Origin of the sequence: Nostocoides sp. F2B08 (assembly GCF_009184895.1) — a bacterium.
Lineage (GTDB): Bacteria > Actinomycetota > Actinomycetes > Actinomycetales > Dermatophilaceae > F2B08.
On record NZ_WESE01000002.1, the window covers coordinates 282,453 to 336,441 of the forward strand.

At 70.9% G+C, this 53,989-nt stretch carries 63 protein-coding genes and 1 pseudogene (2 of these 64 only partly in view); 22 read left to right on the plus strand and 42 right to left on the minus strand.

Annotated features, from left to right (window positions below):
* A protein-coding gene (locus tag GA707_RS04945; RefSeq protein WP_370460000.1) for a glycine C-acetyltransferase crosses the window boundary here: on the plus strand, positions 1-482 show its 3' portion. The gene continues 715 nt to the left of window position 1, outside the view; only the last 482 of its 1,197 coding nucleotides appear in the window; its start codon lies off the left edge, out of view; its stop codon occupies positions 480-482.
* Between the two features lie 16 nt (positions 483-498).
* Here GA707_RS04945 and GA707_RS04950 read toward each other — a convergent pair whose 3' ends face one another.
* Entirely contained in the window at positions 499-2,178 is a 1,680-nt protein-coding gene (locus GA707_RS04950) for a DUF885 domain-containing protein (protein ID WP_152177303.1), read from the minus strand.
* A 74-nt stretch (positions 2,179-2,252) separates the two neighbouring features.
* Here GA707_RS04950 and GA707_RS04955 point away from each other — a divergent pair, with 74 nt between their 5' ends.
* From GA707_RS04955 to GA707_RS20730, 3 genes and pseudogenes are all read left to right on the plus strand, one after another.
* Complete coding sequence (locus tag GA707_RS04955) at positions 2,253-3,062, plus strand: SDR family oxidoreductase (protein WP_193315177.1); 810 nt, start codon at positions 2,253-2,255, stop codon at positions 3,060-3,062.
* Positions 3,059-3,391: pseudogene (locus tag GA707_RS21700) on the plus strand (2-oxo acid dehydrogenase subunit E2); the annotation flags it as partial. The gene GA707_RS04955 and the pseudogene GA707_RS21700, both read left to right, overlap by 4 nt.
* Positions 3,392-3,425: 34 nt before the next feature.
* Positions 3,426-3,848 carry a 2-oxo acid dehydrogenase subunit E2 gene (locus tag GA707_RS20730; protein WP_193315224.1) on the plus strand — a complete coding sequence of 141 codons (423 nt, stop codon included), beginning with the start codon at positions 3,426-3,428 and terminating at the stop codon, positions 3,846-3,848.
* Between the two features lie 3 nt (positions 3,849-3,851).
* Here GA707_RS20730 and GA707_RS04965 read toward each other — a convergent pair whose 3' ends face one another.
* Positions 3,852-4,793: an ornithine cyclodeaminase family protein gene (locus GA707_RS04965; protein ID WP_152177306.1), complete on the minus strand. Its 942-nt coding sequence runs from the start codon at positions 4,791-4,793 to the stop codon at positions 3,852-3,854.
* 133 nt (positions 4,794-4,926) lie between these two features.
* Between GA707_RS04965 and GA707_RS04970 the strand changes: the two genes are divergently transcribed.
* Positions 4,927-6,318 carry an aspartate aminotransferase family protein gene (locus GA707_RS04970; protein ID WP_152177307.1) on the plus strand — a complete coding sequence of 464 codons (1,392 nt, stop codon included), beginning with the start codon at positions 4,927-4,929 and terminating at the stop codon, positions 6,316-6,318.
* Positions 6,319-6,411: 93 nt separating this feature from the next.
* Positions 6,412-8,124 carry a bifunctional UDP-sugar hydrolase/5'-nucleotidase gene (locus GA707_RS04975; protein ID WP_152177308.1) on the plus strand — a complete coding sequence of 571 codons (1,713 nt, stop codon included), beginning with the start codon at positions 6,412-6,414 and terminating at the stop codon, positions 8,122-8,124.
* 1 nt (position 8,125) lies between these two features.
* Here the strand turns inward: GA707_RS04975 and GA707_RS04980 are convergent, their stop codons facing one another.
* Positions 8,126-9,097 carry a threonine/serine dehydratase gene (locus GA707_RS04980; protein ID WP_152177309.1) on the minus strand — a complete coding sequence of 324 codons (972 nt, stop codon included), beginning with the start codon at positions 9,095-9,097 and terminating at the stop codon, positions 8,126-8,128.
* A 184-nt stretch (positions 9,098-9,281) separates the two neighbouring features.
* Here GA707_RS04980 and GA707_RS04985 point away from each other — a divergent pair, with 184 nt between their 5' ends.
* Positions 9,282-11,057 carry an HNH endonuclease signature motif containing protein gene (locus GA707_RS04985; RefSeq protein ID WP_152177310.1) on the plus strand — a complete coding sequence of 592 codons (1,776 nt, stop codon included), beginning with the start codon at positions 9,282-9,284 and terminating at the stop codon, positions 11,055-11,057.
* Here GA707_RS04985 and GA707_RS04990 read toward each other — a convergent pair.
* Positions 11,054-11,473, minus strand: a complete 420-nt coding sequence (locus GA707_RS04990) for a PPOX class F420-dependent oxidoreductase (protein WP_152177311.1) — start codon at positions 11,471-11,473, stop codon at positions 11,054-11,056. The two genes, GA707_RS04985 and GA707_RS04990, sit on opposite strands and share 4 nt — an antisense overlap.
* A 5-nt stretch (positions 11,474-11,478) precedes the next feature.
* A complete protein-coding gene (locus GA707_RS04995; RefSeq protein ID WP_152177312.1) occupies positions 11,479-12,966 on the minus strand; it encodes a cryptochrome/photolyase family protein in 1,488 nt (495 codons plus the stop codon).
* An 89-nt stretch (positions 12,967-13,055) separates the two neighbouring features.
* On the opposite strand from GA707_RS04995, the gene GA707_RS05000 reads away from it, so the two are divergent.
* Entirely contained in the window at positions 13,056-14,003 is a 948-nt protein-coding gene (locus GA707_RS05000; RefSeq protein ID WP_152177313.1) for an alpha/beta hydrolase, read from the plus strand.
* Here GA707_RS05000 and GA707_RS05005 read toward each other — a convergent pair.
* Positions 13,996-14,304: a GNAT family N-acetyltransferase gene (locus tag GA707_RS05005; protein ID WP_152177314.1), complete on the minus strand. Its 309-nt coding sequence runs from the start codon at positions 14,302-14,304 to the stop codon at positions 13,996-13,998. The two genes, GA707_RS05000 and GA707_RS05005, sit on opposite strands and share 8 nt — an antisense overlap.
* A gap of 13 nt (positions 14,305-14,317) precedes the next feature.
* Complete coding sequence (locus GA707_RS05010) at positions 14,318-15,001, minus strand: TetR/AcrR family transcriptional regulator (RefSeq protein WP_152177315.1); 684 nt, start codon at positions 14,999-15,001, stop codon at positions 14,318-14,320.
* A 42-nt stretch (positions 15,002-15,043) separates the two neighbouring features.
* Here GA707_RS05010 and GA707_RS05015 point away from each other — a divergent pair, with 42 nt between their 5' ends.
* Both GA707_RS05015 and GA707_RS05020 read left to right on the plus strand, forming a co-directional pair.
* Positions 15,044-15,328: a DUF1905 domain-containing protein gene (locus GA707_RS05015; RefSeq protein WP_152177316.1), complete on the plus strand. Its 285-nt coding sequence runs from the start codon at positions 15,044-15,046 to the stop codon at positions 15,326-15,328.
* Complete coding sequence (locus tag GA707_RS05020) at positions 15,325-15,939, plus strand: YitT family protein (protein ID WP_152177317.1); 615 nt, start codon at positions 15,325-15,327, stop codon at positions 15,937-15,939. Before GA707_RS05015 ends, GA707_RS05020 begins: the two co-directional genes overlap by 4 nt.
* Before the next feature lie 9 nt (positions 15,940-15,948).
* Here the strand turns inward: GA707_RS05020 and GA707_RS05025 are convergent, their stop codons facing one another.
* On the minus strand, positions 15,949-17,439 hold the full coding sequence (locus GA707_RS05025; RefSeq protein ID WP_152177318.1) for a PhoX family phosphatase: 1,491 nt from the start codon (positions 17,437-17,439) through the stop codon (positions 15,949-15,951).
* Between the two features lie 114 nt (positions 17,440-17,553).
* Here GA707_RS05025 and GA707_RS05030 point away from each other — a divergent pair, with 114 nt between their 5' ends.
* A complete protein-coding gene (locus tag GA707_RS05030; protein ID WP_152177319.1) occupies positions 17,554-17,880 on the plus strand; it encodes a putative quinol monooxygenase in 327 nt (108 codons plus the stop codon).
* On the opposite strand, the gene GA707_RS05035 is transcribed toward GA707_RS05030, so the two are convergent.
* The 3 genes from GA707_RS05035 to GA707_RS05045 are packed head-to-tail and all read right to left on the minus strand — an operon-like array spanning position 17,877 to position 20,233.
* Complete coding sequence (locus GA707_RS05035) at positions 17,877-18,761, minus strand: amidohydrolase family protein (protein ID WP_226963543.1); 885 nt, start codon at positions 18,759-18,761, stop codon at positions 17,877-17,879. The genes GA707_RS05030 and GA707_RS05035 overlap by 4 nt on opposite strands.
* The gene (locus tag GA707_RS05040) at positions 18,758-19,747 is read right to left on the minus strand and encodes an NAD-dependent epimerase/dehydratase family protein (protein ID WP_152177320.1); all 990 of its coding nucleotides are present in this window, start codon (positions 19,745-19,747) and stop codon (positions 18,758-18,760) included. Before GA707_RS05040 ends, GA707_RS05035 begins: the two co-directional genes overlap by 4 nt.
* 6 nt (positions 19,748-19,753) lie before the next feature.
* Positions 19,754-20,233, minus strand: a complete 480-nt coding sequence (locus tag GA707_RS05045) for a pyridoxamine 5'-phosphate oxidase family protein (RefSeq protein ID WP_152177321.1) — start codon at positions 20,231-20,233, stop codon at positions 19,754-19,756.
* 90 nt (positions 20,234-20,323) lie between these two features.
* Here GA707_RS05045 and gntA point away from each other — a divergent pair, with 90 nt between their 5' ends.
* The 3 genes from gntA to GA707_RS05060 are packed head-to-tail and all read left to right on the plus strand — an operon-like array spanning position 20,324 to position 22,284.
* The gene (gene gntA / locus GA707_RS05050; RefSeq protein WP_226963544.1) at positions 20,324-21,037 is read left to right on the plus strand and encodes a guanitoxin biosynthesis heme-dependent pre-guanitoxin N-hydroxylase GntA; all 714 of its coding nucleotides are present in this window, start codon (positions 20,324-20,326) and stop codon (positions 21,035-21,037) included.
* A complete protein-coding gene (locus GA707_RS05055) occupies positions 21,030-21,716 on the plus strand; it encodes a DUF1989 domain-containing protein (protein ID WP_226963545.1) in 687 nt (228 codons plus the stop codon). The genes gntA and GA707_RS05055 overlap by 8 nt, the downstream gene beginning before the upstream one ends.
* Positions 21,717-21,744: 28 nt before the next feature.
* Positions 21,745-22,284: a type 1 glutamine amidotransferase domain-containing protein gene (locus GA707_RS05060; protein WP_152177322.1), complete on the plus strand. Its 540-nt coding sequence runs from the start codon at positions 21,745-21,747 to the stop codon at positions 22,282-22,284.
* Here GA707_RS05060 and GA707_RS05065 read toward each other — a convergent pair.
* Genes GA707_RS05065 through GA707_RS05075 form a run of 3 tightly spaced genes read right to left on the minus strand, consistent with a single transcriptional unit; the run spans position 22,281 to position 24,734 of the window.
* Positions 22,281-23,279 (minus strand): cation diffusion facilitator family transporter, encoded by a 999-nt coding sequence (locus tag GA707_RS05065; protein ID WP_152177323.1) that lies wholly within the window; start codon positions 23,277-23,279, stop codon positions 22,281-22,283. The genes GA707_RS05060 and GA707_RS05065 overlap by 4 nt on opposite strands.
* A complete protein-coding gene (locus GA707_RS05070; protein WP_152177324.1) occupies positions 23,276-23,713 on the minus strand; it encodes an ABC transporter substrate-binding protein in 438 nt (145 codons plus the stop codon). The genes GA707_RS05065 and GA707_RS05070 overlap by 4 nt, the downstream gene beginning before the upstream one ends.
* 10 nt (positions 23,714-23,723) lie before the next feature.
* Positions 23,724-24,734 (minus strand): beta-propeller fold lactonase family protein, encoded by a 1,011-nt coding sequence (locus GA707_RS05075; RefSeq protein WP_152177325.1) that lies wholly within the window; start codon positions 24,732-24,734, stop codon positions 23,724-23,726.
* An 83-nt stretch (positions 24,735-24,817) separates the two neighbouring features.
* Between GA707_RS05075 and GA707_RS05080 the strand changes: the two genes are divergently transcribed.
* Positions 24,818-27,142: a DUF6351 family protein gene (locus tag GA707_RS05080; protein ID WP_152177326.1), complete on the plus strand. Its 2,325-nt coding sequence runs from the start codon at positions 24,818-24,820 to the stop codon at positions 27,140-27,142.
* Here GA707_RS05080 and GA707_RS05085 read toward each other — a convergent pair.
* Together GA707_RS05085 and GA707_RS05090 are read right to left on the minus strand one after the other, a co-directional pair.
* The gene (locus GA707_RS05085) at positions 27,103-27,345 is read right to left on the minus strand and encodes a hypothetical protein (protein ID WP_152177327.1); all 243 of its coding nucleotides are present in this window, start codon (positions 27,343-27,345) and stop codon (positions 27,103-27,105) included. The two genes, GA707_RS05080 and GA707_RS05085, sit on opposite strands and share 40 nt — an antisense overlap.
* Positions 27,342-27,848: a DUF6036 family nucleotidyltransferase gene (locus GA707_RS05090; protein WP_152177328.1), complete on the minus strand. Its 507-nt coding sequence runs from the start codon at positions 27,846-27,848 to the stop codon at positions 27,342-27,344. Before GA707_RS05090 ends, GA707_RS05085 begins: the two co-directional genes overlap by 4 nt.
* A gap of 38 nt (positions 27,849-27,886) precedes the next feature.
* Here GA707_RS05090 and GA707_RS05095 point away from each other — a divergent pair, with 38 nt between their 5' ends.
* Positions 27,887-28,597 (plus strand): B3/4 domain-containing protein, encoded by a 711-nt coding sequence (locus tag GA707_RS05095; RefSeq protein ID WP_152177329.1) that lies wholly within the window; start codon positions 27,887-27,889, stop codon positions 28,595-28,597.
* A gap of 14 nt (positions 28,598-28,611) precedes the next feature.
* Here the strand turns inward: GA707_RS05095 and GA707_RS05100 are convergent, their stop codons facing one another.
* Complete coding sequence (locus tag GA707_RS05100; RefSeq protein WP_152177330.1) at positions 28,612-29,106, minus strand: PPOX class F420-dependent oxidoreductase; 495 nt, start codon at positions 29,104-29,106, stop codon at positions 28,612-28,614.
* A complete protein-coding gene (locus GA707_RS05105) occupies positions 29,103-29,942 on the minus strand; it encodes a DUF1028 domain-containing protein (protein WP_152177331.1) in 840 nt (279 codons plus the stop codon). The genes GA707_RS05100 and GA707_RS05105 overlap by 4 nt, the downstream gene beginning before the upstream one ends.
* Before the next feature lie 82 nt (positions 29,943-30,024).
* Here GA707_RS05105 and GA707_RS05110 point away from each other — a divergent pair, with 82 nt between their 5' ends.
* Positions 30,025-30,459, plus strand: coding sequence for a hypothetical protein (locus GA707_RS05110; RefSeq protein WP_152177332.1), 435 nt, complete (start codon positions 30,025-30,027; stop codon positions 30,457-30,459).
* Here the strand turns inward: GA707_RS05110 and trxA are convergent.
* The 17 genes from trxA to GA707_RS05195 form a co-directional block, all read right to left on the minus strand.
* Entirely contained in the window at positions 30,452-31,162 is a 711-nt protein-coding gene (gene trxA, locus GA707_RS21705) for a thioredoxin (RefSeq protein WP_152177333.1), read from the minus strand. The two genes, GA707_RS05110 and trxA, sit on opposite strands and share 8 nt — an antisense overlap.
* 63 nt (positions 31,163-31,225) lie before the next feature.
* Positions 31,226-32,275 carry an alpha/beta fold hydrolase gene (locus GA707_RS05120; protein WP_152177334.1) on the minus strand — a complete coding sequence of 350 codons (1,050 nt, stop codon included), beginning with the start codon at positions 32,273-32,275 and terminating at the stop codon, positions 31,226-31,228.
* On the minus strand, positions 32,272-33,150 hold the full coding sequence (locus tag GA707_RS05125; protein ID WP_152177335.1) for an alpha/beta fold hydrolase: 879 nt from the start codon (positions 33,148-33,150) through the stop codon (positions 32,272-32,274). Before GA707_RS05125 ends, GA707_RS05120 begins: the two co-directional genes overlap by 4 nt.
* Positions 33,147-33,893 carry a 3-hydroxybutyrate dehydrogenase gene (locus GA707_RS05130; protein WP_152177336.1) on the minus strand — a complete coding sequence of 249 codons (747 nt, stop codon included), beginning with the start codon at positions 33,891-33,893 and terminating at the stop codon, positions 33,147-33,149. The genes GA707_RS05125 and GA707_RS05130 overlap by 4 nt, the downstream gene beginning before the upstream one ends.
* Positions 33,890-34,522 carry a TetR/AcrR family transcriptional regulator gene (locus GA707_RS05135; protein ID WP_152177337.1) on the minus strand — a complete coding sequence of 211 codons (633 nt, stop codon included), beginning with the start codon at positions 34,520-34,522 and terminating at the stop codon, positions 33,890-33,892. The genes GA707_RS05130 and GA707_RS05135 overlap by 4 nt, the downstream gene beginning before the upstream one ends.
* Complete coding sequence (locus GA707_RS05140) at positions 34,519-36,057, minus strand: class I adenylate-forming enzyme family protein (RefSeq protein ID WP_152177338.1); 1,539 nt, start codon at positions 36,055-36,057, stop codon at positions 34,519-34,521. Before GA707_RS05140 ends, GA707_RS05135 begins: the two co-directional genes overlap by 4 nt.
* On the minus strand, positions 36,047-37,123 hold the full coding sequence (locus tag GA707_RS05145) for a branched-chain amino acid ABC transporter permease (RefSeq protein ID WP_152177339.1): 1,077 nt from the start codon (positions 37,121-37,123) through the stop codon (positions 36,047-36,049). Before GA707_RS05145 ends, GA707_RS05140 begins: the two co-directional genes overlap by 11 nt.
* Positions 37,123-37,998 (minus strand): branched-chain amino acid ABC transporter permease, encoded by an 876-nt coding sequence (locus tag GA707_RS05150; RefSeq protein WP_152177340.1) that lies wholly within the window; start codon positions 37,996-37,998, stop codon positions 37,123-37,125. The genes GA707_RS05145 and GA707_RS05150 overlap by 1 nt, the downstream gene beginning before the upstream one ends.
* The gene (locus GA707_RS05155; protein WP_152177341.1) at positions 37,995-38,690 is read right to left on the minus strand and encodes an ABC transporter ATP-binding protein; all 696 of its coding nucleotides are present in this window, start codon (positions 38,688-38,690) and stop codon (positions 37,995-37,997) included. The genes GA707_RS05150 and GA707_RS05155 overlap by 4 nt, the downstream gene beginning before the upstream one ends.
* Positions 38,687-39,442 carry an ABC transporter ATP-binding protein gene (locus GA707_RS05160; protein ID WP_152177342.1) on the minus strand — a complete coding sequence of 252 codons (756 nt, stop codon included), beginning with the start codon at positions 39,440-39,442 and terminating at the stop codon, positions 38,687-38,689. Before GA707_RS05160 ends, GA707_RS05155 begins: the two co-directional genes overlap by 4 nt.
* 5 nt (positions 39,443-39,447) lie before the next feature.
* Positions 39,448-40,674 (minus strand): substrate-binding domain-containing protein, encoded by a 1,227-nt coding sequence (locus GA707_RS05165; protein ID WP_152177343.1) that lies wholly within the window; start codon positions 40,672-40,674, stop codon positions 39,448-39,450.
* Between the two features lie 110 nt (positions 40,675-40,784).
* Entirely contained in the window at positions 40,785-41,975 is a 1,191-nt protein-coding gene (locus tag GA707_RS05170) for a winged helix DNA-binding domain-containing protein (RefSeq protein WP_152177344.1), read from the minus strand.
* A complete protein-coding gene (locus tag GA707_RS05175; RefSeq protein ID WP_226963546.1) occupies positions 41,972-42,454 on the minus strand; it encodes an NUDIX domain-containing protein in 483 nt (160 codons plus the stop codon). Before GA707_RS05175 ends, GA707_RS05170 begins: the two co-directional genes overlap by 4 nt.
* Complete coding sequence (locus GA707_RS05180; RefSeq protein ID WP_152177345.1) at positions 42,451-43,809, minus strand: CoA transferase; 1,359 nt, start codon at positions 43,807-43,809, stop codon at positions 42,451-42,453. The genes GA707_RS05175 and GA707_RS05180 overlap by 4 nt, the downstream gene beginning before the upstream one ends.
* Before the next feature lie 58 nt (positions 43,810-43,867).
* Positions 43,868-44,098 (minus strand): hypothetical protein, encoded by a 231-nt coding sequence (locus GA707_RS05185; protein WP_152177346.1) that lies wholly within the window; start codon positions 44,096-44,098, stop codon positions 43,868-43,870.
* A 337-nt stretch (positions 44,099-44,435) separates the two neighbouring features.
* Positions 44,436-45,074 carry a CPBP family intramembrane glutamic endopeptidase gene (locus GA707_RS05190; RefSeq protein ID WP_152177347.1) on the minus strand — a complete coding sequence of 213 codons (639 nt, stop codon included), beginning with the start codon at positions 45,072-45,074 and terminating at the stop codon, positions 44,436-44,438.
* Positions 45,075-45,091: 17 nt separating this feature from the next.
* Positions 45,092-45,538, minus strand: coding sequence for an SRPBCC family protein (locus GA707_RS05195; protein ID WP_152177348.1), 447 nt, complete (start codon positions 45,536-45,538; stop codon positions 45,092-45,094).
* Positions 45,539-45,567: 29 nt separating this feature from the next.
* On the opposite strand from GA707_RS05195, the gene GA707_RS05200 reads away from it, so the two are divergent.
* Both GA707_RS05200 and GA707_RS05205 read left to right on the plus strand, forming a co-directional pair.
* Complete coding sequence (locus tag GA707_RS05200) at positions 45,568-46,215, plus strand: pyridoxamine 5'-phosphate oxidase family protein (RefSeq protein WP_152177349.1); 648 nt, start codon at positions 45,568-45,570, stop codon at positions 46,213-46,215.
* A gap of 32 nt (positions 46,216-46,247) precedes the next feature.
* Positions 46,248-47,243 carry an LLM class flavin-dependent oxidoreductase gene (locus GA707_RS05205; protein ID WP_152177350.1) on the plus strand — a complete coding sequence of 332 codons (996 nt, stop codon included), beginning with the start codon at positions 46,248-46,250 and terminating at the stop codon, positions 47,241-47,243.
* A 15-nt stretch (positions 47,244-47,258) separates the two neighbouring features.
* Here GA707_RS05205 and GA707_RS05210 read toward each other — a convergent pair whose 3' ends face one another.
* Genes GA707_RS05210 through GA707_RS05220 form a run of 3 tightly spaced genes read right to left on the minus strand, consistent with a single transcriptional unit; the run spans position 47,259 to position 48,891 of the window.
* On the minus strand, positions 47,259-48,047 hold the full coding sequence (locus GA707_RS05210) for a matrixin family metalloprotease (protein WP_152177351.1): 789 nt from the start codon (positions 48,045-48,047) through the stop codon (positions 47,259-47,261).
* 26 nt (positions 48,048-48,073) lie between these two features.
* Complete coding sequence (locus GA707_RS05215; RefSeq protein WP_152177352.1) at positions 48,074-48,565, minus strand: SRPBCC domain-containing protein; 492 nt, start codon at positions 48,563-48,565, stop codon at positions 48,074-48,076.
* Positions 48,562-48,891 (minus strand): helix-turn-helix transcriptional regulator, encoded by a 330-nt coding sequence (locus tag GA707_RS05220; protein WP_152177353.1) that lies wholly within the window; start codon positions 48,889-48,891, stop codon positions 48,562-48,564. The genes GA707_RS05215 and GA707_RS05220 overlap by 4 nt, the downstream gene beginning before the upstream one ends.
* A gap of 95 nt (positions 48,892-48,986) precedes the next feature.
* On the opposite strand from GA707_RS05220, the gene GA707_RS05225 reads away from it, so the two are divergent.
* Positions 48,987-49,376, plus strand: a complete 390-nt coding sequence (locus GA707_RS05225; RefSeq protein ID WP_193315179.1) for a pyridoxamine 5'-phosphate oxidase family protein — start codon at positions 48,987-48,989, stop codon at positions 49,374-49,376.
* 18 nt (positions 49,377-49,394) lie between these two features.
* Positions 49,395-49,862 carry a GyrI-like domain-containing protein gene (locus GA707_RS05230; protein ID WP_152177354.1) on the plus strand — a complete coding sequence of 156 codons (468 nt, stop codon included), beginning with the start codon at positions 49,395-49,397 and terminating at the stop codon, positions 49,860-49,862.
* A gap of 10 nt (positions 49,863-49,872) precedes the next feature.
* Here the strand turns inward: GA707_RS05230 and GA707_RS05235 are convergent, their stop codons facing one another.
* Genes GA707_RS05235 through GA707_RS05245 form a run of 3 tightly spaced genes read right to left on the minus strand, consistent with a single transcriptional unit; the run spans position 49,873 to position 52,406 of the window.
* Positions 49,873-50,409, minus strand: coding sequence for a DUF1697 domain-containing protein (locus GA707_RS05235; RefSeq protein WP_152177355.1), 537 nt, complete (start codon positions 50,407-50,409; stop codon positions 49,873-49,875).
* A 15-nt stretch (positions 50,410-50,424) separates the two neighbouring features.
* Positions 50,425-52,026: an alpha-amylase family glycosyl hydrolase gene (locus tag GA707_RS05240; RefSeq protein WP_152177356.1), complete on the minus strand. Its 1,602-nt coding sequence runs from the start codon at positions 52,024-52,026 to the stop codon at positions 50,425-50,427.
* Positions 52,027-52,052: 26 nt separating this feature from the next.
* Positions 52,053-52,406, minus strand: coding sequence for a helix-turn-helix transcriptional regulator (locus tag GA707_RS05245; protein ID WP_152177357.1), 354 nt, complete (start codon positions 52,404-52,406; stop codon positions 52,053-52,055).
* An 80-nt stretch (positions 52,407-52,486) separates the two neighbouring features.
* Here GA707_RS05245 and arsM point away from each other — a divergent pair, with 80 nt between their 5' ends.
* Positions 52,487-53,365: an arsenite methyltransferase gene (gene arsM / locus GA707_RS05250; RefSeq protein WP_152177358.1), complete on the plus strand. Its 879-nt coding sequence runs from the start codon at positions 52,487-52,489 to the stop codon at positions 53,363-53,365.
* Here arsM and GA707_RS05255 read toward each other — a convergent pair.
* Positions 53,346-53,989 carry the 3' portion of a phytanoyl-CoA dioxygenase family protein gene (locus GA707_RS05255; protein WP_152177359.1) on the minus strand. It continues 178 nt past the right edge of the window, so only the last 644 of its 822 coding nucleotides appear in the window; its start codon lies off the right edge, out of view — the gene reads right to left on this strand; the stop codon is at positions 53,346-53,348. The genes arsM and GA707_RS05255 overlap by 20 nt on opposite strands.

The following is a 53,989-nucleotide window of genomic DNA, read 5'->3' on the forward strand; positions in this document are numbered from 1 at the left end:
CCGGGACCCTCGGCAAGGCGCTCGGCGGCGGCAGCGGCGGCTATGTCGCCGCCCACCAGGAGATCGTCGACCTGCTCAAGCAAAGAGCGCGGCCGTACCTGTTCTCCAACGCCGTCGCGCCGGCCGTCGTCGCGGGCTCGCTCGAGGCGCTGCGCCTGGCGAAGGAGAGCAGTGAGCAGCGCGACCGCCTGCGCGCCAACGCCGAGCTGTTCCGCAGCCTGATGACCGAACAGGGCTTCGACCTGCTGCCCGGGTCGCACCCGATCGTCCCGGTGATGTTCCCCGGCGATGACGGCGCCCGCCGCGCCTCGCAGGTCGCGGACGCGATGCTGGCACGCGGGGTCTATGTCATCGCCTTCAGCTTCCCCGTCGTCCCGCGTGGCCAGGCCCGGATCCGGGTCCAGCTGTCCGCGGCCCACAGCGAGGACGACGTACGCGCGTGCGTCGACGCGTTCGTCGCGGCGCGCGACGAGGTCGGCTGAGGGGCCGACCCGGCCGTCAGAGGCGCGCGAGCTCGGTTGCGAGGTCGTCGAGGCCGAGAGCCCCGAGAGAGAGCGCCTTCATGTGCCACTCCTTGAGGTCGAAGGCATCTCCCCGCGCCGCATGTGCGGCCCGGGCCGCCTCGCGTCCCTCGAGCCAGACCCGCTCACCGAGCTTGTAGCTGATCGCCTGTGCCGGCCACCCGAGATAGCGCACGATCTCGGAGCGGATGAAGTCGGCGGGCCGCCCGGAGTGCATCGCGAAGAACTCCTCGGCGAGCTCGGGTGTCCAGACCTGCCCCGGTGCCAGCGGCGAGTCGTCCGGGATGGTGAGCTCGAGATGCATCCCGACATCGATGACGACCCGGATCGCGCGCATGATCTGCGCGTCGAGGTAGCCCATCCGCGCCTCGTCGTCGAGGTAGCCGAGCTCGTCCATGAGCCGCTCGGCATAGAGCGCCCAGCCCTCGGTCGCCCCGCTCGTCGAGCCGACCGAGGTCTGGAACACCGAGAGCTGCGGCGCGACGTGCACCCACTGCGCGAGCTGGAGATGGTGCCCCGGAACGCCCTCGTGGTACCACGTGCTCACGAGGTCGTAGACCGGGAACGACGTGCGCCCTAGCGTCGGCAGCCAGGTCCGGCCGGGACGGCTGAAGTCCATCGACGGACGCGTGTAGTACGGCGCCGCGGCGGAGCCGGGCGGGGCGATCATCGCCTCGACCGTGCGGAGCGGCGCGGCGATGTCGAAGTGCGTGCCGTCGAGGTCGCGGATCGCCTCGTCCATCATGTCCTGCAGCCAGACCCGGACGTCCTCGACACCGTGCACGAGGGTGCCGTGCTCGTCGAGGTGCCGCATCGCCTGCACGGGCGTCGACCCCGGCAGGATCTTCTCCGCGAGGGTCTCCATCTCGGCCCGGATGCGCAGGTATTCCGACCAGCCCCACGCATACGCCTCACGCGGGTCCACGTCGGCGCCGATGATCTGGCGGGCGGAGCGGCGGTAGCGCTCCTCGCCGACCGCGTCCGGCGTCCCCTCCGCGTCGGGCAGGTAGACATCGAGCAGGTATGCGCGCAGCGCCGAGGTGGCCTCCGTCGCCGACGCGGCAGCCCGGCTGAGCGAGTCGGCGGAGGTGGCCGGTCCCTTGCGGACGAAGTCGGCGAACCAGTCGCTGCTCACCCATTCCTGAAGAAGCGCCGCGAGCTCGCGCACCTGGCGCGGCGCGGCGAGCAGGCCCCGGGACCGGCCCTCGTCGAGGGTGCGCGTCCAGGCCTCGAAGGCCTCCCCGACCCGGGCCATCCGGCGCTCGATCGCCGCCCAGTCCTCGCCGGTCGCGGCGGGCATGAGCATGAAGGCGCTGCGCAACGCCTGCGGCGGTCCGAAGATGTTGCGGATCTCGCGCAGGTGGTCACCGGCCTCGTGCGCCTCGATGACGACACCGAGCCGGTCCCGCAGCAGGGTCGCGCAGCGGACCTCCAGTTCGGAGGAGCTGTCGGGCAGAGCGTCGAGGGCGGCGAGCGTCCGCTCGGCGAGCTCGCGGTGCGCCGCGTACCCCGACGGGGAGAGGTCGGGGACGCGGTCCTCGTGCGGCCGCATGCCGAGCGCGGTCGAGAGGATCGGGTTGAGCTCGGCGAGGTCGCGGACGTATGCGTCGGCGAGCTCGCGCGGCGTCGTCGGGGCGGTCGTGTCGTGGCTGGTCACCGGGCCATCCTTACAAACGGGCCGGACATCGTCCCGATGAGGGACAACACATTCGACGGGTGCACACTTGCGGAGTGGATCTGCGAGGCGCGCACGTGCTGCTCACCGGGGCGACCGGCGAGGTCGGGCGCGCCCTCGCGCACTCGCTGGCGGGTCGCGGGGCCCGACTGACGCTCGTGGCGCGCAGTAAACCCGACCTGACCGCACTGACCTTCGAGACCGGCGGTCGGGCGCTGCCGGCCGATCTGCTCGACGCCGACCAGCGCTCGCATCTCGTGGAGCGCGCCGAGGAGCTGAACGGACCGCTCGACGTCCTCGTCAACAACGCCGGCGTCGAGACCTCCCAGCACGTCGCGGACGAGGACGCCGGGTCCGTCGAGCGAGCGGTGACCCTCAACCTGCACGCACCGATCGACCTGTGCCGGACGGCGCTCGAGAGCATGCTGTCGCGCGATCGCGGCACGATCGTCAACGTCTCGAGCCTGAGCGCCGTCAGCTCGGTGCCAGGCATGGCGACCTACGCGGCGACGAAGGCCGGCCTGAGCCACTTCACCTCCGGCCTGCAGGCCGACCTGCGCGGAACGGGAGTGCGCACGTTGCTCGTCGAGCTCGGTCCGATCCGGTCGCCGATGATCGAGCGAGCCCGCGCATACCCTCCGACGGACGCGGCCTTCGCCCGCCTGTTCCGGACCCGCCTGCTCAGCATCATCACCGCCGGCCGTGCGGCCGAGGCGGTCTGCGACGCCCTCGAACGGGACCGTCGCCATCTGCGTCTTCCGCGCCGGGCGATCCCGTATGCGCTGCTCACCCAGGCGCCGCGGGAGCTGGCCGCCGTGGCACTCACCGGGGTGCCGCACGCGATGACGCGGGCGGGCATCCGATGAGCTGGCGCCGCACCGAGGTCCGTCGGAAGATCGCGGCGGCGACGTGGCGACCGTCGCGGGACGGGCGGATCTACGCGCGCCTCGAGGTCGACGTCGGCCCGGCCCGGGAGTACTGCCGGCGAGTCTCCGAGAAGGCCGGTGTCCAGGTCACCGTCACCCACGTCGTCGGCGCGGCGCTGGCCAGGGTGCTGCGCGAGGTGCCGGAGTTCCGCGCCCGGATGGTCTTCGGGCGGGTCGTGCCACTCGAGCAGTGCGACATCGCCTTCGCGGTGGACATCGAGGGCGGCTCGGACCTGGCGCCCATCAAGGTCCGGCGGGCCGACACCCTGACTCCCGTCGAGATCGCCCGGGTCCTTCAGCGGGGTGCGGAGCGGCTGCGAGCCGGTCGGGACGAGGCCTACGGGAAGACCTCGCGCCTCGTCGAGATCGCGCCGGCCTGGGCGATCCGTCCGGTGCTCGCGATGTCGAGCGTCATCTCCGGAGGCCTCGGCAAGCCCGCGTTCGGTCAGCCCGGCTTCCCGCTCGGCACGGCGTTCGTCTCCAACGTCGGGACGGTCGGGCTCGACGAGGCCTTCCTGGCCCCCCCTGCCGTTCGCCCGCACGCCTGTCTACCTCGCTGTAGGGGCCATCCGCGAGCGCGCACTCGTCATCGACGGCGAGATCGTCGTGCGGCCGACCACCGTCCTGGTCGCGACCGCCGACCACCGCCTCGGCGACGGCTCCCATGCGGGCGAGATGGTCGCGGGCATGAAGCGGCTCATCGCCGACCCGGACCTCATGGACTGAGCCTCAGGGGAACTCGATCCGTTCACCCACGCCGCGCTCCGACGCGACGCGCAGGACCAGGGAGGCGAGCGCGATGTCGTCCATGGCGATACCCATGTTGAGGACCATCCGACGGCCCTGGTCGGGCACCTGGGCGGCTCCCGTGACGATGGCCGCAAGGTCGGTGTCCGGGTCGGGGAAGTCGTGGAAGTGGCTCACCCCGGCCACGGAGGCGTACTGCCCGAGGTCGTCGACGGCGAAGACCGCCGCCTCCTGAGCTGCGACGGCCCCCATCGCGTCGCCGTAGTCGACGGGCAGGAGCAGGGCGTCGGCCGCGGTGTTCCGGCAGTCGATCCTCGGCTCGACCGGCACGGAGACCGTCGTGATGACGAGGTCGGCGCCGTCGACGCAGTCCGGCGGCGACGTGGCGGCACGGACCGCACGGTCCGGCGCGGCGTCGTGAATCGCCTGCACCGCCTCGGGATGGTGGTCGTGGACGACGATCTCCTCGATCTCCGGGTGCTCGGTCAGCGCCACCTCGAGGTGTCGCCGGCCCTGCACGCCGTAGCCGATGAGGGCGAGCCGGCCGACCCGTCCGGGCACGTGTCGCATGGTCACGCCGGACACCCCGGGGGTGCGCATCTCCGTCACCCATCCGCCGTCGAGGAGCGCGATCGGCCGGCCGTTCTCCGGGTCGTTGACGATGACGGTGCCGAAGATGTACGGCAGACCGTGCGCGTGGTTGGACTCGAACCCGGTGACCCACTTGATCCCTAGGGCGTCGCTGCCCCCGAGATAGGCGGGCATGGCGTTGGCGAAGGCGCCCTTGCGCGGCGCGACCTTCGGCTTGGGTGGGTTCTGCACGAGTCCTTCGGCCTTCTGCCGGAAGGCATCCTCGAGGACGTCGATGATCCGCGGCCAGGTCAGCTCCAGCGACTCCAGGGCCGCGCGACCGAGAACGAGCATGGCGTCACGCTACTGCACGACAGAATCCGTTGCCGATTCGGGAACATGACGCTGATACAGAACCCTAGAATGGCATGAACAACTGATCCAGTTGGATATCGCCCTGCCAGCCCACTGACGTCCAGGAGCCTCCATGACGCCCAACGACCCGCACACCCGGCGCCAGCTGCCGCCGATCTCCCGCCCGGTCGACCCCGCCCGGGTCGAGGAGCTGCTCGCCGCCGAGTGGGCCCGCTTCACCGCGGAGACCCCCGAGTCGGGCGTGCACAACAAGCAGGCGGGCGAGTCGCTGCCGCTCGGCGTGACGAGCTCGTTCCAGCACTGGGACCCGTACCCGATCTCGATCGTGTCCGCCCGTGGCGCCTGGCTCACCGACGTCGACGGACGCCGCCTCCTCGACCTGTCGATGGGCTTCGGCGCGATGCTCGTCGGCCACCTCAACCCGGTCGTCGTCGAGCGCGTCACCGAGGCGCTCACCCACACCGGAACGCTCTTCGTCACCCCGTCGCCCCAGGCGACCGACGTCGCCGAGCGCTTCAAGCGACGGTTCGGCCTCGACATGCTGCGGTTCACCAACTCGGGCACCGAGTCACTGATGTATGCGATCCGCGCCGCCCGCGCATACACGAACCGCAAGGCCGTGGTGAAGATCGAGGGGGGTTACCACGGCGGCTACGACCCGCTGCAGGTCTCGGTCAAGCCGGAGCTGCACGAGATCGGCCCGGCGGACGCGCCCACACCGCAGGTGCCGTTCGACGTCGAGGCGGGGACGGTGCACGTCGTCGCCTACAACGACCTCGACCAGCTGAACCGAGTGCTCACCGAGCACGGTCCCGACATCGCCTGCCTCGTCATCGAGCCGGTCATCGAGAACCTCTCGATCGTGCTGCCGGACGAGGGCTACCTGGCGGCCGTGCGCCAGGCCTGCGACGACCACGGCGTCGTCCTGATCTTCGACGAGGTCAAGACCGGCCTGACCGCCGGACCGGCCGGAGCCGCCCAGCGGCTCGAGGTCAAGCCGGACCTCATCACGCTCGCCAAGTCGATCGGCGGCGGGCTGCCGCTCGCGGCCTTCGGCGGGACGCGCGAGGTCATGGAGGTCGTCGTCGACGGCCGGATGGCGCACTTCGGGACCTACAACGGCAACCCGCTCGTCATGGCCGCCGCGCAGGCGGTCGACGAGATCTGCACGCCCGAGGCGCTCGAGCGGGCCGAGGCGATCAACGTGCGCGCGATGGACGCGATCGACGAGATCATCGCCGAGCACGAGCTGCCCGCGCACACGGTCGGATTCGGCGTCAAGGGCTGTGTCACCTGGTCGGCCGAGCCGGTGCGCAACTACCGCGACTACAAGGCCACCGACTTCCGGATGGCGGAGCTGTCGTGGCTGTGGGGTGTCAACCGCGGCATCCTCACCCCGCCCGGGCTCGACGAACAGTGGCTCGTCTCGCTCGCGCACACCGACGAGGACATGGACCACCTCGTCTCGCACTTCCGCGAGCTGGCGGAGGCGCTGCGGGCATAGGTGTGCGTCGAGGCCCTTGTGCCCCGAGTCACGGAGGTCTAGCGTCCGCTTCTGTGGGGCAGTGCTGCCCCCCAACGGATCGAGGAGGACCGCATGAATCGTCTGCGCGGAGCCGTGGTCGCGGCCGTAGCACTGACAAGTCTGGCTTTCGCCCCCGCTGTGGCGGCGGGCAAGCCACCCGCACCGCCGTCGGGCAAGCCGCCGATCGTCATGGACAAGTCCGTGGTCGATGTGCAGATCCTCGCCCTCAACGACTTCCACGGCAACCTCGAGCCCCCGTCGGGTTCGAGTGGCCGAGTGGGCACTCCCCCCAACACAGTCGACGCGGGCGGTGCCGAGTACCTCGCCACGCACGTCAAGGCCCTGGAGGCGACGAACCGGAACACCGTCGTCGTCTCGGCCGGTGACCTCATCGGCGCCAGCCCGCTGCTCTCCGCTCTGTTCCACGACGAGCCGACCATCGAGGCGATGAACCAGATCGGCCTCGACATCAACGCCGTCGGCAACCACGAGTTCGACGAGGGCGCCGACGAGCTGCTCCGCATGCAGAACGGCGGGTGCCACCCCACGGACGGGTGCCTGGACGGCGACGGCTTCGCGGGTGCGGACTTCCAGTTCCTGGCTGCGAACGTCGTCGACGAGTCCTCGGGCGACACGATCTTCCCCCCCTACACGATCGAGAACTACAACGGCGCCAAGGTCGCCTTCATCGGCATGACGCTGGAGGGCACGCCCCTGATCGTCAGCCCCTCGGGTGTCGCCGGTCTGCAGTTCAACGACGAGGCCGACACCGTCAACGCCCTCGTGCCGCGCCTGAAGCAGATGGGCGTGAGCGCGATCGTCGTCCTGGTCCACGAGGGTGGTCTTCCGGCAGCCTTCGGCATCAACGAGTGCAACGGGATCAGTGGCCCGATCGTCGACATCGTCGATCGGATGGACCCGCGGGTGGACCTCGTCATCAGCGGCCACACCCATCAGCCCTACAACTGTGTGATCGACGGCATCCCGGTGACGAGCGCCTACTCCTTCGGTCGCCTCGTGACCGACATCGACATGCGAGTCGACCGCGCGAAGAAGGAGGTCACCTCCATCGCGATCGAGAACAAGATCGTCACCCGGGACGTGCCCGAGGACGCCGGCATCACGTCGCTCATCGAGCGGTACGACGTCATCGCGGCCCCCATCGCCAACCGGGTGATCGGCAGCATCACGGCCACCATCACCCGGACGGCCAACCCCGCAGGCGAGTCCGCACTCGGCGACGTGATCGCCGACGCCCAGCTCGACGCGACGGACGACCCCGGCTTCGGGGACGCCGTCGCGGCGTTCATGAACCCCGGCGGCATCAGGGCCGATCTCACCTATGCGGGCTCGTCGGCCGGAGAGGGTGACGGCAACGTCACCTACGGCGAGATGTTCACCGTCCAGCCATTCGGCAACAGCCTGGTCACCATGACCCTGACCGGCACTCAGATCGACACGCTGCTCGAGCAGCAGTTCGAAGGGGCGTTCCGGATCCTGCAGGTCTCGGACGGGTTCACCTACACGTGGAGCCAGTCCGCTCCCGTCGGCTCCAAGGTGGACATCGCCACGATCGCGATCGACGGCGTGGCCATCGACCCGGCAGCCAGCTACCGAGTGACGGTCAACTCCTTCCTCGCCGACGGAGGCGACCGCTTCCCCGTCCTCGTCGAAGGCACCAACCGCCTCGGCGGAGCGGTGGACACGGATGCCTTCGAGGCGTACTTCGTGGCGAACTCACCCGTGTCACCCGGCCCGCAGAACCGGATCACCCTGGTTCCGTAGGTCACTCGGCGAGCAGCTCGCAGAACAGACCGGTCGCGATGTTGCGACCGGTGAGCAGGACGACGGTGACGCCGGGGCTCTCGGCGTCACCGTCGTTCGTGACGAGTCCCTCGCGCAGTGCCGCTACGCCCACGGCTCCGCTGCCCTCGACGACGAGTCCCGCCTCGGTCGCGAGCTGCGCCACCGCCGAGCGGATAGCGGGCTCGGGGGCACCGCATACCGGGGTGTTCGTCGCGGCCAGCAGGGCAGGGGTGACGCTGCCGGTCTCGATGTTGCCGGCGAGCCCGTCGGCGATGGTGTCACCGACGTCGACGGGGATGACCCGGCCGGCGGCCATGGCGCTCGAGACGACGGGCGAGCGGGCGGCCTCGACGCCGATGATGTGCCAGCCGGCGCGTCCCGCGAGCACGCGAGCCGTCCCGGCGGCCAGTCCACCGCCGCCGACGGGGACGAGGACGGTGGCCGGCTCGACCTGCTCGAGCAGCTCACGCGCGAGCGTCGCCTGCCCCGCGATGACGTGCGGGTCGTTGTAGGCGGAGACGAAGCGACCATCCGCGCGCGCCAGGTCGAGAGCCGCCGACTCGGCCTCGTCATAGCTCTGTCCGATCTGACGCAGGTCGACGTCGAAGCCGCGCAGCGCAGCGACCTTCGCCGGTGACGCGGTCTCCGGGACCACGACCGTCGCCGGCACATCGAGCCGGGTCGCCGCGTACGCGATGCCCAGGCCGTGGTTGCCCGCCGAGGCGGTCACGATCCGTGCACCCTCGGCGGCATAGGCGGCACAGGCGGCGAGGGCGCCGCGCACCTTGAACGAGCCGGTCGGCTGCATGGTCTCGAGCTTGGCCAGGACGGGTCCCGCGATGCCGGTGAGGCGGAGGGGCACCACCGGCGTGCGCTCGAGATGCGCGCTGACGACGTCGTATGCGGCGGCCAGCTGGTCGTCGGTCGGCACCTGCTCGCTGGGCTCGGTCATGAGGGCCATTATTGCGGCGTTCGGACGGGGCAGCGGCGCTACGAGCGTTGTCGGGGAGGGCTGTCAGCGGTCTCGCGTAGGGTGGTGCTCGGGGTGTGCGCGTGTCTTGGATTTGGCTGCACGCCAATCGAATTGAGTCGACTTATCTCTTGCGGATCCATGCCGGCCCTGTATAGAATCGAACATGCGTACAGATCAGGTGACTCCGGCACAGCCGATCGCGTCTGGTGCCGCCGTCGCGACCGTCCCCGTCGAGGCGGACGCTCCGCTGGGCGATCTCGTCGGTCTGCTGCGTACCGCGACCCGGCAGGTCCGGAGGATGGCCGCGCAGGTCCAGGACGCCACGACCGATGCCGATATCCGGATGTCGCATCTCGCCTCCCTCATCCAGGCGGTCAACTCGCTCGGTCGGGCCTGCGCGGGGGTCGAAGCCGGAGCCGTCTCGGCGTTCGCGCGACGGGACGAGGTGACCGACGCCGACGACGTGCTCGTGACGGAGCGCCCGCAGCGCATCCGCGGCTCCGGGTTCATCCACGACGACGCCGCGCTGGAGGTCGCGCACCTGCTCGCCGTGTCCGAGGGGTCAGGTGCGACGCGGGTCGAGCGGGCCGCCGAGCTGACGCACCGCATGCCGCTCACGCTGGCTGCGGTGACCGCGGGACACATCGAGATCTGGCAGGCTCATCAGCTCCTCGACGAGTGTCGCCTGCTCGACGACGAGGAGGCGCGTGAAGTCGACGAGTGGCTGCACGGTCGGCTCGGCCGCATCGAGCCGACGCGGCTGCGGGCCACCGCGCGGTACGGCGTCAGCCGGGTCAACCCCGACAAGGTCCGCCATCGGGCCGAGAAGGCGAGGCGTGGCCGGACGCTCGAGGTCTGCCCGTCCTCGGACCCGGGGCTGGCCCAGCTCTACGCACTGATCCCCAGTCACCACGCGGCCGCGATCTGGGAGGCGGCGTCGACGCTGGCCACGGACTACCAGGAGCTGGATCCGACCCTGACGATCGACCAGGCCCGTGCCGACGCATTCGTCGACCTGCTTCTCGCCGACGTCGACGTCCGGGCGTCCGTCACGCTGGGGATGCCGGTGGTCACGAGCCGGACCTCCGCGGTCGGCGACTCGCCCGATGAAGCCGACGGTCTCGACGAGTCCCTGCGCGACAAGGTACCCGAGGACTACACGACCGAGGATCTCGACCGACTCTTCGGACCGGAGGACCGGGAACCTCCGCCACCTTCCGATGCGGAACCTCCGGCCGGCATGCCCTACGTCCCGCACGACCGACCACGCGAACGCATCGAGCCGGACGACTCCTACGACGGCCCTGGGAGGGTGCCCGACCGGATCCCCGACTGGATGCTCGACCCGAGAGAAGGCGCCGAGCCGAGTTCGCCGATCCACGGGACGGGTCCGCTTGCCGGTGCCTTCACGACCGGCGTGACCGTCCCCAAGGTCGGGTACATCCCCTGCGACGTCGTCGCGACCTTGCTCGGACGACTCGACCTGCGCATCTCGCGCGCCCTCCTGGACTCGGCGACCGGGACGGTTCTGGAGACGGTGACCGACGCATACAGCCCGCCGCGCCGGATGCGTGACTTCGTGCAGGTGCGCGACGGCCAGTGCCGCATGTACGGCTGCGCCCGACCCGCTACGGCCTGCGACGTCGACCACGCCGTGCCGCACGACGCCGGCGGGCCGACCTCACCGCAGAACCTCGCCGGCCTCTGCCGACACCACCATCGGGCAAAGCAGTCGCGGGCCTGGACCTACCACCTGGACCCGCTGACCGGAGTCGCCACCTGGATCAACACCCGGACAGGAACGATCCGGGCGACCCATCCGGCCACCTCTCTGGCCGTCGACACCATGCGACGGCGACTGTTCGACCACGACGACGCGACGCAACCGAAGGAGCCCGACACGGAGTCAGAGGTCGACGCCGGGCCCCCGCCCTTCTAGGAGACCGGCTCCGGCTCCACTTCGACGAAGATCCCTGCGCGTGCGGCGCGCCGCAGCCCGACCTTCGAGCCGACGCGGTCCACGATGTCGGAGAGTCGCGCCGGCAGGCCGTACTTCGCGACCACTGCCCGTCGCGCCGCTGCGACACCGTCGGCGTCACGGTCGACCCGAGCCACCCCCCGGAAGGTCGGCGTTCCGTCCTTGACCCGCCCCCTGAAGTCACAGGCTCGCAGCTCGACGCGCGTGGTGTGGGCGAGGCGCTTGGTCTTGCCGGTGTCGTCGACGGTGATCACCGCGAAGGAGGTGGGGCCAGCACCGGTCGGCGCGAACCAGACCGGCGTCGGCACGGCGACGCCCGTGCGCCGGAAGGTCGTCAGCTCGACGTACTGGGCTGAGGCGAGCGGGTGCTGGTCCATGACGGTCAGGCTATGTGCCAGTCCAACCACGGCCTCGCACGCTCGAGCAGCGCCTGCTGCTTCGCCTCGTCGAACCCGTCCCACATCGCCGGCATCCGGCGCGATCGGTAGTTGGCCTCGAACACCTCTCGGTGGTCCCGCACGAACGTCCAGTACAGCGCGTCCCAGTCCTCGGTCCACTCGCCCGTCGGGAAGTCGGACATCTTCCGCAGGTAGTTGCTGCCACTGACGTACGGCTTGGTCGTCATCGCCTCGCCGGCGGCGAACTGGCTCATGCCGTACACGTTCGGCACCATCACCCAGTCGTAGGCGTCGATGAACAGCTCCATGAACCACTCGTAGACCTCGTCCGGCTCGATCCGCAGCAGGCACATCGCATTGCCGAGGACCATGAGCCGCTCGATGTGGTGGGCGTAGCCGGTGTCGAGGACCCGCTCGATGACGCGGTCGACCGGGTCGAGCCCGGTGGTGGCCGTCCACCAGCCATCGCCGAGGGAGCGTGTGTGCGCCAGCCGGTTCGACGTGCGCAGCCGACGGCCGAAGAGGACGTAGGTCGCGCGCATGTACTCGCGCCAGCCGATCACCTGCCGCACGAACCCCTCGAGCGACTCGATCGGCACATCGTGGTCCTCGGCGGCGTCGAGGACGGCGGCGATGACCTGGTCGGGGGTGAGCAGCCCGATGTTGAGCATCGGGGTGAGGAGCGAGTGGTAGACGAAGCGGTGCTCGGCTGAGAGAGCGTCCTCGTAGGGGCCGAACAGCTCGAGGCGCTCTGCGACGAAGTGCGCGAGGTGCGCCGCCGCCTGGGCGTGGGTCGTCGGCCAGCTGAAGGCGGTCGGGTCTCCGGGAGCCTCCGAGAAGTCACGCGCGACCGACTCGATCGCCTCGGCGACATGGCGGTCCCGGTCGGGGAAGGCGACCGGTGGCGGTGTGTGTCCGCGGGGGAGCTTCTTACGGTTCTCCGTGTCGAACGACCAACGTCCACCGACCGGCTCGCCATCGTCAACAAGGATGTCGAGACGCCGTCGCTGCCACGAGTAGAAGTGCTGCATCCGCGCCGGGTGCCGTGCGAACCACTCGCGCAGCTCCGCCCGTGTCGTCAGGAAGCCCGGCGACTCGAGGACATCCTCGTCACGCGGCTCGAGACCCGCGCCCGCGAGCGCCTGCCGGAGGTCGCGCTCGAGCCAGTCGTCCACGACGTCGACCAGGCTCACCCGGTCGGGCCGGAGGTCCTGCAGGTATGCGGTGAGCCGCTCGAGCGTCGACCGCTGCGGGTCGGAGCGAATCAGGTGGGTCTCGAACCCGGCGTCCTCGAGCCGGTCCCGGAAGGCCGCCATCGATGCACGGTGGAGGACGAGCTTGTGCGAGTGGAAGCGGTACTGGCGGAACATCAGGTCGTCCTCGACGAGGACGAAGCACGTTCCGTCCTCGGCGTCGAGGTGAGCCGCGAAGAGCTGGTGCGGATAGACGATCCGAATCGCGACGTCGCTCACCGAGCCGACGCTAGCCGGTGCGCGCCTGGAACGCCTCGAGCCACTGCTCGCCGGCCGAACGGCGTTGCGCACCTGGCATCATCCGCGCCATGAGTACCCCTTCGGAGCAGACCGCGGCTGTGCGTCCGGCGATGACCGGTCTCGTCCTCGCGACCGTATGGATCTTCGTGCCTCTCTGGGTGCTGGTCAGCCGCTGGGATGTCCTGCTCGCGGGTCACCCGGCCTACCTCGTGCTGGTCCTTGCCGTCCTCGCGGTGGGCATCATGCTCGCTGTCCGTGCTCGGAAGCCGCGGGCGCCTCGGTCCGGTGCGCGCCGCATACTCCTCGGCCTGGGCGCGGTCCTCGCGACGGTGACCGTCGTCGGGGCGGTCGCCTGGCTGCGGCCGTTCGGTGCCGACCAGGTCGCCCTCGATCTCATGACCGGTACCGAGGACGTCGAGGTCACCGATGCCCGCACGAGCATCACCCTCTCCCCGCGCGCCGGCGAGCCGACCGTCGGAGTCGTCGTACAACCCGGGGCACGCGTCGACCCGCGCGCCTACGTGCCGCTGTGGGAGCAGGTCAGCGCACAGGGCTACCTCGTCGTCATCGTCAAGCAGCCGCTGAACATCGGCTTCCTCGCCCTCGGCGCGCCCAGCGGCGTCATCGACGACCATCCGGAGATCGGGGCGTGGGCGCTGTCCGGCCACAGTCTGGGCGGAGTCGCCGCCTCCGAGTACATCGCCGACGACCCGCAGCGGACCGACGCCCTCGTGCTGCACGCGAGCTACCCACTCGGCTCACTCGCCGGCCGGGACGACCTCGTCGCCGCATCGATCTCGGGCAGCGCGGACGGCCTGTCCACTCCTGAGGACATCGAGGCGAGCCGGGCCGACCTGCCGGCAGACACCGTCTTCACGCAGGTCGAGGGGGCGGTGCACGCGTTCTTCGGCGACTACGGCGAGCAGCCGGGCGACGGGGTCCCGACCATCGGACGCGAGGAGGCCCAGGAGCAGATCGTGGCGGCCACCGTCGAGGCGCTCGAGCGGATCAGCTGACCGGACCGTGCACCAGCTCCCGGTAGTCCGGGTGCCGGTCGATCCACGCCTTGATGAACGGGCACCGCGGCACGACCCGGCGCTCTCCCGCGTCACGGACGGCGTCCAACGCCTGGCGTGCAAGGGCGCTGCCGACCCCGCGCCCTTCGTAGGCGTCGTCGACCTCGGTGTGGGTGAAGATGATGACGTCGTCTCCTCGCAGGCGATATTCCGCGAAGCCGGCGAGCTCGCCGTCGACGCGGGCCTCGAAGCGCTGCTCGTCGGGGTTGTCGGTCACGGTCACGGGTGTGTCGTCACTCATGGCGTCCATCCTGTCAGGACCCCGGCCGCCCCGTCTCCAGCCGCCGTTCGAGACCGTCGAGGATGATCTCGAGACCGAAGTCGAACTCGTCCGCGAACTCGAAGCCGGCGGCGATCACCTGCTCGCGCAGCATCTCCGCGAGGTGCGGGTAGCGGTCGGCGGGCAGCTGGTCCTCGATGCCCACCGCATACTCCTGCTCCTGCCCGGCCGCGAAGGGCACTGTCTGCTCGGTGAGGACGAAGCCGTAGACGTATGCGTCGATCGCCGAGAACGCATGCGTCGCCATGACGACCGTGAACCCGTTCGCCCGAAGACAGCCGAGCACCGAGTCGTGGTGGGTCAGCAGTGCCGGCCCCGGGGTCCGCGACTCGATGAGGCCGAGGGCCCACGGGTGGGCGGCCAGCACCCGGCGCGCGGACGCGGCACGCTCCCGCATGGCCTCCCGCCATGGGTCCCGCGGCGCCGGCACGTCGATCTGGGTGAACACCCAGTCGGCGAGTGCGTCGAGCAGCGCCTCCTTGCTCGCGACGTGGTGATAGAGCGACATCGCCTCCACGCCGAGCTCGGCGGCGACGTTGCGCATGCTGACCCGGGCGAGGCCACCCTCGTCCGCGACGCGCACGGCGGCGTCGACGACGCGCTCGGCGCTCAGCGGCGGACGCGAGCCCCGTCGCCCTGCGCTGCCCGTGCTCGACATGCCCAGACCTTCTCACGCGACCGGGGCTCGTATGGTGGGCGGGTGCAGCTGACGTTCTCCGGCGAGGTCTTCCACTGGCGTGGGCCCGCTCCGCACCACTGGGTCGCCGTCCCGGCCGAGGACTCCGAGGAGCTCGCCACCCGGCCGGAGCTGAGCTACGGGTGGGGCTGCATCCCGGCCGTGGTGAGCGTGGGACGCTCTCGGTTCGAGACCTCGCTCATGCCGAAGGACGGCCGCTATCTCGTGCCGATCAAGGTCGCGGTGCGCCGGGCCGAGGGGATCGAGCTCGGTGACACGATCGCCCTGGACGTTCGGATCGGCGAGTGAGCGGGAGGCGCCGCGCGGCGTTGCTCGTCGTCGGATGCCTGATCCTCGGGTTCGGCGTGGCACTGCTCCTCGTCGCCGACCTCGGGTCCGACGGGTTCTCGACCCTCGTCAACGGCCTCGCGATCGCGACGGGACTGCCGTTCTTCGTCGCCAACACGATCGTCTCCGGTGGGTTCCTCGTCCTCGCGGCACTACGCCGGGTGCTGCCGGGCATCGGCACCCTCGTCCAGATCGTCCTCGTCGGAGCGACGGTCTCGGTGATCTTCGAGTACATGGGAACGCCGTCCAGCCTCGCCGCCCGCGTCGGCCTCGTGCTCGTGGCCATGCCGGTCCTCGCCGTGGGGATCGCGATGTACCTCGGCGCCAACCTCGGCGCCGGCCCGATCGAGGCGGCCGCGCTCGCGTGGGATCCGCCCGTGCCGTTCAAGTGGAGCTACAGCGCCGTCCAGCTGCTCGGCGCCGCAGTCGGCTGGCTGCTCGGCGGAACCATCGGCCTGACGACCGTCGTCGTCATCGCCTCGCTGGGCCCGCTGGTGGACCTGACCAGCCGGCTGCTGCGGCTCGACGTCCACCAGGGACCGGCACATCACGAGCCGGTCCCTGAGCGGTGAGGTCGCTGTCTAGACGCCGATCGACGACCACGGACCCCAGATCGCGAAGGTCATGCCACGGCTGGCCTGGATGTTGACGAACAACGTCTGGTTCTTGTCGTCGAACGTCGACCCGGCGAACTCGTCACCGAAGCGCGGCGCTCCGTTGGCTCCGCGCAGCCGGTTGAGCGCGATATCCCAGAGCTGCCCGTCGACGGACAGCCCGCGCAGGAAGTTGTCGCCCGAGCTGTCCTCGCACACCACGAGCGTCCCGCTCGCCGAGGTCGTGATGTTGTCGGGGAAGTCCAGCGTCGAGGGCCCGTCGGACTGGAAGACGCAGCGCAGGACCTGGCGTGCTGGATCGAAGCCCCACACCTGGCCGAACCCGTTGCCGTAGCCGCCCGGGTCCTCGAACCCGGCTTCGGCCGGACCTCCGCCCTGGGTCGAGGTGAAGTAGATGACGCCGTTGCTGAAGACGGTGCCCTCAAGGCGGGAGAAGAGCGCCGCGCCGCGGTCCCACGCCTGCCCTCCGACATGGACGATCGCCGTGTTGTTGGGAGTGGACGCCTCTTGTCCTTCGGTGTAGGGGTAGGCGACATCCGGCTCCGCGATCGGCACCCACTCCACGTCGTACTCGATCCCCTGCGGCTGGTTGCCCTCGAGGTGGGCATTCGCGACACCGACGACCTTGAGCGCCTCGAGCGTGCCGCCGTCCTCGAGCCGCCCGACCACCATCGGGTCAGTCGGCGGCTTGTACCGGTAGAAGCAGGACGCGAAGCCGAAGTTGTCCTCCGAGAGGTACAGGTACCCGCTCGCCGGGTCCCACGCGACCGACTCGTGCGCGAACCGACCCGCGTTCCGGATCGGCGTCCTGCTGCCCTGACCCTCCTCCGGGTCGACCGAGACCGGCACCTCGAAGATGTATCCGTGCCGCTCCTTCAGCGGGACGTTCGAGGCTCCGGTGAAGTCCGGTCCCACGTCGGGGCCGTTGACCGTCTCCTCGCAGGTGACCCAGCTGCCCCAGGGCATCTCGCCGCCGGAGCAGTTCATCATCGTGCCGTTCAAGGAGGTGTATGCGCCGAGCACCTCGCCGTGCTTGGTCACGTGGACCGTCGTGGTGCCGCCACCGCCCATCGAGTCGTACGGCGTCCACGGACCGAAGGCCGGGGTCGGGTTGTTCACCTCGTGGTTGCGCACGAGGACGACCGTGTTCTGCGGGCCGGCGAAGGCGGCCATCCCGTCGTGCCGGCCGGGCAGGACCGTGCCGTCGTCGAGACGCACCGGCGTCTCGGTGTCGTGGAAGGAGCGGTACTGGAACCCTCTCGGCAGGTGCAGCCGCACCAGACCGTCCCGCTTGTCCCGGATCGGGACAAGGGCCGCGGCCCGTGGCGCGCGACGTGCCTGGGCCGGGGCGGCGGCGAAGCCGGCAAACGGACCGGCCAGCGCGCTCGCGGCAGCGAGCTTGAGGACGCTTCGGCGTTCCAGACCTCGGCGTTCGACACTTCTGTTCTCGATGGTCATGACTGCTCCTCCTCAGGACGACGACGCTGTCATACCCGATAGGGCGTCACGCTAGACCTCTCGAGCGGATCCCGCATCCTCTCGTGCTGGCGCCGAAACCCTAGGCTGACCCCCATGATCCTCATCACCGTGAAGTTCCCAATCCGCGAGGACAAGCTCCAGGAGTGGCACGACCTCTCGGCGTACTACGCCGAGGCGGTGAACGCCGAGCCGGGCTGCGTCTTCTTCGAGTTCTCCCGCAGCGTCGCCGAGCCGAACACCTTCCTCGCCATCGAGGGATTCCGGGACTCCGAGGCAGGCGCCGAACACATGCGCCAGGACCACGTCGCCCGGTTCATGTCCGAGATGCCCGACATCGTCTCGGCCCAGCCACAGATCATCTACGTCGACGCGCCGCAGATCGAGGGCTTCGCGCCGATGGGCGAGATCCAGCCCCGCTAGGGTGGTCCGGCCAGACAGAGCAGCCGGGCGGCGTTGTCGTGCAGCACGGCCCGCTCCCAGTCGTCGCCGAGACCGAGACCGAGGACCGCGTCGACCGCGTCGACGTACCGGTACGGAATGTTCGGGAAGTCGCTGCCGAACAGGATCCGGTCCTGCAGAGCCGCCAGATCCCCGAGCCGGTCGCGGGGGAACGGGGCGAGCGCCTCGGTGAAGGCCGTGAACGCCATCGTCGTGTCGAGATGCACCCGCGGATACTCCGCGCACAGGTCGAGGAAGGCGCCGTACTCCGGCATCCCCAGGTGGGCCATGACGAGCGTGAGGTCGGGTTGCCGCTCGAGCAGCCGGCGCATGTGCCGCACTCCCGTATGCCGCCCGCGGGCCGGGCCGTCGCCGCCGTGGATGACGACCGGGATCCGGCGCTCGGCGAGCAGCTCCCACACCGGGTCGAGGAGCGGGTCGTTCGGGTCGTAGCCGCCCACCTGGACGTGCGCCTTGAACACCTGGACACCGGCCTCGACGGCGACCCGCGCATACTCCGCTGCCTCCGGCTCGGGGAAGAAGGTGCCGGAGCGAACGCAGTCCGGGTGCCGGTCGGCGAAGTCGGCGGTCCACTCGTTCAGCCACCGGGCCATACCCGGCTTGTGCGGGTAGCACAGCGACGTGAACCGCAGCACCCCGAATGAGCGCAGCCACGCGAGCCGATCCGCCTCCTCGCCGCGGTAGGTGATCGGCCACGTCCGTCCCGTGAGCGGGCCGGCGGAGTCGAAATAGGCCCAGACCTTCCGCATCACCTGCGACGGCATGAAGTGCGTGTGGATGTCGATGATCCCCGGTATGCGGCGCTCGCCCAGACGGGATCGGACGGCTTCCCCTTCGGTCACCCGCCGACGGTACCGTCCAACGCGGCGCGCAGGGCGACCTCCTCCTCGTCCGTCAGGCCCGTCCCGCGCGGCTCGGTGCGGGTCTCCTCGTAGTCGAGAGTGCGGCGCAGGGTCTCCTCCAGGGGTCGGGTGCTCAGGCCGTTCGACCGGGCGGCGCTCGTGTCGAGCGTGGCGAACCAGCGCCAGTCCGGGTCCGAGATCCACAGCGGCAGGGAGGTCGGGCCCATCCACTGCGCGACGCCCTCCCGCTCGAGCACCTCGGCCGGAACCGGCCGCGGCGTGGGGGCCCCGGCGCCGACGACCCGGCGGCCGGTCTCGATGAGCTCGCCGAGCGTCGTCGTCGGGCCGGTCGCGTTGAAGGCTCCGTCGACGCGTTCTCCCGCCGCGTGGACGATCCAGGCGGCGAGGTCGTCGACGTCGATGAGTGCGCACGGGAAGTCGAGGTCGGGTGGGGCGAGCAGGTCGGGTCCGGTCGGATGGGCGGCACGCCACACGTAGTAGCCGCTGCGCCCCGAGGCGTCGCCCGGGCCGCCGATGAGACCGCAGCGCACGATCGTCGAGGTCGCCTCCGAGGAGCGCACCGCCTGCTCGCAGGCCACCTTGGCAGGGCCGTACTCCGACATGTCGGCCATCTCGTCGGCATCGAGCGGGTCGAGCAGTGGCGCGGACTCGCCCTGCTCGGGGCGGTCGAAGCGCGCGTAGACGTTGGCGGTCGAGACGAAGACCCAGTGCCGGGTCCGCACGTCCCGGACGGCGCGGCGTACGTGGCCCGGCTGGCGGGCGACGTCCACGACGGCGTCCCAGTCCTCTCCCGCCAGCGGCGCCAGGGCGTCGTCGGTGTCACGGTCGGCGGTCACGAGGCGCGCGCCGTCCGGCACGGGAGCGGATCCGCGCGCCAGGCAGGTCACCTCCCAGCCGGTCGCCAGGGCGTTCCGGACGACGGCACGCCCGAGGAAGGCGGTGCCGCCGAGGACGAGAAGACGCATGTGCGGCTACAGGTTCGTGATGCCGCTGTCGCCGAGGTCGGTCTCCTCGCCGGTGACCTTGGCCTTGACGAGCTCGACGACCGTGACGACGGAGCCGGGCGTGTCCCACCACTCGGCCGTGTCCGCCGTGACCTCGAGCAGGACGCTGTTCGGGTCCTGCGGACCGCCCTCCATGAACGAGTCGGTGAAGAAGCCCCACAGCTCCTCCAGGCGATCCGGGTCGTCGACGACGGCGGCCGTTCCCGTGAGCGACACGTAGCCGTCCTTGCCGGCGTAGAACACGTTGACCCGGGGGTCGGAGCGCAGGTGACCGACCTTGGCGCTGTCCCGCGCGGTGATCCAGTAGGTCGTCCCGGGGTCGTCGAACGTCTGGGTGCCCATCGGGGTGGCGACGAGCCGTCCCCGGGCATCGAGATAGGTGAGGGACGCGATGCGCGTCGACTCCATGATCGAACGGACGGTCTCCACCGGTGACGTGTCTGACATGCCTGCAGCGTAACGTTTGTGCAGGTCACGGCGTCGTCCGTGGTCTGCGTGCGGTGGCGGCGAACCTTGTCGGGCTGACATGGTCGACGGATGTCGACCGTCACGATCACCGACCCGGACCTCCCGTCGTTCCTCTCCGGGCTGGGCTCCGCACACCTCGAGAACGCCCCCGATGACGACATCGTCGACGCGGTCCGGGCCATGATCGCCCATCCCGAGTACCCCTGTCTCGGCGCCCGCTCGGTGTTCCGGCGGGACTCCGCGCACATCACCGTCCTCGACTCGATGGACGCGGCAACCACCGGAGTGTTGGCAACCCGGCTCCGCGGCTTCGCGGCCGAGCACGGCGAGGACGAGGACTTCGTCTCGTTCATCGCGACCTTCCGGGCTCCGGTGCCCACGGCCGAGCGCGAGTTCGAGAACTCCCTCTGGCGCATGCTGCAGAGCTTGCACGACCTGGACGGTCGGCCGTGGCCGTCCACGGTCAGCGCGGATCCCGGCTCGCCGCACTTCGCCTTCTCGTTCGCCGGCACCGCGTTCTTCGTCGTCGGACTGCACCCGGCCGCATCGCGTATCGCGCGGCGGGCACCTCTGCCGACCCTTGTCTTCAACCTCCACCACCAGTTCGAACGACTTCGTGAGGGGAGCCGGTTCGAGCGGATGCGCACGGCGATCCGCCGCCGCGACGAGCGGTTGCAGGGGACGGTGAACCCCATGGTGGACGACTACGGGGCGTCCTCCGCCGCGCGCCAGTACTCCGGTCGCGCTGTCGGACCGAACTGGGAGGCTCCGTTCCATGCCTGACCCCACCCCCATGCCTGATCACCGACCCCGCCCCGAACGGCAGCTGTCCGCGCGTGTGCCGTACGACGGCGACGGCGACGGCCCCGCCGCCGGCTGGCACCGCATACCCCCGCAGACGGGGCACCTCGTGCGGCTCGAGGCCGGGCAGGTGCTCGAGATCGTCGACCCGCTCGGTGAGCAGGTGAGCGATCTGTATGCGGTGGCCGCCGACGACGTCGAGGAGTGCCTCTCCGCGGGGCGCACGGTCGACTACAACAACACGATCTACATCTCGACCGGCCACCGGCTGTGGAGCAACCGCAGCCGCGTCATGGCCACGGTGGTCGAGGACACCGTCGGCGTGCACGACCTGACCCTGACCCCGTGCAGCCAGGAGACCTTCGACATCCTCTACCCCGAGTTCGAGGGTGCGCCGCACCCGAGCTGCTTCGCCAACCTCTGCGCCGCGCTGGAGCCGGCCGGAGTGGCACCCGACCGGATCGGCACGACCCTCAACGTCTTCATGGACGTGTGGACGGACCGGCTCGGCGAGCTCCACATCGACCCGCCGCCGACGGTGCCTGGCGACCGCTTCGCCATCCGGGCCGAGCTGCCGCTGCACGTCGGCGTCACCGCATGCTCGGCGGAGAAGTCCAACAACGGCCACTGCACGCCGATCGATGTACGCGTGCGACGCTGACAGACCCCCACCCACAAGGAGAGACACCATGAGCAAGACCATTGCCTTCCTCGTCGCGCACGAGGGCATCGAGCAGGTCGAGCTGACCGAGCCCTGGAAGGCCGTGACCGACGCCGGTCATCAGGCCGTCCTGGTCAGCCCGAAGTCCGGCGAGGTGCAGATGTTCGAGCACCTCGACAAGGCCGACACGAAGGCCGTCGACAAGACCGTCTCCGAGGTCTCGGCCTCGGACTTCGACGCACTCGTCCTGCCGGGCGGCGTCGCCAACCCGGACGCCCTGCGGATGGACGAGGGCGCGGTCGCCCTCGTCAAGGAGTTCATCGCCTCGGGTCGACCGGTCGCGGCGATCTGTCACGCCCCGTGGACGCTCGTCGAGGCCGACGTCCTCTCGGGGAGGACGCTGACCTCCTGGCCGAGCCTGCAGACCGACATCCGCAACGCCGGTGGGGAGTGGGTCGACGAGCGCGTCGTCGTCGACGGCAACCTCATCACCAGCCGCAACCCGGACGACCTGCCGGCGTTCTGCTCGGCGCTGGTCGAGGCCCTCGAGCACGGAGCCGCCGCCTAAGGAGTCTCGAGCCCTCGCGGGGTCGAGCGGACACCCTCGGGCAGGACGCTCACCGGCGCCACGACGACGTCGTCGAGCTTCCAGTCCAGGGCCTTGATCGACTCCGCGAGGGACTCCAGACGCTCCACCTCGGGCACGCCGACCGGCACGACGAAGACCTCGGTGTGGAAGACGTGCCCCTCGTCGCGCACCCGGCAGGCCACCTCCCCCACCCACCCCTCGTCGCGAGCTGCGTGCAGCACCTCGTCGATGACGGGGTGCGTATCGCCGTCGTCGAAGGTGCGCGCCTCGCCGTCGAGGAGGTCCTCGGTCGCGCCCTTGAGCTGGCGGATGCCGTCGCGCAGGATGCTCAGCGAGATGACCATGGCGGCGGCACCGTCGGCCCACCACAGGCCCATCCCGATCCCGAGGATGCCGAGGATCGCCGAGCCCGCGGTCATCCAGTCGGCCTTGTTCATGTCCGCGTCGGCGTACAGGACCTTGTCGTGCAGCCCTTGGGCCAGCGGCAGCTTGAGGCGACCGAGGATGACCGGCCCGACCCCCGCATACACCAGGACGGCGATCATCAACCAGCCCGACCAGACGGTCTGACCGAAGAGGTGGACCGTGCCGATCGGGGGGTGCTCGCCCTTGAGGAGCCCTGAACCGGAGTCGTAGACGAGGAACAGTCCCATCGACAGCAGCGCCACCGCCGCTGCGAGGTGGCCGGCGCCCACGGATCGGTGGTGGCCGTAGGGATGGCGCACCGACGGGGGACGGCGCGCCCGGTGCACCGCGACGAGGAACGCGATGGGCGGGATGAGCGAGAGGAGATCCTCGGCCCAGGCCGCCTTCATCGCCTGGCTGGATCCCATGACGAGATAGACCAGGACGATGACGGTGGTCATGTAGGCGAGGCCGCCGTACTGGATCCGCTTGGCCCGCTGGAGCATGTCGTGCTGCTCCTGAGGGAGCGTCGTGTGCCCGAACCTGGCGGGCGCGGCCGGGCCGGTCATGGCGTGACCTCGTCGAGGTAGGTCTCGACCCGTGCCAGCATGGCGTTCTCGCCGAGCGGCACCGCGAGGACGTGCTTGACGGTCTCCCCCGCCTCGGTCGACTCGGCGTAGGCCCGGGTGATCGACACCTTGTCCGACCACGGTGAGTCGGCGTGCAGCCCTCCGATGAGCAGGTCCAGCTCGCCGCGCTCCATCGCGCCGACCAGGGTCGTCTCGCCGCCCCGGGTGAGCTGCACCCGCGCACCCAGTTCCGCCGCAAGGCCGCGGGCGAGGTCCTCCTCGAGCGCGGTGCGGTCGCTCGGCGAGGCGCCCACCCGGAGCAGGCCCTCGCGCTCGACCCGGTCCAGGGTGCCGTCGGGGTCCTCGGGCATCGACCCACAGCCAGCCGCGAGGAGGGCGATGGCTACGAAAGCGCTGGTCAGGCGGGTGCGCATACTCCGGACACTAGACCCACCTGACCCAGTTCGCACCCTCCCCGATCTGGACGCGGTCGAGCTGCTCGAGCCGGCCGTCGTCGTCGAGCTCGAGCAGCTGGGCGAAGGTCGACTCCTCGCCCACCGCGACGACGAACCGGCCGTCGTGGCTGACGCCGAACCCGCGGGGAACGGCCTCGGTGTCGACGTAGCCGACGATGTCACCGAGCCGGCCGCGCTCGTTCAGGCGGATGACCGTCAGCCGTGACGAGTTGCGCTCCGACGTGATGAGGAAGTCGCGGGCGCGGTGCACATCCGCCCCCCAGATCAACGGCTCCTCCTGGGGGTCCGCCCCCAGCTCGCTGTGCTCGAGGCCCGCCGTGGGATCGACGGCGTCGACCGCCTCGGCCTCCGTGAGCCTTCCGCGGGAGTCGACGTCGTAGCGGATCGCGCGTCCGGAGAACTCCGTCATGACGTAGGCGTTCGACCCGTCGACGATCAGGTGCCGGGGTCCGCAGCCCTTGGGCGCGACGACGGTCGGCGGGTCGAGCGGGGACAGCCGGCCGTCCTGGTCCAGCTCGAACTGGGCGAGCAGGTCGTCGCCCAGGGCCACCGCATACACCCGGTCGCGGTCCGCAACGATGCTGTGCAGGTTCTTGTACTCGAACCGGGAGTGGGGCTCACCGAGCCGGCCGCCTTCGACGGGCCAGACCGCACCGAAGCCGCCGCCGTAGGACGCACCGAGGAGCGCCCGGCCGCCGGCGGCGAGGAAGAGGTAGGTGAGCGAGTCGGTCACGGCCGTCCGCGACACCTCCGACAGAGCGCCGCTCTCGCGGTCCAGTCGCAGTGTGCAGATGCCCGGAGGGTCGCCCTTGTAGGCCGCGTAGACCAGATCACGGTCGGCGTCGATGGCGAAGGTTCCGCAGTCCGGCAGGTCGCCCGACGTCGCGAGCACCTCGAGACGCGGCCGCGGCTCGCGATGGAGTCGCAGCGTGCTGATCGTGCCGTCGCCGGCGTTGGCGATGAGGAGGAGTTCGCTCATCGACCAAGGCTATCGACCTTCCAACGCGCGGACCTGCGCCGATGTCGCTAGGGTGACGGGCACCCGGATCTGGAGGCTCGACGATGAGATTCCCGAGAACAGTCCTGCTGGTGGTCGCCGCGATGCTGGCGAGCCTGGTGCCGATGGCCGCGAGCGCGGCGCCCGGCGGACCGCCGGATCGCGGGTCGGGCGGATGGTCGATCGAGGTGATGTCGTCGCCGGCCGAGTACGTCTCCGGGGGCGACGCCCGCCTGCGGATCTCCCTCCCGCCGGGCCAGATCGACAAGGCACGGGTCTCGGTCGAGGGCCGTGACGTCACAAGCGCCTTCGCGCCGATCGACGAGCGCACGCTCGAAGGCGTGGTCGACGGCCTGGAGCTCGGTGAGAACACCGTCGAGGTCGGCCTCGACCGGGGTCGGGCACCCGCCCGCGCGGCCGTCACGCTGACGAACCACCCGATCACCGGACCGATGTTCTCCGGACCGCACCAGACGCCGTTCCTCTGCGCCACCGACGGCCATCGCGGCAACGCCGAGCTCGGACCCGTGCTCGACGACGACTGCTCCATCGAGCGGGTCGTCTCGTTCAAGTACCGCACGACCGGCGGCGCCTGGGCCGACTACGTTCCCGGCTCGGAGCCGGAGGACATGGCGACCACGACCACGATCGACGGACGGACCGTCGACTACGTCATCCGGTGGGAGCGGGGGACCGTCAACCGGTTCATCTACTCGATCGCGATGCTCTCGCCGGACAGCCAGGACGTCGACGACCCGGACCTGTCGGCCTGGAACGACCGCCTGATCTACTCATTCCAGGGTGGAGTGGGCATCGGCCATTACCAGGGCAACCCGTCCCGCGGTTCCATGCTGCTCGAGTACGGTCTGGGCGCCGGGTATGCGGTGGCGTACTCCAGCGGGAACCGCACCGACACCCACTACAACCTCGAGCTCGGCGGCGAGACGGCGATCATGGTCAAGGACCGCTTCGTCACCGCCTACGGCGTACCGGACTACACGGTCGGGATCGGCGCCTCCGGCGGTGCGATCCAGCAGTACGTCTACGGGCAGAACCACCCGGGCCTCATCGACGCGGCGATCCCGGTCCAGTCCTACCCCGACATGATCACGCAGGTGATCCACGTGGGTGACTGCGAGCTGCTCGAGCGCTGGGTCGACACCCAGATCCTCGGCGGTGGAGACCCCAAGTGGCGGGACTGGACGAACCGCTCGCTGCTCGAGGGGCTCAACGCCAGCAACACGGTCGAGAACAGCTTCGGCGCGGCGATGCCGCCGGCACCGCTGTATCCATCGGGCTCCTCCGAGTGCATCGAGGGCTGGCGCGGCCTGAGCCCACTCGTGCTCAACCCGCACTTCGGCACTGCACCCGGAGTCACCCCGGAGCAGCAGGCCTCGACCGACTGGACGCACTTCCAGGACGCCGTGAACATCTACGGCGTCGGTGCGGACGGCTACGCCAACCGGGTGTGGGACAACGTAGGCGTGCAGTACGGGCTGCAGTCGTTGGTCGAGGGCGAGATCACCGTCGCCGAGTTCCTCGACGTCAACGCCAACGCCGGGTCGTGGAAGAACGAGCCGGAGATGGTCCAGGAGCGGTGTCCGTTCATCTCGGCGCTCTGTCCCCAGCCCTCCGACCTGGCTGGGCTCGACCCGGTGCCGGACATCTGGCCGAACCTCATCGACCCCTGGTCGTGGAACAACATGGCGTTGTCCCCTGACGGCGGCGCCACCCCGGCTCCCCGGGTCGAGGCCGATCCGGATGCCGTCGAAGCGGCATACGAGCGTGGTCTGGTCTTCCGCGGCGACATGCCGATCCCGACCGTCGACTGGCGGCCTTACCTCGAGCACGTCCTCGACATGCACAACTCGGTTCAGTCCTTCGTCACCCGACAACGGATGACCGACTTCGCCGGCCACGCCGACAACCAGGTCATCTGGTTCTCCGCAGCCGACGAGCAGGGCGACTTCGTCAATGCCGCCCCGATGGCCTTCGAGCTCATCGACCGGTGGATGGCCAACATCGAGAACCGTCCGCAGCGCGGCGTCGTGGCGAACAAGCCGGCCGACGCCGTGGATGCGTGCTTCGACGTCGACGGCGAGCTCATCCACCGCGGCGCCGACGCGTGGCACGGGATCCTCGACGACCGACCCGACGGCCCGTGCACCGAGGCGTTCCCGGTCTACTCGACGTCGCGGATCATCGCCGGCGGCCCGATCACCGGTGACGTCTTCACGTGCCAGCTCCAGGACGTCGACGATGCGATCAGCCGAGGCGTCTACGGCGACGTGACCTTCACCGCCGCTGAGCGCGACCGGTTGGGCGAGATCTTCCCGGACGGCGTGTGCGACTACAGCAGGGGGGACGCGCGACGCCCCGCCTCGCTCTGAGGGACGTCCCAGGAGTCCGCCGCCGCCTGGCGGCGGGCCCGGTCAGCGTCGAGCGCACCGGTCGCGAGCGCGAGGTCGAGTGACTCCTCAAGCCACTCGATCCGCTGCGCGGGGGTCATCCGGGCTCGGGACCGGGCCGCAGCGGGACCGTCGGAGGTGCCGCTCCAGTCGAGATCGTTGAGCGCGACGGGATGCTTCGTCATGACCTGTCGAGTCTAAGGCCGGGGTGGATCCGCTGGAGAGCCGCGATGTCCGCCCTGTCCTGCTCCCTCCCGGCGATCCGCTTCATCGCCACGAGATGGTTCAGCGACACGACCCGCACCGCCAGCCCCGCGACGTCGACGACGACGGACTCGCGCCACAGGTCCTCGAACGCGATCGGAGGGTGAGCGAACAGGTCCACCTCGCGACGGGCGTCCGAGGGGTCGTGCATCGTGAAGGCGATGAGGTTGCGGTCCCGCACCCAGGACTCGCGCACCTCCTCGTCGGCGAAATCCGACGCCGGCACCGGCAGACGGGGCCGGAGCCCGAGCCCGCCCAGGACCTCCAGCGCACGTTCGACGTTCTCGCGACGCAGGTCGAGCGCGATGTCCAGGTCGACGGTCGTGCGAACGTGCCCGTGCAGGACCACCGCGACGCCACCCGCGACGACATACGCCACCCCGGCCTCCTCCAAGGCGGCGGCGACGTCTTGCAGGAGGGGCACGACACAAGCCTAGGCGGGCGTCCTGCTTGAATGCGGTGATGACCGAGACCCCGAGCCATCACCTCGATTCGGCCACGGTCGACGACAGCGTCTTCGGCCTGCGCCCCGACTACCGTGCCCTGCTCATCGCGGTGACCGGGATCGAGCCGGGGCCGGGGGACGAACACAGCGAGGCGCTCCTGCTCGAGGCCGAGCGGGCCGCCCGCCAGACCCTCTCGTCCCGACCGCTCGAGCAGGTGCCGCACGTCGCGGCCTGGCGCGACGCATACCGGGCCTTCGGAGCCAAGCCGCAGCGGACCCGCAACAGTCTCGAGGCGCTGCTGCGGCGAGCGCCCGATGGGCTGCCCCGGGTCAACAGGCTCACCGACATCTACAACGCGATCTCGGTCCTCCATCTCATCCCGCTCGGCGGCGAGGACCTCGACCGCTACGACGGTCCGCCGCGACTGACCCGCGCCACCGGTGAGGAGCCCTTCGACACGATGACCTCCGGCGAGACGGTCGTCGAGCATCCCGAGCCGGGCGAGGTGGTGTGGTGCGACGATGCCGGGGTGACGTGCCGGCGGTGGAACTGGCGCCAGGCCCGGCGCACCCGGCTGCACGACGGCACGACGACCGCCCTGTTCATCCTCGACGCACTCGACCCGATGACCGACGCCGACCTCGAGGCCACCGCCGCGGACCTGATCGCACACCTGCGGCGGCTCGGGCCGACCGTGCGATCCGAGCAGCGACTGCTCCGCCGCTGAACCGCCGAGGCTCGCTACTCGTCCTCGAACAGCTCCGGCGGGAACCCACCGGTCGCGATCGGACCCCATCGGGTGGGGCGCACGCGGATGAGCGACTTGCCCTGGTCGGCCATCGCCTGGCGATACTCGTCCCAGTCGGGATGTTCGCCGCTGATGGCGCGGAAGTACTCGACGAGGCCGTCCGCGGCCTCGGGCATGTCGACGACCTCGGCGTCGCCGTCGATCTGCACCCAGGCGCCGTCGAAACCGCTCATGACGAGGACCGAGACGTGCGGGTCGCGCCGGATGTTGCGGACCTTCGCCCGCTGTGGATAGGTCGAGACGAGCACCTCCCCGGCCGCGGTGACGACCCCGGTGACGAGGCTGAGCTGCGGCCGGCCGTCGCGCCGGGTCGTGGCCAGGACGAGCTGGTGCTTGCGCGCGCTGAACTCGACGAGGCCCTCGAGGTCGACCGAGCGGTTCGTGGCGATGGACTGCGCGCGGCGGTCGCTGCGCGGGATCTTCTTCACCGGACCACACCTCCTTCCCGCCTGAGCTCCTCGAGCACGCGTGCGTCGATGCCCCCCGGCGAGAGCCGCGTCTCGAGGTTGACCTCGCCCATCCAGGCCTCGAGGTCGGCCTCGACCGTGTCCTCACCGGTGCGGCGGCCGAGCCGGTCGAGGAGCATCCGCACCTCGGCACGCAGCTCGCCGTCGAGCGACCGGACCCCTTCGGGTGCGCCGAAGTACAACGTGTGGAGCTCATGCACCCGCGCCAGCTCGGCCGGTGCGTCGGGATGGTCGTCGACGCGCAGGTCGGCGAGGATCCCCGACCGGTCGTAGCCGGCACCGGGAGCCCGGGCGAGGAGCGCCGCCGACTGCCGGCCGCGCGAGTCGCCACCGGCGGCGTCCCCGGCGAGCAGCGCATCGAGCAGCCGGTGGTCGAGGGGTCGCCCGGCGCTCGCGAGCCAGGCCCGCTCCATCTCGTCGACCACCTCGGGTCCGGTGAGGATGTTCCCCTGGATGGCGTATGCGGTGGTCCCGTCCCCGCCGGTCCGCCCGCCCGCCCAGGGCACGCACTCGGAACCGGTGTGCGTCGCCGCTCCGTCGACGCCCACGACGCCGAGCTGCCGGTGCTCCCGACCCTCGTCGGCGGCCAGGGCGGCTGCGAGCGCGGCGGGTGCCGGCGAGCCGGACGACAGCGCGTCGAGCACCTCGGCCCGGTAGGCGTACCGTCCCCACGCCTGGGTGGCGACAGCACCGGTCCCCGCCCGCACCTCGGGCACGATCGAGCCGACCGAGAGGAACTTGCTCGCGACGGCGACGCCCCAGGCGGCACCGTCGCGGGCGACGATCGAGAAGGTCATGGATCACACACTAAGACTGTGAGCGGCGGCATTGACGGCGATTCGGGCCAGGTGTAGTCCGAAGGTGAGGAGGTGCGAAGAGATGACAACCACCCACCACAACGGTCGCCACATCGCGACCCCCGCGACCTCCGTTCCGATGGATCCCCTACGCACCCTCACGGTCGTGCTGCTCGCGGCCGTGGCGGTCCTGTACGCCGTCGTGTTCGCGGTCCAGCTTCCGCACCTGAGTGAGCCGGACAACCCGGCCCCGATCTACGCCGTGCTGGCCCTGGGCTACCTCGCCCTCGCGGTCACCGCCGCACGGGTCGACACGCTTCGCCTGATCTGGGTTCTCATCGGCATCCAGGTGCTGGTCGTCGCGCTGTTCGGCTGGTCCGTAGGGATGCTCTACCGCGAAGGGGACGAGGCGTTCATCCTCGACATGCAGTGGCTCGCGGTCGCGGTCACGCTGCTCCAGGTGATCCTCATCGGGGTCCTGGCCTACCGCGGCGTCAAGGCGCGAGCGGTCAGCTGACGGCGGCGTCGGTGGCCGTCGGCAAGGGGCCGACGACGATCTCGTGGCCCTCGTCGGACCATTGCGAGGTCCCGCCCATGACGGAGTAGGCCTCCACGCCGGCCCGGCGGAGAAGCTGCGTCGAGGACTGGCTGCGGTTGCCCGTCGCGCAGATGACGTAGACCGGCTCGTCCGTCGGCAGCTCGGCGGCGCGCTCGGCCACCTGACGCATCGGCATCAGGACCGCACCCGGCACATGGCCGGCGCGGTACTCCATCGGCTCCCGGACGTCGACGACCGTGCGGCCCTCGGCGTGTGCGGCGACGAAGTCGGCCTGGGACACCTCGAGGGGCTTGTCCTGCAGCGCCCGCATGGCGTCGACCTTGGCGTGGATCTCGGGCATGTCCAGGGCCTTGACCTGCTCGATGACCTGTTCGAGCGAGGAGGCCGGCAGTGCGCCCGGCTGGTTGAAGACGAGCACACCCTCGCGGAAGACCATGAGGGTCGGGATCGACGTGATGCCTGCGGCACCCGCGAGGCCCTGCTCGGCCTCGGTGTCGACCTTGCCGAACACGACGTCGGGGTGCTTCTCCGACGCCGCCTCGTAGACCGGGGCGAACTGGCGGCACGGGCCGCACCACGCGGCCCAGAAGTCGACGAGGACGATGTCCTCCTCGGTGACGGTCTTCTCGAACTCGGCCTGGGTGAGGTCGCGGGTGGCCACGGGGTGTCCTTTCGGCGTGCGGGTCTATATACCCCCTAGGGTATCAGAGCGCACGTCGGGCGGTCACGTCGAGATGTGCGCGAGCAGCGCCGCCCGGAACTCCTCCGGCCGCTCGAGGTGCGCGGAGTGGCCCGCGCCGTCGAGGGCGAGCTCGCGGTATGCGCCACCCGCCTGCGCGTACGCCTCGAGGACGTCACGGGTCTGGGTGACCATCGGCTGGGGCGGGGCGACCTCCTCGCCCGGCCAGCCGGGCACGACGCCGTGCTTGCCGAGGGTGTTCAGGTCGAAGAACGACTCGTCGCCGACGATCGCGTCCGCGGTGCCGTGCACCCACAGGACCGGCGGCTTCGGGTCGACGTCGACGATCCCGCTGACGTCGAAGTGCACCGGACTCATCGTGTTGAGCACGCCGCGGTCGCCCGCCGCGAACCCGGGCCAGGAGTCCGACGCCCGCGCGTCGCCCGGGTAGTTGCCCTCGCCGGTCGCCGTCGTGAGCATCGAGGTGACCCACACGTCCTCGTGCTCGCTCGTGAAGCCCGGTGCCACGTACGTGCCGCGGTAGACCTGGACCGGGCAGGTCGGGGCCTCGTCCGAGCGGTCCCCGGCGGCCAGCCGTGCGACGAAGTCGGGGTTGGCTCCGCCGCCGCCGGTCCCGGCACCGTCGGCGGTGAGCAGCGAGCCGTCCCGACGCGTCCCGCCGAACCCGTAGGGCGAGACCGGCGAGACGAGGGTGAGCGATGCGACGAGCTCCGGCCGGTCGAGGAGCAGCTGCATCGCCACTCCGCCGCCCATCGACCATCCCACGACGTGGGCCCGGCCGATCCCCATGGCGTCGAGGACGGCGGCGACATCGTCGGAGAAGTCGCGCACCCCACGGGTCGCGTCGACCGGCGCGGTCTCGCTCTCACCGAACCCGCGAAGGTCGATCGCGACCGACCGCACCGGCAGCTCGAGCATCGTCGGCTGCCAGAACAGCGACGAGGAGACGTTGCCGTGGATGAAGACGACCGGGGTGTCGTCTCCGCCGTCCACGCGACCGTCGCGCTCGAGCACATGCGCGTCGTAGCGGTCAGTGCGGACACGGGTGCTGCTGATGCCGGGGAAGACGGTCATGCGGGAACCTCCTGGAGGGACTGGATCGCGCGGGCGACGGCCTCGACGCCGGACCCGAGCAGGATCGTGTAGTGGTTGGTGTCGGGGACCTGCTCGACCTGCAGCCCGGGCAGCCGCCCGGTCCACACGGCCAGCCAGTGGGCGTCGTAGAGCGGCGCCGGCTCGTCGAACAGACCCCGAGGGCTGGTCAGCAGCGCGCGCGGCAGGCCGCGCCGCTCGAGCTCGAGGACGGCCTCGGCGTATCCGTCCCGGCCGTCGAGCTCGACGAGGTTGGTCAGCACCGCGTCGGGGTGAGCGCTCGGCCGCAGCGCACCGTCGATCGGCTGCAGGTCGTAGTCGACGTAGTCCTGGACGACGTCGTTCCAGTACGGCCCGAAGGCCGGGTGCTCGCGCCAGAACTCCCGGTATGCGTCGGCCGAGTCGAACGTGCGGCGCAGCCGCTCGATGGCCGGGCCGAGCAGATCCTCCGGACGTGCGTCCGGCGGCGGCGGACGCAGCGGAAGGCCCCCGTCGACGAGCACCAGGGCGGCGACCCGGTCGGGGTGCCGCTCAGCCAGGCGCGTCGCGACGAAGGCGCCCATCGAGTGGCCCACCGCGAGCACTCTTTCGACCCCCAGCGCATCGAGCGCGCGGGCGGCGTCATCGGCGTGCTGGACGAGGTTGTAGGGCGGCGGCAGGTCGCGAGAGCGGCCCCGGCCGCGGGAGTCGAGCGCGATGAGGGGCACGTCGAGGCGGTCGGCGAGTCCCGCATACGAGCGGTGGTTGGCGGTGATGCCGCTCAGGCCGAGGATGGGTCGCCCGGTCGCACCCTCGTGCCAGAGGGTGCCCGCGAGGGCGCCGCCCTCGACGGCGGCGGACAGCGGTCGCTCCGTCATCGCGCGCTCCACCCGCCGTCCATCGTGTAGCTCGCGCCGGTGACCATGCCGGCGTCGTCGGAGGCGAGCCAGCAGGCCAGGGAGGCGACCTCGGCGGGCTCGATGAGCCGCTTGACCGCGGACTCGGTGAGCATGACGCGCTCGACGACCTCGGACTCCGGGATGCCGTGCACGACCGCCTGGTCGGTGATCTGCTTCTCCACCAGGGGGGTGCGCACATAGGCGGGGTTGATGCAGTTGCTCGTCACGCCCTGCGGCCCGCCTTCGAGTGCCGTGACCTTGGACAGGCCCTCCAGACCGTGCTTCGCCGAGACGTAGGCCGACTTGAAGGCCGACGCCCGCAGGCCGTGCACGCTCGAGACGTTGATGATGCGGCCCCAGCCGCGCACGTACATCGACGGCAGCACGGCGCGAACGAGGAGGAACGGCGCCTCGAGCATGATCCGGTGGATCCGGCGGAAAACCTCCGGGTCGTACTCGTGGATCGGGCGGACCTGCTGCAGGCCCGCGTTGTTGACGAGGATGTCGGCGTTCAGGGTCAGGTCGTCCAGGGACGCGGTGTCGTCGAGGTCGACGACCCAGGCCTCGCCGCCGATCGCGTCGGCCACGACGGAGGCGGCGACGGCGTCGCGGTCGGCGACCGTCACCCGCGCGCCGCGCTCGGCGAAGGCCTCGCAGATGGCCCGGCCGATGCCGCTCGCCCCGCCTGTCACGATCGCATGGCGGCCGTCCAGCGTGCTCATGAGTTCTCCTTGTCCGTGAGGGGATCGTCGCTCGCGCCGGTCCCGAGCCCGCGCTGGATGAAGCGCATCATCTCGTCGAGGACCTCGTCCGGCACCTCACCGGCCGATCCCTCCCAGAGGATCCACCGCATACCGATCAGCTCGCCGATGCCCATGAGCGCCCACGCGGCCACCTGCGGGTCGACGCCGGCGTCGATGTCACCGGCCGCGCGCGCGGTCTCCAGTCCGGTCGCGTAGCCCTCGACGATGCGCGTGTAGTGCCGCCGCATCGCCTCGGGCGCGACGAACTCGGCCTCGCGGACGATCCGGTAGATCGCCGGGTGCGCGGCGGTGAAACGGAAGAACTCGCGGAAGCCCTCGCGCTCGGACTCGATGCGGTCGGCGCCGCGTTGGGCGCCGGTGCTCATCGCCTGACGGACCCGGCGGTTGAGGTCGTCGACGAGCTCGACGAAGACCTCGTGCTTGGTCGGGTAGTACAAGTAGAAGGTGCCCTGTCCGACGCCCGCCCGGTCGGTGATCCGGGACACCGAGGCGCCCTGGTAGCCGTGCTCGAGGAACACCGCCTCGGCCGCCTCGAGGATGCGCCGCTTGGTCTCCTGGCCGCGGGCGGTCCGCGGCTCGGCGCTCATCGCCGCTCCCCTGCCGCGGACGTCACGTAGGCCTCGGCCAGCTCACGACGGAGCGGCTTGTCGGAGGAGGACCTCGGGATGCGGTCGAGGACGACGATCTCGCGCGGGACCTTGAACCGGGCCAGCCGGTCCTCGGCATGGCGCTCGAGGTCGGCCACGTCCAGTCGGACTCCCGGGCGGAGGACGACCCAGGCGACGGCGCGTTCGCCCCACTGCTCGTCGGGAACGCCCGCGACGACCGCCTCCGAGACGTCCGGGTGGGTCAGCAGGACGGCCTCGACCTCGACGGGCGCCACCATCTCACCGCCGGAGATGAACAGGTCCTTGATCCGGTCCACGATGCGCACCCGACCGTCGGAGTCGAGCTCCGCGAGGTCGCCGGTGCGCAGCCAGCCGTCGACGAAGGCGGCATCGGTCGCCGCCCGGTCGCGCAGGTAGCCGGCCATGACGTTCGGGCCGCGCACGAGCAGCTCTCCGGTGCCGGGGCCGGTCTCGACCCGGCCCGCATCGCTCAGGCGGGCGACCTCGACGAGCGGGTAGGGGAAGCCGACGCTGCCGGCGTGGGTGCGCGCCTCGGCCACGGGCAGGCAGGTGACGTTGGGCGCGGCCTCGCTCAGGCCGTAGCCCTGGGTCAGCGGAACACCGCGGTCGTGCCACAGGTGAAGCAGCGGCACGGGGGCGGGTCCCCCGCCGACGACCGCGACCCGCAGGCTGCTCAGGTCGGTGTGCAGGAACTCGGGGTGCTGGGCCATGAGGAGGTAGTTCGTCGGCACGCCCATCATCGACGTCACGCCGTGCTCCTCGATGAGCCGCAGCGCGCGTCCGGCCTCGAAGCGCCGCTCGAGCACGAGAGTCCCGCCGACCCGCAGGGTCAGCAGGGGCTGCACGTTCCAGCCGCCGACGTGGTACTGCGGCATCACGGCGAGGACGACGTCGGACTCCGAGAACGAGAGCACGCGACCGAGCGACTCGTTGGTCCAGTGGCAGTTCGCGTGGGTGAGGACGACGGCCTTGCTCCGGCCGGTCGTGCCGGAGGTGAGGACGAGCAGCAGCGGGTCGTCGTCGCGGACCGGTCCGCCGCTGGACCCCGGTCGGTCAGCGCTCGGGACGGCCGCCTCCACGCCGACCTCCCCGAGCTCGCAGGACGGTATGCGGCGGTCCAGTCGGTCCAGAGCGCTCCGGGCCGACAGCGCATACGCCGGTTCGGCCACGAGCAGGTCCGGGTCGACCAGGTCGAGCTGCTCGGCGATCTCGCCGGCCGTCAGCCGCCAGGAGATCGGCGCGAGGACCAGTCCCGCCTTGGCGCAGGCGACGAACAGGACGATGTGGTCCACGCTGTTGCCGGAGAGCGTGGCGACGACGGCGCCGCGGCCGTAACCCGCCGTGACCAGACGGTCTGCCAGGGCCGCCGACCGCTCCTCGAGCTGGCGATAGGTCGTGCGCACGCCGCGGTCGATGATCGCCGTGCGAGCACCGTCGACGCGGGCCCGGTCGGTCGTCCAGCGGCCGAGGGTGAGCAGGCCGTCAGTGCGCATGGCTGGATTCTCCACCGCTGCGCACCCGGTGCGCGATGCCCGCGATGCCGCCGGGGAGGAACATCACGATGAGGACGAAGATCGAGCCGAGAATGAAGATCGGCTCCGAGAGGGGGATCCGGAGCACAGCGGGCAGGGAGGCGATGAGGTCCGAGGAGGCGAGGTCGCTCAGCCGCTTGTCGAGCAGGGTGTACACCAGGCCGCCCACGATGGCACCCCAGCGGTAGCCGACGCCGCCGAGGACGACGATGACGAGGAGCGTCAGGGTGAAGTCGGCGGAGGTCACCCGGGGGGTCGTGCCCGACTGGAGCAGGACCATCCCCATCCCCGCGACGGCGGCCAGCACGCCGGCGGCGGTGAAGACGAACAGCCGCACCGTGTAGGGGCGCAGGCCGAGCACCCGCACGCGGAGCTCGTTCTCGCGCGCGGCCGCGGCCACGTGGCCGACGCGGCTGCTCTCGATCCACACCGTCGCGAGGTAGACGAGGACGAGGATCGCGAGGGCGATCCAGTACAGGTTCGCCGAGTTGCGCACCCCGATGAGGACGTCGGGCACCATCGCCGAGGTCACCGACACGCCCTCCTCGCCACCGGTCTGCCCGCCGGTGTTGCGCCGGACGAGGACGTTCATGGCCTGCGCGAAGGCGAGGGTGACCATGGCGAAGCTGATGCCGGTGACCCGCAGCGCGAGTGCTCCCACCGCCGAGGCGATGACGAAGGCGACGACGAGCGTCACGAGGACGGCGATGAGGAGCGCAACGCCGGCCGGAAGCTCTGCGGGGAGGAGTCGGCGCAGCACGATCGCCAGGCCGTAGGCCCCGGCTCCGAAGAACAGCGCGTGGCCGAAGGACAGCATCCCGGCCAGGCCGAAGATCAGGTGGTAGCTCAGCGCGAGCGCGGCGATGAGGAAGCCGTAGGCGAGGATCTGAAGCGTGCCGGGGGTGTAGGTCGCCCCGGGCAGCACCCCCGGCACCGAGAGGTCGAGCCGAGGTAGCAGCGCGGCGAACACGACGAGCAGGACCCCCAGAACGGGGACGACGAACCGGTTGCCGGTGAGGCGGGACATCAGGCTGCCCTCCCGAGGAGTCCGCTGGGCCGCACGAGGAGCACGGCCGCGAGCGCCAGGACGATGATGAGGTCCCCGGTGCCGCCGAGGTAGAAGTTCGCGAGCTGTTGGAGCACCGCGATGAGGACCGAGGCGATGGCCGCTCCGGTGAGCGAGCCGAGGCCGCCGATCACGGTGACGATGAAGGCGTAGATCAGCAGGGACGTCCCCTGGTGGGCCGAGACATTGCCGTAGTAGACGCTCGCGAGCACGCCGCCGAGGCCGGCGGCCGCACCGCCGATCGCGAAGACGATGGTGAAGGCGGTCCGGACGTCGATGCCGAGGGCGGTGACCATCGTCCGGTTCTCGACGCCGGCGCGGATGACGAGGCCGAAGCGGGTGAAACGGAGGAACAGGACGATCGCGAGGAGGACCACGACAGCGACACCGATGAGCAGCCAGATGTGGTTCGGCACCCGGGCACCGACGACCTCGGTGGTCTGCCGCAGCCACGGGACCTTCGTCGTGATGATCGGGTCACTGCCCCAGATGCCCTCGAAGAGTGCGACGGCGGCCAGCCCGATACCGACGGTCACGAGGACCTGTTCGATGTGGCGGTTGTAGAGCCGTCGGATGAAGACGAGCTCGGTGACGATCGCGAACAGCGCCCCCACGAGCATCCCGACGAGCATCGAGACGAGCAGGCCACCCCAGGTGCCGTCGCCGACCCGGCGCCCGACCTCCCAGCCGAGCAGACCGCCGAGGGAGAGAAAGGCGCCGTGCGCGAAGTTGAGCACGTGCATCAGGCCGTAGATGAGCGAGAGCCCGCTGGCGACCAGGAAGTACAGGGCGCCGAGGCCGACGCCGGTGATGAGCAGGAGGACGAGCGTGCTCATGCCGCCACCCCCAGGTGCCGGTGGACCAGGTCCTGGTCGTCGAGGAACTCGAGCGCCGCGCCGCGGTGGACCACTCGACCACCGGAGAGGACGACCACGTCCTGGGCGATCTCGCGGACGACCTGGAGGTTCTGCTCGACGAGGAGCATCGGGGTCTGTTCGGCCGCGGTGCGCAGCACGCGCGTCACCTCTCCGACGAGTCGTGGGGACAGTCCCTTGGTCGGCTCGTCGACGAGGAGCAGCCGGTTGTCGTTCAGCAGCGCCCGCGCCAGGGAGACCATCTGCTGCTGACCACCGGAGAGGGTGCCCGCCCGCTGGCGGGCGCGCTCGCGAAGCTCGGGGAACAGCTCGTCGACGAGCCCGCGATTCGGCGCGGCCTGGCGGGTTGCCAGAGTGAGGTTCTCCTCGACGGTGAGCGAGGCGAACACCTCGCGGTCCTCGGGCACGTAGGCGACGCCCTGTCGCACGATCCGGTCGGTGCGCAGCCGGTCGATCGGGCGACCGTCGAACTCGACGGTCCCGTCGCGCTCGATGATCCCGAGGATCGCCTTGATCGTCGACGACTTGCCGACGCCGTTGCGGCCGAGGAGGGCGGTCACCCCGGTGTCGGCGACGTCCAGCGAGACGTCCTCGACGACCTGCTGGCCGCCGACCCGGGCGCGCAGGCCCTCGACGTGGAGGAGGGCGCTCACACCGCCTCCCCGAGATAGGCGCTCTGGACCGTCGGGTCCGCCATGACCGCCTCTGGGGTGTCGGCGGCGATGAGCTCGCCGTGGTGGAGGACGGCCACCCGGTCGACGAGACCGAGCAGGACCTCCATGTGGTGCTCGACCATGAGCACGGTGCGGCCTCCCTGGTGCAGTCGGCGGATGACCTCGACCAGCCCGGGCACGTCGCCCGAGCCCACGCCGGCCATCGGCTCGTCGAGGAGGATGACTCGCGGCTCGGTCGCGAGGAGCATGGCGATCTCGAGCTTGCGCTTGTCGCCGTGGCTGAGCACCCCGGCGGTCGTGTGCGCATGGTGGTCGAGACCGACCTCGACCAGCCGCTCGTGCGCGACGCCGGTCGCCTCGTCACCCGGGCGGGGGAAGCGGAACGGGCTCGTCGCGGAGCCGATCCTGGCCTGAGCGGCCAGCCGGACGTTCTCGAGCGCGGTGAGCGCCGCGAAGACGCTCGAGGTCTGGAAGGTGCGGCCGAGGCCGAACCCCGCCCGCCCGTGGATGGAGGCCCTCGTCACGTCCACGCCCTCGAGCAGCACGCGGCCGCTCGTCGGCGCCATGACACCGGAGACGATGTTGAACAGCGTCGTCTTGCCGGCCCCGTTGGGGCCGATGACGCCGAGCATCTCGGACTCGGGGACGGTCAGGTCGATGTCGCGCAGGATGGTCGCGCCACCGATCTGCAGTCCGATGCCCTCCAGGGCGAGCGCGGGTCGGTCGGTCACGTCGGTCAGCCGGCTGCCGGCGGGGCGACGGTCTCGGCGTCGACGCTCGTGACCAGCTCCGGGGTGTAGGAGCCGTCGTCACCGGCGACCAGACGGGCCTGGAACATCGGCTGGATGACCGCGTGGTCCTCGGCGCGGATCTCGACCTCGCCCTTGACCGAGTCGAAGGTCGCTCCCTCGAGCGCCGCGATCATCGAGTCGACCTCGGTGCCGCCGCCCTCGGTGAGGGCGTGCGCGACCATCTGCGCGGCCAGGAACCCGTCCGGCGAGAACAGGTCGGCCTGCGCGCCGTTCTCCTCGAGGTGCTCGATCATCGCCGTCTCCGCCTCGGTGCCGCCTGCACCGCCGAAGTAGTGGTTGAGGAAGTTGAGCTGCTCACTCGCCTCGCCGTACGCCTGGTAGGAGGCGACGTCGCCGAGACCGGTGACGACCGTCGTCGCGTCGAAGACGCCCTGCTGGCCGAGGGCCTCCCACATCGCACCGGTGGTGGCACCGGCCCAGGCGACGAAGACCAGGTCCGGGGCGGCGTCGACGATCTGGGTCGCGAACGGCGTGAACTCGGTCGCATCCTCGGCGACGAGGACGGAGGACACCTCGGCGCCCGCTCCGCCGAGCACGGCTTCGACACCGGCGACGTTGCCCTGCCCGAACGCGTTGTCCTGGGCGAAGACGAGCACGGACTGACCCTCGATGTCGTCGAGGAAGGTGCCGGCGGTCGCTACGTCCTGGTAGGTCTGACGACCCGAGCGGAACGTGTACTCGTTGACGCCGGTGATCGCGTCGGTCGCGGCCGGGCCCGAGATGTAGAGCACCTGGTTCTGCGCGGCCTGCTCGGCGAGCTGGGCGGCGATCCCCGAGGACGCCGAGCCGGCGACGATGTCGACCTCACGACCGACGAGGTCCCGGAACTGGCTCACCGCGGTGTCGGGGTTGCCCTGGTCGTCGACCCACTCGAAGGTCACGTCGAAGCCGTCGAGCTCGCCGTCACCCTCGGTCACGTAGTCCCACCCGGCCTCGAAGCCGGCCTGGTAGGCCTCGCCGTAGGCGCCGAGCGAGCCGGTGAGGGAGGTGAGCATGCCCACCGTGACCTCGGTCGCCTCGGCCCCCTCGGTGGCCGTCGTGTCGGTGCCGGTCTCCCCGTCGGAGGAGTCGGTCGGGCTTGGTGCACACGCCGAGAGCGTCAGGGCCGAGGCGGCCAGGATCGCTGCGGCGAGCTTCGAGTGTGTCCGCATGTCGTGCCTTTCAGAACCGGGAAGCGATGAACCTGACATGTGATTCAGGTGTCAGGAACGTATGCCGCGATGCCCGCCCCCGTCAAGTGACACCGCTCATGTCGCCCCGGTCAGGGCATCGGCTCGCCCTTCATCAGGTGCGACTTGTAGACCGACGAGACGACGACGCCGTCGAACCACCGCGTCAGTCGGGCAGCCTCGGCCTCCAACGCGGCCACGGCGTCCGGGCCGGGATCGGACCGGAGAATCACGCGCACCGCCCCGTCCTCGTCCTGGACCCACCCGCCGACGACGCGACCGCACCACCACGCGGTCGTCCCGATGTTGCCGTTGGTGTCGACCAGGTAGGGCACGTCGGCGGGGTCGAGGTAGAAGTCCCGCTCCTTCCATCCCATCGCCGTCGGGTCGAGGACCGGGAGCAGGGCGGCCCAGGGGCCGGGATCCGGCACGTCGCCGACGTCCTCCGATGCCACCCACGCGGGCCGGCCGTCCTCCAGCCGCACCGCCCCCGCGCCGGAGTCCGCCAGCGCCCGCCGCACGGCCGACCGGGTCGAGCCGAGCCACCACACGAGGTCGTTCTCCGTCCCCGGACCGAAGGTGCGCAACCAACGGGCGACGAGCACCGCATACCCTTCGGGCTCGGAGAGCGGCTCGGGTGAGCCGCCGAACCAGGCCTCCGTCGCGATCCAGCGCGGGCGCGAGGTCCGCCAGTGGCCCGCGTTGTCGGCGCGCATGATCCGGCCCTCGGCGCCTAGGACCGTCAGGACCCGCGGTGCGATGTTGATCGTGCCGCCATAGGTCGTGCCGTTGCCGAAGCTCAGCTGCCCCGCCAGCTCGGGGAGCTGTTCGCGCAGCTCGGTCGCCGACAGCGCTGCACCGTCCGCCAAGCGGTCGAGCACCGCGGAGCACGCGGCCGCGAGCCAGCGCGGACCGTCGGCGGCGATGCCGGCCCGCTCGGCCTCCTTGGCGATGAGCCGACGCTGCTGCTCGGCCACCCGCGCGCTCGCGCTGCCGAGCGCGGCGGGCAGCAGGTCGCGAGTGAAGCCGAAGAGGGTTCGCCGCATCGCGAGCTGCTTGACGACGCTGCGGTCGGTGTAGAGCGCCCGGTCGACGTCCTCGACCGAGCACTCGCCCCGCACCGCCGCCGACAGGTAGACGGTCGCCGGCTCCGTGGCGTGCAGGGCGACCATCGCCTCGGTCACGTCCTCGACCGAGGCGGCCCGGTGCGGCCGCACCAGCCGGTGGCGGACCGCGATCCGGGCCCGGCGCTGGTCGTCGGTGACAAGCGGAGGCGCGCTCACGTCAGGAGTTCCTCGAGCCGGTCGAGGAAGGCGACCTGTGACTTCACGATCGCCCGGCGCGCGCGGTCGAGCGAGAGCCACTCTGCCCGGTCCACCTCGGGGAACTCCGCCACTCGCCCCGAGCGCGGTGGCCACTCGAGCGTGAACGTCGAGCTCGTGACGTAGGCGAGCGACCGGTCGGCGGCCACCGCCCAGGCGAGGATCCGCTTGCCGGACGAGCGCGTCTCGCCCAGCGGGATCGCCTCCGGCACCGGGAGATCCACGCCGGTCTCCTCCTCGAACTCGCGGTGCGCGGCGGCGAGAGGCTCCTCCGACGCGGGGTCGTACTCACCCTTGACGACCGACCACGCGCCGTCGTCCTTGCGCGCCCAGAACGGACCGCCCATGTGCCCGAGGAACACCTCGATGTCCCGCGATCCGCCGCCGTCGGTCAGCGCGTACGGCAGCAGGCCGGCGCTGTGCCGGGCCGCCGGACTCACCGGATGTCGTCCTCCCAGCGCGGCTCGTCCGCGCCCCACAGTCCGCCCATGTGCGCGAACGCGTCGCGGTCGTCGATCGTGAACGGCGGGCGGCTCGCGAGGATCAGCCCGGCGTCACCGCGGACGACCGTCTGGTACGTCTCCGGAGCCGGGACGTAGTGACCCTGCTCCAGGTCGGGCTCGGCGTCGAGCAACCAGTGTGCGGTGCGCGCGAGGTTGGCCGAGACCCGCCAGATCCCGCCGCTCATCGACCGCGCCCGCAGCGCCGCGAAGACACCGGCCGCGAGGAGGTAGCCGGTGGAGTGGTCGAGCACCTGGGCCGGCAGGACGCCCGGCTGGACGCCGTCGGGGGACTCCGCCATCGCGACGCCCGTCGCGGCCTGCACGATCGAGTCGAACCCGCGTCGGTCGCCCCAGGGTCCGGTGCCCCAGGCGTTCAGCGTGGCGTGCACGACGTGCGGGTGGTTCTCGGCGAGCGCCTCGGAAGACAGGCCGTACGCGTCGAGGGCGCCGGGGCGGTAGCCGGTGACGACGACGTCGGCCTGGGCGAGCAGCTCCTCGAAGGTCGCCCGGTCGGCGCGGTCGTCGAGGTCGAGGAGAGTGGAGCGCTTCTCGGCCCCGACGAGGGCGTACTGGTCGGCGGGCTCGAGGAGGTGCGGACTGTCGACCCTCAGCACGTCGGCGCCGACATAGCCGAGGGTCTGGGTCGCGATCGGCCCGGCGATGACCCGGGTGAGGTCGAGGACCTTGGGGCGGTACGGCGCCTCGACCGGTTCGTGCTCGCCCACGAGGTCACGGGCGAGGAGCGGCATCTCCTGCACGGCCTGACCCTGCGGGCTCTCCCGCCACTCCTGCGCGCTGCGGACCCGGGCGGCCACGCCGTCTGCGGCGAAGATCGCGTCCTCGACCTCCTGGGCGCTCATTCCCGCGATCACGGCGGCGGCTGCGTCCCGGTCGGCGTCGTCGCCGAGCCCGAGGGCGGTGAGCATGCGCTCGCGGTGATGCGGGTAGTTCGCGTGTGTGCGCACCCACCCGTCGGAGGCCTCGAAGAATCCGGAGAGCGGCGCGAAGGCCGCGAACGGTCGCCCGTCGAGGCTCTGCAGCTGGTCGCCCCGGAACGACACCGAGACCTGGCGGGGGTCGACGACGACATGGGAGCCGCCGTGCAGGGCGAGCCCGCTCAGGGCGGCCGCGGCGACCGAGCCGCACGCCAGGGCGTTGACGGCGAGCGGCGACGGGAGTCCGTTGCCCGGCTGGACGAGCAGGTGGGCGCTCGCATACCGGTCATCGAGGCCGAGAGCCGGCAGGACATCGCCGAGGAGCGCGTCGACCTGGGTCGGTGGGGTGACTGTCACCTGTTCAACTGTATGCGGCGCGGCCTCTCCCCGCAGGTCCCTGAGGATGCGACCCCGCTCACGCCCCCGGAACGGTGGGTCCGAGAGCCGCCCGGGCGACCTCGTCACTGACCTGCTCCCCGCCCTTCTTCGCGAAGTACTCCCGGGCGAAGGTCATCCGGGACACGGTCACCAGCACCAGTCCGGCGACGAAGATGAGGATGGCCATCGCCAGGGGGGCGCCCATACCGAGGATCGCCGTCTCGGTGTACGACGCCGCCGGGTCCGCACCATCGCGCGAGTCCCCCACGAGAAGGTCGTCCCGCAGTCCGGGTCGGCGCGGTTCATGTAGTGGAAGGCGCCCGCGATGAAGAGCATCGGGATGAAGCTGATGATCAGCACCGCCGGCGCCTTCGTGCCGGCGATGACCGCGATCGAGCCGAGGACCGCCGCGATCGTGTGGGCAGGCGCCATCTAGTCGACGCCGATGGACACGCCGTCCCAGAACCCGACCGCCCCGGACTTCAGTCCCTTGCTCGGGTGGGCCACGCCCTGGTCCGTGACTCCCTCGGTCACTCGAAAGCCTCGGTCATCACTCGAAAGACTCCGTCATGCAGCACACTATGGCGGACCGACAGTCGTCGGCGCTACGACGTCGTCCTCGCGGCCGCCACGGCCGCCGTGCCGTTGAGGGCCCAGTGGCCGGCGATGCCGGGCAGGACCGATCCGCTCCGCCGGCGCAGGGCCGTGAAGCCGAGTCCGGCGACCGTGGTGGCGGCGACCGTCACGGCAGCGCCGAGGAGACGACCGCGGCCGCCGGGGCCGACCGGAGTGGCGCCGAGGACGTGCCAGGCGCCGAAGGCGAGCGCACCGGCGAGGTCGGCCGCTCCGGGGGACAGGTGCCGGCGCAGCGAGGCGTCGAGGACCCCGCGGAACGCGATCTCCTCCGGAACAGCGACCGACAGCGGGATGGTCCCGAGGGCCGCCCGACGGGCGAGGGCGGGCGTCGCATAACGGGCGAGGTCCCCGACGTCCGGTGTCCACGGGTGCATCGCGACCGCGCCGACCCCGGCGGCCGTGACCGTCGCCGCGGTGGCCGCGGCGGGCAGGTCGACGCGCAGGGCCTCACGACCCAGGCCCATCTCCTCCCAGCCGAGCCCCCCGGCACGTGCCATGACGACGAGGGCGGCGACGCCGGCCGGGACGACGAGCCCGGCCGGGTGCCGCGTGCGCTGGGCGGCGATGTTGGTCGCAGCGAGCGCCGCCAGGACGCCCGCCGACCGCACGGCCGCACGGGAAGCGCTCAGGATGACGCGCCTTCGAGGATGGCGCGGATCCGGGCGAGGTCGGCCCGGTTCGCGCGGCGCATGGCCATCGACATGGCGGGTGCGGCGATCGCTCCGAAGCCGCTCGGCTCGCCGTGGTTGCGCAGGGTCATCCGCGTCCTCGCCGCGTCGACCGCGTCGAAGGAGTAGGTCGTCGTCATCGGGAACGGACCCTCGCTCGTGCTCATCGTCAGCCGCCTGCCGGGTTCGAGCTCGTGGACCTCGTAGGTGTAGGTCAGCGTCCGACCGAGGAAGCGGGCGGAGAACAGCATCCGGCTGCCCACCTCCAGCCGACCGGGAGTGACCAGCTCCACCCGGTCGATGTTCGCGTACCACTGCGGGGCCGTGGTGGGGTCGGAGGCGTAGGCCCACACGTCCGCGATGGGACGGGCGATGACGATCTCGGTGGTGACGTCGACGGGCATGGCCACCATCGTCGCGCATGATGTGTCCTATGCCCCGCACGACCGCCACCCGGCTGCCCGAGAAGATGTCCGGTGACCGGGCCGAGCTCGAGCGCCTGCTCGCCGAGGTCGTCGTCGGTCATGTCGGCCTCGTCGACGAGGACGGGCACCCCGTCGTCATCCCGACCGCCGTCGTGCTCGACAGCGACCGTCTCCTCCTGCACGGCTCCTCCGGATCCCGGTGGATGCGCAGGCTGGCGACGGGGGCGCCGGTCAGTGTCACGGTGACGGCGATCGACGGCGTCGTCGTGGCGCGGACGGCGTTCGAGTCCTCCCTGTCATACCGCAGCGCGGTCTTCTTCGGGTCGTGCCGGCCGGTCTCCGCGGAGGGTCAGGTGGAGGCGCTGGCGGTGATCACCGAACGGCTGGTCCCGGGTCGGGTGGCCGAGGTGCGCGGCTCGACCCGGCGGGAGCTCGCCGCGACCCTCGTGCTCGAACTGCCCTTGACCGACTGGTCGCTCCGGGTCTCGGCAGGCCCCCCGACGGATGAGCCGGAGGACGTCGCGGGCCCCGCCTGGGCGGGCAATCTCGCGATCCAGCGGAGGTATGCGTCGCCCACCCCCTCCCCGGACCTGCGCCCGGGCATCCCGGTCCCCGAGTCGGTCCGGGTGATGGCGGCTCGAACCCCCCGCGTTTAGCCGCTGCGGAGGCCGAGGAGTAGAAAAGAGGGATGGTCCCCCTCTCCATCCTCGACCTCGCCGTGGTGCGTCGCGGCCGACCCGTCGCCGAGGCGCTCGCCGAGAGCGTGACGCTGGCGCAGGACGCCGATCGGCTCGGCTTCACCCGGCTCTGGTTCGCCGAGCACCACAACATGCCGGGCATCGCCTCGGCCGCCACGTCGGTGCTCATCGCCCACATCGCCACGCACACCGAGCGGATCCGGGTGGGCTCGGGCGGCATCATGCTGCCGAACCACTCCCCGCTCGTGATCGCCGAGCAGTTCGGGACGCTCGCCGAGCTGCACCCGGACCGGATCGACCTCGGGCTGGGCCGGGCACCCGGCACCGACCCACGCACCCTGCTCGCGCTGCGCCGGGACGCCCGGGCCTCGGACCGCTTCCCGGACGACATCCGCGAGCTCCAGGGGTATCTCGGCGACGAGACGATGATCAAGGGCATCAACGCCTACCCGGGCAAGGGCACCAAGGTCCCGCTCTACATCCTCGGCTCCTCGCTGTTCGGCGCCCAGCTCGCTGCAGCGTTCGGTCTGCCCTACGCCTTCGCCAGCCACTTCGCCCCGGACGCTCTCGAGCACGCGGTCGCCGTGTACCACGAGCGTTTCCAGCCCTCGGCGCAGCTCGACCGGCCGCACGTCATCGCGGCGGTCAACGTCGTCGCGGCGGACGGCACGGAGGAGGCGCGCATCGCATACGACTCGGTCCTGCGCTCCAGGGTCCGGGCCCTGGCGACCCGCGTTACCGGGGAGCGCCCCATCGACGACGACGAGCTGAGCGTGCTCATGGACTCACCGGTCGGGGACCAGGCGAGGCACATGCTCACGTACACGGCCGTCGGGGACGCGGCGGCCGTCGCGGCCTACCTCGAGAGTTTCGCGCTCCGGGCCCAGGCCGACGAGCTCATGGTGACCAACGCCAGTCCCGACCTCGAGGGCCGCCGGCGGGCTCTCGAGATCCTCGCCGGGCTGACGGTGGGCTCCCCCGTCTGACCGACCGAACCCGGGCTATGAGCACGCCGCGTCGCGCAGGTGTGCTAGGCCGGCACGGTCACCCGGCCCGAGCTCGGTCCGGCCGTTCCCGGTGGCACGCATGAGCTCGCCGGGGGCGTCGGTGTGCCCGAGTCCGAGCACGTGGATCAGCTCGTGGACGAGGACCGCCTCGGCGTACTCGAACGGCACGTCGTCGTTCACGACGTCGGTGTCGAGCGCGACCACACCCCCGACCGCGGTGACCCGGCCGGGGCCGGCGGGCAGCGCATACACCGACCCGCCGATTCCGGCCACGTCGCCGGCGAGCTCGGCCACCTCGCCCTCGTCGGCGAACCCGAGGAGGACCGGGCCCTGTGAGCGGTCGAGGAAGTCGCGCTCCGTGGTCTCGCCGACGACCTCGAAGCGGAAGCCGCTCGCGGCGTTGACCCGGGTGACGGCGGCGTCGATCAGCTCGTCGTAGTCGGCCGGGGCGCCCTCCGGGTTGACGACGATCGGGATGCTCTCGTCGCAGCGCCAGGTCACCGGAGACTCCCCGTCGCTCTGGACCCGGGCGAAGGTGTAGCCCGGTCCGCCGGATCCCTCGGCGCCGTCGAGGCCGTCGTCGTAGGTCAGCCCCGGCGACCCTCCGGACAGGGAGCCGGCAGCCCGGACCAGGCGATCGACGAGCGACTGCGAGCCCGACCCGGGGTCGGCGACGAGGAGGAAGCCGACCGCGGCCGTCACGACGAGCGCCACGAGCGTGGGCAGCGCGCTTCCCTTCCGCCGACGAGGGCGGGACCACTCGTCATCGTCGTACCAGGCCATTCGTCCATGGTCTCAGGCGGTGCGGGTCATCCTCCGGCGCCGACCATCGCATGACCCGTCTCCAGAAGGGTCTTCATGCTCGCGAGAACCCATGGCCACCCGCCGCCGCCCTGGTCCGCGCCGCCGCTGCCGATGACCTCGGCGGCGGTGTTCGGCGCACCCGTGCAGTCGTGGGTGAGGGTGACGCCGGTGAGCGGCCCGGCATACTCCGTCAGCTCCCACGTGAGAGTCGTGTCCTCGTCGTGCCAGGCCGGGCGCCAGGTCTGGATGAGCCGCTTCGGCGGGTCGACCTCGAGGACGCGGCCGCTGATGGCGACGTCGCCGAGACCCATCTCACGCATCTGCGGGGTCGTGAGGTTGCGGTAGTCGCCGCCCGGCGTGAGATCGACCTCGACCGGGCCGCCATAGCCGTACTTCGTCGTGAAGTCCGAGCTGGTGATCGCCTCCCAGACCCGCTCGATGGGTGCCTCGATGTAGATCCTGAAGACCTGGATGTCCTGTGGCGTGGTGCTGCTCATGGTGTGTCCTCCAGCTGTCGCTTGAGATCGGTGAGCGCCACGGTGTGGTGCTCGGTGAACTTGTCGATCCACCGGTCGTGGATCGACCTGATGGGCACGGGGTTGAGGTGGTGCAGCTTCTCCCGGCCCTGCTTGCGGGTGACGACGAGCCCGGCCTGCTCGAGCAGGCGCAGGTGCTTGGACACCCCGAACCTCGTCATCTCGGTGTACTCGGTGACGACCGCTTCCAGCTCGCTCAGGGTGCGGCCGCCGCGGACGAACAGGGCGTCGAGGAGCAACCGCCGCGTCGGGTCGGCCAGCGCCTTGAACACGAGGTCGTCGTCCACCTCTCGAACATAGGTGACCTTTTGGTCACCTGTCAATGGGGAAGGCCGAGTCGGAACCGTCCCCGCACGTCGGCGGCACGTGGGACAGTGAGGTCATGAGCATCGTCGTGGACCTCCAGCGGCTGGGCGAGACGCTCGCCGACTACCCCTTCGGATACCTGCTGACCACATCACGGGGCGCGGTCAAGGCGGTGACCGTCTCGGCGCGGGTCGTCGACGGGCAGGTCGACATCCCCGTCGGCAGCGGTGGCAGCGCCCGCAACCTCGCCGACAACCCGACCGCCACCCTGCTCTTCCCCCCGACCGAGCCGCGCGGTTACTCGCTCATCGTCGACGGCACCGCGTCGGCGACCGACCACGGCTTCCGGCTGAGCCCGGCCACGGCCGTCCTCCACCGGCCCGCCGACCACGCGGAGGCCGCCGACGGCAGCCAACCCGCGCATACCCACGACAGCAGTTGCGGGCACGACTGCCGGCCGGTCTAGGAACGACGGGAGCGCGCGATGACCGACACCGACCCCCACGTGGTCACCCTCGAACCCGTCACGGCGGCCGTCATCCGCGAGACCGTGCCGATGGGTGAGCTGACGGCGTACTTCGACCGGACGTTCCGCCTCGTCATGGAGGTCGCAGCGGCTCAGCAGGTCGCCGTCACCGGGCCGCCCTTCGCCGCCTACCACGGAATGCCCGGCCAGTCCGTCGACGTCTCCGGCGGCTTCCCCACGGCTGGGCCGATCGGACCGTCCGACGGGGTGACGGCGATGACGCTGCCCGGCGGGCGTGCCGTGCAGCTCGTGCACGCGGGGTCGTACGACACCCTCGAGGAGTCCTACGGCCGGCTGATGACGTGGATGGAGCACCGCGGGCTCGAGCGCGCCCCGCTGATGTGGGAGACGTACCTGACCGAACCGACCCCCGACGGCGATCCCGCGGACAACCGCACCCTCATCACCTGGCCCATCGTCGACTGAGCTCGGACCCTCAGCACCACTTCTCGGTGATCGTCCGCAGCACGGTGATGGTACGCGCGGTGCCCTCGCCGAGGGCGGCGTACTCCTTGGCGGCCAGCAGGCGGGAGGTGTGGATGTCGCCGTCGATCAGTGTGTATGCGGCGCGCCCCTCGACGACGACCCGCTCGCCCTCGACGTCGATCGCCAGGAGATTCGCGATGGCTGCCGGGTCCGGCGGGGCGTGGAAGAGGGTGACGTAGTGGCGAGCACCCGGTCCGCTCCCGTCCCGCAGCTCCAGACCGCGCTCGGTGAGCTCGCGCACCTCCCGCGGGGTGAAGACCAGGGTCGGCACCTCGAAGCCGCGGTCGGCGAGGTAGGCCTGCTCGAGCGCATCCCGCACCCTCGCGGGTGAGCGCAGCGACGTCGTCAGCCGGACGTTGCCGGTGTTGATGTAGGTCTCGACGTCGCGGCCGCCGGCCGCCTCGGTCGCGGCGGCGATGTCGGCCTTGGGGAACTTGCGGGTCGCGCCGAGGTTGATGGCCCGCAGGAAGGCGATGTAGTCGGGCATGGCTGTGGCGACGAATCAGCGGGCGAAGATCCCGTAGCCGAACCCGTCGAGCTCGACGCCGACTTCGGTGAGGCGAGCGCCCGATCCGAAGATCGGCTGCATGGCGGCGCTTTCGTCGGTCACAAGAACGGCCGGCTCACGGCGTGGGTTGACGACGACGAGGTGATCGTCGCCCCTCAGCCAGGCGAACGGATAGCCCTCGGTGAGCACCCTGGTCGGCTCGTGACCCTGGAGGGCGGGCGTGCGCTTGCGCAGCGCGATGAGCTCTCGGACGAGCTCGAGCGTCGAGCCGGCGACACCGTCCTGCGCGGCGACGGTCGGCCGGTCCGGGTCGGGGTCGATCGGCAGGTAGAGATCCGCCGGGTCGGCGCTCGAGAAGCCGGCGTTCGGGCCGTCGTCCCACTGCATCGGGGTCCGACACCCGGCGCGGTTGTACCCCGGGTTGCAGATCGCGCCCTCGACATCCGGCATGCCGGGTAGGTAGCGCATCCCGATCTCGTCACCGTAGTAGAGGCTCGGGATCGAGCCCCACGTGAAGATGAAGGTCAGGGCGGCGCCGAGCTGCTCGGGGGTGCGGCCGCCGCAGCGCAGCCGGTTGAAGTCGTGGTCGGCGGTCGCGAGGATGACCGGTCGCTGCGGGTCCTCGGCCCGCCAGAGCGCCCACAGGTCGAGGAAGGTCTTCGTCGACCCCTCGCCCTCGGCCGCGAAGAAGGGCGGCCGGGGCTCCTGCCACGGCAGGATGCCCGCCGAGTGGTCGTCGAACAGGCTCGCGTGGGCGGCCATGATGACGAGCGCGAAGTCGGCGTCGAACGCGAACGGGCCGCCGGTGCGCGGCTCGGCCCCCTCGGGGATGAGCACGGCGTCGGGGTGGGCCTGGTCCATCCAGTCGCGGATCTCCCGCCAGATGCGGGCCGAGGCCTTCTCTCCCTCGGTCAGGCCTTCGTCCTTGACGAGGGAGAACGCCATGTCGACGCGGAAGCCGGACACCCCTTTGCTGAACCAGAAGTCGAGGATGTCGCGCAGCGCCTGCTTGTTCCGCTGCGGCCCCGGGGCATCCATGGCGTCCCGCCACGGGTGGGCCGGGTCGGTGTGCACCCAGCCGAAGTTCAGAGCGGGCTGCTCGTCGTAGAAGTTCTTGAGGTACCAGCCGGGGCGAGGCCCGGGAGAGGGCACCCACGCCGGGATGCCGGGCAGGTCGACGTCCCAGCCCTTCTCCGGCTCGTCGGTGCGCCAGATGTAGCGGTCGCCCTCCGGACTCGGCCCGTCCGCCGCCAGCTCCGCCTGGAACCACGGGTGCTCGATCGACGTGTGCCCGACGACGAGGTCGAGGATGACCCGGATGCCGCGCTCGCGTGCCTTCTCGACGAGCTCGACCATGTCGTCGTTGGTGCCGTAGCGGGGCGCGATCCGCAGGTAGTCGGAGACGTCGTAGCCGGCGTCGACGAAGGGCGACTCGAAGCACGGGTTGAACCAGATCGCGTCGACCCCGAGCGAGGCGATGTGGTCGAGCCGGTCGATGACACCGCGCAGGTCGCCGATCCCGTCGCCGTCGCTGTCGGCGAAGGACTGCGGGTAGATCTCGTAGATGACGGCGTCACGCAACCAGGTCCCGGGCATGACGGCAAGCCTGCCAGAGGTATGCGTCAGCCGGGTGAGACCAGTGCGGCCAGGGCCGCGAGGGCCCGGGGTCGGACCCGGTAGTAGACGTAGGTGCCGCGCCGCTCGCTCTCGACGAGTCCGGCGTCACGCAGAGTCTTGAGGTGGTGCGAGATCGTCGCGGACGAGAGGTCGAACGCCGGGGTGAGCTCGCACACGCACACCTCGGGGGCCGACGCGATCAACGAGGCGAGCCGGAGCCGGACGGGGTCGCCGAGGGCCTTGAACATCGGCGCCAGCCGGTCGGCGTCCTGCTCGGTGACCGGCGAGGTGGCCAGGCCGCAGCAGGCCACCGTGTCCGCCCACTCTCCGGCGCTGGTGATCGTCACGTCGGTCGCCATATCCCTATCTTGACAGAAATCGAAATAGGGAGCACAGTCAGAGGTGTTGATTCGATAACCATCGAGACAGGAGCGAGACCATGACGACCACCCACTTCTCCGACGACGAGGTCCGCGAGGCGGTCCGATCGCGCTATGCCGAGGCGGCCTCACTGTCTCTCGCGGGGTCGCCGTCGAGCTGCTGCGGCTCGGGCGAGAGTGGAGCCGGCGGCTGCTGCGGTGAGGGGTCCAAGCTCCAGGGCGTCGATCCGATCACCTCTGGCCTCTACGAGGACGCCGACGTGCCGTTCGACGCGGCCCTGGCCGCCTCCCTCGGCTGCGGCAACCCGACCGCGCTGGCCGAGCTGCGGCCGGGCGAGGACGTCCTCGACCTCGGCTCCGGCGGGGGACTGGACGTGCTGCTCTCGGCGCGGCGGATCGCTCCGGGGGGCACCGCATACGGACTGGACATGACCGCCGAGATGCTCGAGCTGGCCGAGAAGCACCGCGCAGAGGCCGGGGTCGAGAACGCCAGGTTCATGCTCGGCTCCATCGAGGACGTGCCGTTGCCCGACGCGTCGGTCGACGTCGTGATCTCCAACTGCGTCATCAACCTCAGCCCCGACAAGGACGCGGTGCTGCGCGAGTCGTTCCGCGTGCTGCGTCCCGGCGGCCGGTTCGCGGTCTCCGACATCGTCCTGACCCGCGATATCGACGAGTCACTGCGCGGGGTCGTCGCCCTGTGGACGGGGTGCATCTCCGGCGCCCTGCGCGACGACGACTACGTCGCCCGGCTGGGTGCTATCGGCTTCGAGGACGCCTCCGTGGAGGTCACCCGCCGCTACGACCGGGAGGCCCTCGAGGGGATGGCCGGCCAGCTCGACCCGTCGCACCTGCCCGAGGGGATGACTCTCGCCGAGACGGTCGACGCGCTCGACGGGTCGTTCGCGAGCGCCTTCATCAGGGCCCGGAAACCGTAGGAAAGAGGGGGTCGTCCATCGGCGCTCCGCGCGGGATGACGCCGACGAGCTCGTCGAACGGCGGTGAGGTGATCCAGTCCCTCGGGGCGTGGGTGGCGTCGCCGGCGAGGTAACGCAGCGACAGCACCCGGCGACGACCCTGGAACGGGAAGCCCGGTGCGCCGTGGATGGTGAGGAAGTCGAAGAAGATCGCGTCACCTGGTTCCAGGTCCGCCGCCCGGATGTCGTATGCGTCGGGCGCCTCGTCGATGTCCGGCAGCTCCTCGAGGGTGCCCTCCGGGAACCACTTGGCCTTGCCGTCGAGGAAGGTCCGCGGCATCTTCCACGGTCCGTCGTGGCTGCCGGCGACGAGCTCCAGGCAGCCCGCGACCGGAACCGGGTCGACCGGGATCCACGCGCTCGTGCCGTGCCCGTCGACGTTGTAGTACGGCTGGTCCTGGTGCCAGGGGGTGCGCTGCTTGGTCCCACCCTCCTTGACGAGGACGTGGTCGTGGTAGAACCGCACCGGCTGCCCCTCCGGGGTCCAGCGGGCGAGCAGCTCGGTGGCATAGCGGGGCACGTCGGAGTGCAGCGCGAGCCGTTCGATCTGGGGAATCTGCTGCCATCGGCGGAAGTCCTCGACGA

Bases quoted from the DNA above. Each gene is read 5' to 3' on its own strand.
- GA707_RS05005 (WP_152177314.1), bottom strand. From the start codon at position 14,304: ATGAGTGACGACACACCCGTGACCGTGACCGACAACCCCGACGAGCAG.
- GA707_RS05145 (WP_152177339.1), bottom strand. From the start codon at position 37,123: ATGTCCCGCCTCACCGGCAACCGGTTCGTCGTCCCCGTTCTGGGGGTC.
- GA707_RS05030 (WP_152177319.1), top strand. From the start codon at position 17,554: ATGATCCTCATCACCGTGAAGTTCCCAATCCGCGAGGACAAGCTCCAG.
- GA707_RS05235 (WP_152177355.1), bottom strand. From the start codon at position 50,409: ATGCCCGACTACATCGCCTTCCTGCGGGCCATCAACCTCGGCGCGACC.
- gntA (WP_226963544.1), top strand. From the start codon at position 20,324: ATGTCGACCGTCACGATCACCGACCCGGACCTCCCGTCGTTCCTCTCC.
- GA707_RS04980 (WP_152177309.1), bottom strand. From the start codon at position 9,097: ATGACCGAGCCCAGCGAGCAGGTGCCGACCGACGACCAGCTGGCCGCC.
- GA707_RS04975 (WP_152177308.1), top strand. From the start codon at position 6,412: ATGAATCGTCTGCGCGGAGCCGTGGTCGCGGCCGTAGCACTGACAAGT.
- GA707_RS05075 (WP_152177325.1), bottom strand. From the start codon at position 24,734: ATGAGCGAACTCCTCCTCATCGCCAACGCCGGCGACGGCACGATCAGC.
- GA707_RS05025 (WP_152177318.1), bottom strand. From the start codon at position 17,439: ATGACCATCGAGAACAGAAGTGTCGAACGCCGAGGTCTGGAACGCCGA.
- GA707_RS05045 (WP_152177321.1), bottom strand. From the start codon at position 20,233: ATGTCAGACACGTCACCGGTGGAGACCGTCCGTTCGATCATGGAGTCG.
- GA707_RS05010 (WP_152177315.1), bottom strand. From the start codon at position 15,001: ATGTCGAGCACGGGCAGCGCAGGGCGACGGGGCTCGCGTCCGCCGCTG.
- GA707_RS05205 (WP_152177350.1), top strand. From the start codon at position 46,248: ATGGTCCCCCTCTCCATCCTCGACCTCGCCGTGGTGCGTCGCGGCCGA.
- GA707_RS05080 (WP_152177326.1), top strand. From the start codon at position 24,818: ATGAGATTCCCGAGAACAGTCCTGCTGGTGGTCGCCGCGATGCTGGCG.
- GA707_RS05125 (WP_152177335.1), bottom strand. From the start codon at position 33,150: ATGACGGAGCGACCGCTGTCCGCCGCCGTCGAGGGCGGCGCCCTCGCG.
- GA707_RS05040 (WP_152177320.1), bottom strand. From the start codon at position 19,747: ATGCGTCTTCTCGTCCTCGGCGGCACCGCCTTCCTCGGGCGTGCCGTC.
- GA707_RS05000 (WP_152177313.1), top strand. From the start codon at position 13,056: ATGAGTACCCCTTCGGAGCAGACCGCGGCTGTGCGTCCGGCGATGACC.
- GA707_RS04965 (WP_152177306.1), bottom strand. From the start codon at position 4,793: ATGCTCGTTCTCGGTCGCGCGGCCCTGGAGTCGCTGGAGCTGACCTGG.
- GA707_RS05070 (WP_152177324.1), bottom strand. From the start codon at position 23,713: ATGCGCACCCGCCTGACCAGCGCTTTCGTAGCCATCGCCCTCCTCGCG.
- GA707_RS05110 (WP_152177332.1), top strand. From the start codon at position 30,025: ATGACAACCACCCACCACAACGGTCGCCACATCGCGACCCCCGCGACC.
- GA707_RS05195 (WP_152177348.1), bottom strand. From the start codon at position 45,538: ATGCCCGTCGACGTCACCACCGAGATCGTCATCGCCCGTCCCATCGCG.
- arsM (WP_152177358.1), top strand. From the start codon at position 52,487: ATGACGACCACCCACTTCTCCGACGACGAGGTCCGCGAGGCGGTCCGA.
- GA707_RS05140 (WP_152177338.1), bottom strand. From the start codon at position 36,057: ATGCGCACTGACGGCCTGCTCACCCTCGGCCGCTGGACGACCGACCGG.
- GA707_RS05150 (WP_152177340.1), bottom strand. From the start codon at position 37,998: ATGAGCACGCTCGTCCTCCTGCTCATCACCGGCGTCGGCCTCGGCGCC.
- GA707_RS04985 (WP_152177310.1), top strand. From the start codon at position 9,282: ATGCGTACAGATCAGGTGACTCCGGCACAGCCGATCGCGTCTGGTGCC.
- GA707_RS05060 (WP_152177322.1), top strand. From the start codon at position 21,745: ATGAGCAAGACCATTGCCTTCCTCGTCGCGCACGAGGGCATCGAGCAG.
- GA707_RS05055 (WP_226963545.1), top strand. From the start codon at position 21,030: ATGCCTGACCCCACCCCCATGCCTGATCACCGACCCCGCCCCGAACGG.
- GA707_RS05130 (WP_152177336.1), bottom strand. From the start codon at position 33,893: ATGAGCACGCTGGACGGCCGCCATGCGATCGTGACAGGCGGGGCGAGC.
- GA707_RS05225 (WP_193315179.1), top strand. From the start codon at position 48,987: ATGAGCATCGTCGTGGACCTCCAGCGGCTGGGCGAGACGCTCGCCGAC.
- GA707_RS05135 (WP_152177337.1), bottom strand. From the start codon at position 34,522: ATGAGCGCCGAGCCGCGGACCGCCCGCGGCCAGGAGACCAAGCGGCGC.
- GA707_RS05165 (WP_152177343.1), bottom strand. From the start codon at position 40,674: ATGCGGACACACTCGAAGCTCGCCGCAGCGATCCTGGCCGCCTCGGCC.
- GA707_RS05240 (WP_152177356.1), bottom strand. From the start codon at position 52,026: ATGCCCGGGACCTGGTTGCGTGACGCCGTCATCTACGAGATCTACCCG.
- GA707_RS05245 (WP_152177357.1), bottom strand. From the start codon at position 52,406: ATGGCGACCGACGTGACGATCACCAGCGCCGGAGAGTGGGCGGACACG.
- GA707_RS05105 (WP_152177331.1), bottom strand. From the start codon at position 29,942: ATGACCTTCTCGATCGTCGCCCGCGACGGTGCCGCCTGGGGCGTCGCC.
- GA707_RS04970 (WP_152177307.1), top strand. From the start codon at position 4,927: ATGACGCCCAACGACCCGCACACCCGGCGCCAGCTGCCGCCGATCTCC.
- GA707_RS05200 (WP_152177349.1), top strand. From the start codon at position 45,568: ATGCCCCGCACGACCGCCACCCGGCTGCCCGAGAAGATGTCCGGTGAC.
- GA707_RS05085 (WP_152177327.1), bottom strand. From the start codon at position 27,345: ATGACGAAGCATCCCGTCGCGCTCAACGATCTCGACTGGAGCGGCACC.
- GA707_RS05210 (WP_152177351.1), bottom strand. From the start codon at position 48,047: ATGGCCTGGTACGACGATGACGAGTGGTCCCGCCCTCGTCGGCGGAAG.
- GA707_RS05065 (WP_152177323.1), bottom strand. From the start codon at position 23,279: ATGACCGGCCCGGCCGCGCCCGCCAGGTTCGGGCACACGACGCTCCCT.
- GA707_RS04990 (WP_152177311.1), bottom strand. From the start codon at position 11,473: ATGGACCAGCACCCGCTCGCCTCAGCCCAGTACGTCGAGCTGACGACC.
- GA707_RS05215 (WP_152177352.1), bottom strand. From the start codon at position 48,565: ATGAGCAGCACCACGCCACAGGACATCCAGGTCTTCAGGATCTACATC.
- GA707_RS05230 (WP_152177354.1), top strand. From the start codon at position 49,395: ATGACCGACACCGACCCCCACGTGGTCACCCTCGAACCCGTCACGGCG.
- GA707_RS05095 (WP_152177329.1), top strand. From the start codon at position 27,887: ATGACCGAGACCCCGAGCCATCACCTCGATTCGGCCACGGTCGACGAC.
- GA707_RS05120 (WP_152177334.1), bottom strand. From the start codon at position 32,275: ATGACCGTCTTCCCCGGCATCAGCAGCACCCGTGTCCGCACTGACCGC.